This window comes from Paenibacillus anseongensis, assembly GCF_009757995.1.
In the GTDB taxonomy this organism is placed as follows: Bacteria; Bacillota; Bacilli; order Paenibacillales; family NBRC-103111; genus Paenibacillus_E; species Paenibacillus_E chondroitinus.
Genome location: NZ_WSEM01000031.1, coordinates 57,672 through 115,342, shown reverse-complemented (window position 1 = coordinate 115,342; position 57,671 = coordinate 57,672). Strand labels below are relative to the sequence as shown.

General features: G+C 45.3%; 46 protein-coding genes (2 of these 46 cut by a window edge). 41 read left to right on the top strand and 5 right to left on the bottom strand.

The genetic code is table 11. The features are described from left to right. The 12 genes from GON05_RS29885 to GON05_RS29830 all read left to right on the top strand — a co-directional run. A protein-coding gene (locus GON05_RS29885) for a response regulator transcription factor (protein ID WP_157324413.1) crosses the window boundary here: on the top strand, window positions 1-1,188 show its 3' portion. It extends 417 nt beyond the left edge of the window; only the last 1,188 of its 1,605 coding nucleotides appear in the window; the start codon falls outside the window, past its left edge; its stop codon occupies window positions 1,186-1,188. A 233-nt stretch (window positions 1,189-1,421) separates the two neighbouring features. Next, entirely contained in the window at window positions 1,422-2,726 is a 1,305-nt protein-coding gene (locus GON05_RS29880) for an ABC transporter substrate-binding protein (protein WP_157324411.1), read from the top strand. Between the two features lie 83 nt (window positions 2,727-2,809). Beyond that, window positions 2,810-3,742: a carbohydrate ABC transporter permease gene (locus GON05_RS29875; RefSeq protein WP_157324409.1), complete on the top strand. Its 933-nt coding sequence runs from the start codon at window positions 2,810-2,812 to the stop codon at window positions 3,740-3,742. Between the two features lie 23 nt (window positions 3,743-3,765). Next, window positions 3,766-4,632 carry a carbohydrate ABC transporter permease gene (locus GON05_RS29870; protein WP_246239573.1) on the top strand — a complete coding sequence of 289 codons (867 nt, stop codon included), beginning with the start codon at window positions 3,766-3,768 and terminating at the stop codon, window positions 4,630-4,632. Between the two features lie 48 nt (window positions 4,633-4,680). After that, the gene (locus tag GON05_RS29865; RefSeq protein WP_157324405.1) at window positions 4,681-6,144 is read left to right on the top strand and encodes a sulfatase; all 1,464 of its coding nucleotides are present in this window, start codon (window positions 4,681-4,683) and stop codon (window positions 6,142-6,144) included. A 789-nt stretch (window positions 6,145-6,933) separates the two neighbouring features. Continuing rightward, window positions 6,934-8,061, top strand: coding sequence for a glycoside hydrolase family 88 protein (locus GON05_RS29860; protein WP_157324403.1), 1,128 nt, complete (start codon window positions 6,934-6,936; stop codon window positions 8,059-8,061). Between the two features lie 160 nt (window positions 8,062-8,221). After that, window positions 8,222-9,208, top strand: a complete 987-nt coding sequence (locus GON05_RS29855) for an ABC transporter permease (protein ID WP_157324401.1) — start codon at window positions 8,222-8,224, stop codon at window positions 9,206-9,208. Between the two features lie 12 nt (window positions 9,209-9,220). Continuing rightward, entirely contained in the window at window positions 9,221-10,096 is an 876-nt protein-coding gene (locus tag GON05_RS29850) for a carbohydrate ABC transporter permease (RefSeq protein ID WP_157324400.1), read from the top strand. 117 nt (window positions 10,097-10,213) lie between these two features. After that, complete coding sequence (locus GON05_RS29845; RefSeq protein WP_157324398.1) at window positions 10,214-11,896, top strand: extracellular solute-binding protein; 1,683 nt, start codon at window positions 10,214-10,216, stop codon at window positions 11,894-11,896. 197 nt (window positions 11,897-12,093) lie between these two features. Next, the gene (locus GON05_RS29840; protein ID WP_157324397.1) at window positions 12,094-14,304 is read left to right on the top strand and encodes a helix-turn-helix transcriptional regulator; all 2,211 of its coding nucleotides are present in this window, start codon (window positions 12,094-12,096) and stop codon (window positions 14,302-14,304) included. 170 nt (window positions 14,305-14,474) lie between these two features. After that, on the top strand, window positions 14,475-16,814 hold the full coding sequence (locus GON05_RS29835) for an ABC transporter substrate-binding protein (RefSeq protein WP_157324395.1): 2,340 nt from the start codon (window positions 14,475-14,477) through the stop codon (window positions 16,812-16,814). Window positions 16,815-16,842: 28 nt separating this feature from the next. Then, window positions 16,843-17,700, top strand: coding sequence for a serine/threonine-protein kinase (locus GON05_RS29830; RefSeq protein ID WP_157324393.1), 858 nt, complete (start codon window positions 16,843-16,845; stop codon window positions 17,698-17,700). Between the two features lie 36 nt (window positions 17,701-17,736). On the opposite strand, the gene GON05_RS29825 is transcribed toward GON05_RS29830, so the two are convergent. Beyond that, on the bottom strand, window positions 17,737-19,080 hold the full coding sequence (locus tag GON05_RS29825; RefSeq protein WP_157324391.1) for an S-layer homology domain-containing protein: 1,344 nt from the start codon (window positions 19,078-19,080) through the stop codon (window positions 17,737-17,739). 203 nt (window positions 19,081-19,283) lie between these two features. Here GON05_RS29825 and GON05_RS29820 point away from each other — a divergent pair, with 203 nt between their 5' ends. The 19 genes from GON05_RS29820 to GON05_RS29735 all read left to right on the top strand — a co-directional run bounded on the left by GON05_RS29820 (window position 19,284) and on the right by GON05_RS29735 (window position 41,141). After that, complete coding sequence (locus tag GON05_RS29820) at window positions 19,284-21,047, top strand: sensor histidine kinase (protein WP_181646217.1); 1,764 nt, start codon at window positions 19,284-19,286, stop codon at window positions 21,045-21,047. Next, window positions 21,022-22,629 (top strand): response regulator transcription factor, encoded by a 1,608-nt coding sequence (locus GON05_RS29815; protein WP_157324387.1) that lies wholly within the window; start codon window positions 21,022-21,024, stop codon window positions 22,627-22,629. Before GON05_RS29820 ends, GON05_RS29815 begins: the two co-directional genes overlap by 26 nt. Before the next feature lie 113 nt (window positions 22,630-22,742). Next, entirely contained in the window at window positions 22,743-24,335 is a 1,593-nt protein-coding gene (locus GON05_RS29810) for an extracellular solute-binding protein (RefSeq protein WP_157324385.1), read from the top strand. Window positions 24,336-24,422: 87 nt separating this feature from the next. After that, complete coding sequence (locus GON05_RS29805) at window positions 24,423-25,370, top strand: ABC transporter permease (RefSeq protein ID WP_157324384.1); 948 nt, start codon at window positions 24,423-24,425, stop codon at window positions 25,368-25,370. 12 nt (window positions 25,371-25,382) lie between these two features. Next, on the top strand, window positions 25,383-26,282 hold the full coding sequence (locus GON05_RS29800) for a carbohydrate ABC transporter permease (RefSeq protein WP_157324383.1): 900 nt from the start codon (window positions 25,383-25,385) through the stop codon (window positions 26,280-26,282). Window positions 26,283-26,307: 25 nt separating this feature from the next. After that, window positions 26,308-27,831 carry a sulfatase family protein gene (locus tag GON05_RS29795; protein ID WP_157324382.1) on the top strand — a complete coding sequence of 508 codons (1,524 nt, stop codon included), beginning with the start codon at window positions 26,308-26,310 and terminating at the stop codon, window positions 27,829-27,831. Between the two features lie 172 nt (window positions 27,832-28,003). Beyond that, on the top strand, window positions 28,004-28,954 hold the full coding sequence (locus GON05_RS29790) for an ABC transporter permease (RefSeq protein WP_309491778.1): 951 nt from the start codon (window positions 28,004-28,006) through the stop codon (window positions 28,952-28,954). A gap of 56 nt (window positions 28,955-29,010) precedes the next feature. Next, entirely contained in the window at window positions 29,011-29,841 is an 831-nt protein-coding gene (locus GON05_RS29785; RefSeq protein ID WP_157324439.1) for a carbohydrate ABC transporter permease, read from the top strand. A 51-nt stretch (window positions 29,842-29,892) separates the two neighbouring features. Then, window positions 29,893-31,467 (top strand): extracellular solute-binding protein, encoded by a 1,575-nt coding sequence (locus tag GON05_RS29780; protein WP_157324381.1) that lies wholly within the window; start codon window positions 29,893-29,895, stop codon window positions 31,465-31,467. 158 nt (window positions 31,468-31,625) lie between these two features. Next, a complete protein-coding gene (locus tag GON05_RS29775) occupies window positions 31,626-33,062 on the top strand; it encodes a response regulator transcription factor (protein WP_157324380.1) in 1,437 nt (478 codons plus the stop codon). A gap of 24 nt (window positions 33,063-33,086) precedes the next feature. Next, window positions 33,087-34,895: a sensor histidine kinase gene (locus tag GON05_RS29770; protein ID WP_181646216.1), complete on the top strand. Its 1,809-nt coding sequence runs from the start codon at window positions 33,087-33,089 to the stop codon at window positions 34,893-34,895. 57 nt (window positions 34,896-34,952) lie between these two features. Beyond that, on the top strand, window positions 34,953-35,114 hold the full coding sequence (locus GON05_RS38895) for a hypothetical protein (RefSeq protein ID WP_181646215.1): 162 nt from the start codon (window positions 34,953-34,955) through the stop codon (window positions 35,112-35,114). Between the two features lie 35 nt (window positions 35,115-35,149). Continuing rightward, on the top strand, window positions 35,150-36,121 hold the full coding sequence (locus GON05_RS29765) for an aldo/keto reductase (RefSeq protein WP_157324375.1): 972 nt from the start codon (window positions 35,150-35,152) through the stop codon (window positions 36,119-36,121). A gap of 26 nt (window positions 36,122-36,147) precedes the next feature. Continuing rightward, window positions 36,148-36,486 (top strand): VOC family protein, encoded by a 339-nt coding sequence (locus GON05_RS29760; RefSeq protein WP_181646214.1) that lies wholly within the window; start codon window positions 36,148-36,150, stop codon window positions 36,484-36,486. 135 nt (window positions 36,487-36,621) lie between these two features. Beyond that, complete coding sequence (locus GON05_RS29755; protein ID WP_220138834.1) at window positions 36,622-37,263, top strand: PadR family transcriptional regulator; 642 nt, start codon at window positions 36,622-36,624, stop codon at window positions 37,261-37,263. A 68-nt stretch (window positions 37,264-37,331) separates the two neighbouring features. After that, entirely contained in the window at window positions 37,332-38,237 is a 906-nt protein-coding gene (locus GON05_RS29750) for an alpha/beta fold hydrolase (protein WP_157324373.1), read from the top strand. 56 nt (window positions 38,238-38,293) lie between these two features. Continuing rightward, the gene (locus tag GON05_RS29745) at window positions 38,294-39,268 is read left to right on the top strand and encodes a prenyltransferase/squalene oxidase repeat-containing protein (protein ID WP_220138833.1); all 975 of its coding nucleotides are present in this window, start codon (window positions 38,294-38,296) and stop codon (window positions 39,266-39,268) included. Between the two features lie 134 nt (window positions 39,269-39,402). After that, window positions 39,403-40,377 carry an SDR family NAD(P)-dependent oxidoreductase gene (locus GON05_RS29740; protein ID WP_157324371.1) on the top strand — a complete coding sequence of 325 codons (975 nt, stop codon included), beginning with the start codon at window positions 39,403-39,405 and terminating at the stop codon, window positions 40,375-40,377. A gap of 170 nt (window positions 40,378-40,547) precedes the next feature. Beyond that, window positions 40,548-41,141: a dienelactone hydrolase family protein gene (locus tag GON05_RS29735; protein WP_157324369.1), complete on the top strand. Its 594-nt coding sequence runs from the start codon at window positions 40,548-40,550 to the stop codon at window positions 41,139-41,141. Between the two features lie 68 nt (window positions 41,142-41,209). Here the strand turns inward: GON05_RS29735 and GON05_RS29730 are convergent, their stop codons facing one another. Beyond that, the gene (locus tag GON05_RS29730; RefSeq protein ID WP_157324367.1) at window positions 41,210-42,349 is read right to left on the bottom strand and encodes an NADH:flavin oxidoreductase; all 1,140 of its coding nucleotides are present in this window, start codon (window positions 42,347-42,349) and stop codon (window positions 41,210-41,212) included. Window positions 42,350-42,588: 239 nt separating this feature from the next. On the opposite strand from GON05_RS29730, the gene GON05_RS39955 reads away from it, so the two are divergent. The 6 genes from GON05_RS39955 (at window position 42,589) to GON05_RS29700 (ending at window position 48,161) form a co-directional block, all read left to right on the top strand. Beyond that, window positions 42,589-43,182, top strand: coding sequence for a TetR/AcrR family transcriptional regulator (locus tag GON05_RS39955; RefSeq protein WP_309491779.1), 594 nt, complete (start codon window positions 42,589-42,591; stop codon window positions 43,180-43,182). 131 nt (window positions 43,183-43,313) lie between these two features. Then, window positions 43,314-43,643 carry an antibiotic biosynthesis monooxygenase family protein gene (locus tag GON05_RS29720; RefSeq protein ID WP_157324365.1) on the top strand — a complete coding sequence of 110 codons (330 nt, stop codon included), beginning with the start codon at window positions 43,314-43,316 and terminating at the stop codon, window positions 43,641-43,643. Between the two features lie 62 nt (window positions 43,644-43,705). Beyond that, window positions 43,706-44,269 (top strand): TetR/AcrR family transcriptional regulator, encoded by a 564-nt coding sequence (locus GON05_RS29715; RefSeq protein WP_157324363.1) that lies wholly within the window; start codon window positions 43,706-43,708, stop codon window positions 44,267-44,269. A gap of 321 nt (window positions 44,270-44,590) precedes the next feature. Then, entirely contained in the window at window positions 44,591-45,472 is an 882-nt protein-coding gene (locus tag GON05_RS29710) for an oxidoreductase (protein ID WP_157324361.1), read from the top strand. Window positions 45,473-45,523: 51 nt separating this feature from the next. Further along, a complete protein-coding gene (locus tag GON05_RS29705; protein WP_157324359.1) occupies window positions 45,524-46,690 on the top strand; it encodes an MFS transporter in 1,167 nt (388 codons plus the stop codon). A 40-nt stretch (window positions 46,691-46,730) separates the two neighbouring features. After that, window positions 46,731-48,161: an aldehyde dehydrogenase family protein gene (locus tag GON05_RS29700; RefSeq protein ID WP_157324357.1), complete on the top strand. Its 1,431-nt coding sequence runs from the start codon at window positions 46,731-46,733 to the stop codon at window positions 48,159-48,161. A gap of 90 nt (window positions 48,162-48,251) precedes the next feature. Here GON05_RS29700 and GON05_RS29695 read toward each other — a convergent pair whose 3' ends face one another. The 3 genes from GON05_RS29695 to GON05_RS29685 are packed head-to-tail and all read right to left on the bottom strand — an operon-like array spanning window position 48,252 to window position 51,709. Beyond that, window positions 48,252-49,886 (bottom strand): type 2 periplasmic-binding domain-containing protein, encoded by a 1,635-nt coding sequence (locus GON05_RS29695; protein ID WP_157324356.1) that lies wholly within the window; start codon window positions 49,884-49,886, stop codon window positions 48,252-48,254. 24 nt (window positions 49,887-49,910) lie between these two features. Beyond that, on the bottom strand, window positions 49,911-50,792 hold the full coding sequence (locus GON05_RS29690) for a carbohydrate ABC transporter permease (protein ID WP_157324354.1): 882 nt from the start codon (window positions 50,790-50,792) through the stop codon (window positions 49,911-49,913). An 11-nt stretch (window positions 50,793-50,803) separates the two neighbouring features. Further along, window positions 50,804-51,709, bottom strand: coding sequence for an ABC transporter permease (locus GON05_RS29685; RefSeq protein WP_246239577.1), 906 nt, complete (start codon window positions 51,707-51,709; stop codon window positions 50,804-50,806). 310 nt (window positions 51,710-52,019) lie between these two features. Between GON05_RS29685 and GON05_RS29680 the strand changes: the two genes are divergently transcribed. The 4 genes from GON05_RS29680 to GON05_RS29665 form a co-directional block, all read left to right on the top strand. Further along, window positions 52,020-54,248, top strand: a complete 2,229-nt coding sequence (locus GON05_RS29680) for a helix-turn-helix transcriptional regulator (RefSeq protein ID WP_157324353.1) — start codon at window positions 52,020-52,022, stop codon at window positions 54,246-54,248. A 564-nt stretch (window positions 54,249-54,812) separates the two neighbouring features. Continuing rightward, window positions 54,813-54,992, top strand: coding sequence for a sugar ABC transporter permease (locus tag GON05_RS29675; protein ID WP_185157255.1), 180 nt, complete (start codon window positions 54,813-54,815; stop codon window positions 54,990-54,992). Between the two features lie 530 nt (window positions 54,993-55,522). Beyond that, the gene (locus GON05_RS29670; protein WP_181646212.1) at window positions 55,523-57,184 is read left to right on the top strand and encodes a sensor histidine kinase; all 1,662 of its coding nucleotides are present in this window, start codon (window positions 55,523-55,525) and stop codon (window positions 57,182-57,184) included. Between the two features lie 47 nt (window positions 57,185-57,231). Beyond that, window positions 57,232-57,671 carry the 5' portion of a response regulator gene (locus GON05_RS29665; RefSeq protein WP_127449718.1) on the top strand. Its footprint extends 181 nt past the window's final position, so only the first 440 of its 621 coding nucleotides appear in the window; the start codon lies at window positions 57,232-57,234; its stop codon lies off the right edge, out of view.

Genomic DNA, 57,671 nt, shown 5'->3' with positions numbered 1-57,671 from the left:
CTGAATCAGAACCAACTGGCGCTTCGCACGGCGTATTTCAAGGAGCTGCTGCAAGGAAATCAACAGGAACTGAATGATTTTCACGACAAAATGGTGCTGTTCGGCACGGGAGTGACGGAGAGGAACTTGACGGTACTTGCGTTAGGCTTGCTTCCGAGCTCGGAGCTGAAAATCCAAGAGGAAGATTTGAGAATCCTTGCTGTCACCAATATCGTCAACGAAACTTTGATGAATGAAGCTGGCAATGGCTGTTCTTTTCTCTACGAGGAAAATGTGGTGATGCTGCTGGTCAATATCAAGAGTACGAGCATGAAATCACAAAGGGAGTCCTTGCTGCTCCTGGCCAACCGGGTAACGGAAAATTTGCGGAAATTTATCGGTCTACATTCAGCGATTAGCATCAGTACGACGTACAGCCGCCTTTCCTTCCTGCCGGAACAAGCCAGAGAGGCGTTGGAAGCGCTCCACCTGCCTTTGTTTTACGAGGACCGCAGCATCGTTTTTTGCCAGTCTCCAAGTTCTGGCGGTCAAGCGGACTCGATCCCTGTGCCGGATTCCTTTCATCGATTTTTGGACATGGGCCAAATACGAGAGGTATCAGAAGCTTGCAGGCAGTTCATGAACGAAATGATGGAGCATAAGGCACTGAACGCCAAACAGGCTAGGGCGCTATCCCTTGAGCTAACCTATGCCATGGTGAATAAAGCAAGAGCGTATCAGGTGCCGGCTGCTAAGCTTGATCTGTTGTATAGCGAAGCGCACATGGAAGTGATGCGGCTGAAAACTTTTCGAGAGCTCAGAGGTTGGACGGAGAACATGGTTGACACCATTGTACAGTGGATTGAGCTGCATCGGCGCAAATATGGAGAAGCCGTACAGAATGCTTGTGATTTTATTCAAAGCCACTTTTCAGAGGAGCTTTCGCTTCAGCAAGTGGCCGACCATGTTCACCTGAGCCGGAACTATTTTAGCGAGCTTTTTAAAAAGGAAACGGGGCTGAATTTCAACGAGTACCTGATGCAAGTAAGGTTAGAGCAGGCGATGAACCTGCTGAGCACCAAAGCGCTGAAAGTTTCGGAGGCAGCCGTGCAAGTGGGCTACGCGAACGCCAGTTATTTTATTAAAATGTTTAAAAAATATACAGGATTTTCGCCCTCTGAATACATGGAGCTGCACAATAGAGCTTAGGATCGCCAGACATCGCTTCAATTGCGGTGTTTTTTTGTTCGCATAAGAGGCTATCGGATTATTTTTGCATAGGAAAGGAATAATTTTGTATAGGGTCTGTAGAGGCCAGGATGAGCCCTTTCAGAAGCGTGCATTTGTTCAAAAAAAACGGAAATCAGTTTCACTGTGACCCCTTCCCGATTTTTTATAATGAAGTTGTCAGATAGATGAACCATAAGGGGAGGCTTACGAAGATGAAAAAGCAATGGGTGGCCGGAGGGCTCGGTATAATCCTGACGGCCAGTATCCTGCTCAGCGGTTGCAGCAGCAGCACGGAGCAGCTTAATAAGAAGAGCGACGGAGCAGGCGGAGGAACCAAAACGCTCACTTTTTGGAGGGCCGGCACGGATCCTGCGGAAAATGCTTACTGGAAACGCGTGATCAGCGATTTTGAGGCGAAACATCAAGGGGTGAAAGTGGCGTATAGCGAGGTTCCTTTCGGTTCCGATATGGAAACCAAGCTGAATGCCGCTTATGCGAGCGGAACTTCGCCGGATGTGCTGTCCTATACACTGGCATCTTTGGCGCAGCGGGCAAATTTGGGTCAATATGAGCCGTTGGACGCTTACACGAGCAAATGGGCGGATAAGAGCGATATGATGGAAAGTGTCGTTGACACCGGTACATACAAAGGGAAGCTGTACGGCTTAGGCTTCATCCCTGATCCGAGGGTTCTGCTGTGGCGGAAGGATCTATTCAAAGCAGCGGGGCTGGATCCTGAGAAGCCGCCGGCCAATTGGGATGAACTGACACAATATGCGGAGAAGCTGACCAAGAAGGATGGAGCGACAACCACGATGGCGGGTTTCGGCATTCCGACGGCGACCGGTTGGACGTTATGGCAATCTTTTGTTCTGCAAAATGGCGGCAAAATTATTGACCCGGAGACGAATACACCGCTATTTGATTCACCGGAGTCCATTGAAGCTACGCAATACCTCATTGATATGGTGAAAAAGGGAATCACAATTCCGAACGATTCTACGAAGTCCAACGAGAATCTATTCCCGAATGGCAAAGCGGCGATTGCTTATGACAGCCCAGCTGCATTCACCAATTTACAGAAGGATCACCCTGAACTCAACGGACAAATTGGCGTATCAGGTCCGATTTCCCGGAAAATGAAATCTACCTTCGCGGGCATGCGTTTATTATTCATGAGCTCACAAAGCAAACAAAAGGACTTAGCCTTTGAATTTATGCAGACGGTCATGACCAAAGAAGAGACTTGGGCCAGATATAAAGAATTGGGGACTCCTGTCGTTAGGAAGTCTTTGAAAGACAATTATATTAAAGAAAATCCCGTTATGAACGGTGCCATTTTCGATGCCGTGACGTATGGGCAAGGTGCTGCGAAAGTGACGTATTCCGGTAAAATGTATGAGTTTATTAGCCTTAATCTGGAAGAAGCCTATTATGGGAAGAAAACAGGGGAGCAAGCGATGAAGGATGCTGCTGCTCAGCTGACCAAGGAGCTTCCGAATCTGATTTCCAAATAGGATCTGAGTCGCCTGCTTGAAGATTGCTTGCAGTCTATGGGCAGGCGATTTCCGTTCAACCTGATGAAACGAGGTGTTTTCTTATGAAGCCGACTGCAACGACAGGCCCCCAAGATGGCTTGGGCCGAACGAAATCGCTCCGCAGATGGCGTGTCGATTATGCCGGATATGCCATGATTGCTCCCGGGTATGTCATTTATTTTGCATTTATTTTTATTCCACTGTTGATTAGTCTCTATTATAGCTTTACAAATTATAACTTCTACAGCAGTCCATCCTTTATCGGGCTGCAAAATTATGCGCGTTTGCTGCATGACGGAACGTTTGCCAAAGCGATGACGAACACCTTGGTCTATGCGATCTGGACGATAATTCCTCAAATTGCGCTTGGACTCATTCTCGCTGTACTGCTGAACGGTAGGATCTTCGGCAAGGTATTCGCCAGAGCCAGCATCTATGTGCCTAACGTAACATCCATGGTGGCCGTGTCCATGATTTGGCTTTGGATTTATGACCCTTCACTAGGCATTATGAATCGTGTTTTTAAAACAATAGGTCTCGATCCGGTCCAGTGGTTGTACGATCCCAAAACAGCTATGCTCGCCATTGTCATTATGAGCATTTGGAAATCACTTGGGTATACGATGATTATTTATTTGGCGGGATTGCAATCAATCCCTTCCAGTTTATATGAAGCGGCACATATGGATGGAGCTTCCAAATTAAGGCAGTTCTGGTCGGTTACGTTTCCGATGCTGAAGCCTACGACGTTTTTTATCCTTATTATGACTTGTATTAACTCTTTCATGGTGTTCGAGCAAGTGAATATTCTAACGAACGGCGGGCCGATGGGGTCAACGACGACCGTTGTGCACCAAATCTATTTGCGCGGTTTCCAAGATTTCCAGATGGGATACGCATCGGCTATGGCTATGGTCTTGTTTGCCATTACGCTTGTGATTACAATCGTCAATTTCAAATACGGTAATCAAGGTGACGATCTGGATGTGGACTAAGAAGAGGAAAGGATGGATTTTGTTTGAAAAGTAAAATGAGCATCACGATTCTGGTATCCGCCATTATGCTTGCAGTCGCTCTGCTGATGCTTTTTCCATTCATGCTGATGGTGGTTACGTCCTTTAAGACGATGGGAGAAATACAGTCACCCACATTTTCATTTATTCCGCATAAATGGATGTTTCAAAATTATGTGCTTGCCATGTCCAAAGGAGATTGGCTCCGTTATTTCTATAATTCCTTTGTTATCACAGTCATTACGGTGGTTGCGAGTCTTGTGCTCAACTCAATGGCCGGCTACGCTTTTGCCAGACTCCGGTTTCCTGGGAGAGATATCCTGTTCTTTTCCGTACTGATTGGTATTATGGTACCTTCGCAAGTAACGATGATTCCAACCTTTCTGATGATGAAAAAGTTTCCGCTAACCGGAGGCAATGATCTATTCGGAGCGGGAGGGGTCGGATTAATAAACAGTTATGCCGGATTAATTTTCCCGTTTGTTGCAGGCTCGTTCGGAATCTTTCTATGCCGCCAGTTTTTCCTTACCTTTCCACGGGCTTTGGATGAGGCAGCGCAAATTGACGGCGCATCGACCTTGCGGGTATTTTATCAAATCTATCTGCCTTTAAGTAAACCTGTATTGGCAACACTTGGCATTTTCAAAACAACAGCAACCTGGAACGATTATATGTGGCCGCTCATCATGACGAACTCGGAGCAGATGCGAACGGTGCAGCTGGGTTTGACGATGTTTCGCGGGGAAACGAGTGTGGAGTGGAATTTATTAATGGCGGCAACGACGCTTGTTGTCCTCCCACTAATGCTGCTATTCCTTTTTGCACAAAAATATTTCGTACAAGGTATTGTAACCACAGGTCTCAAAGCATAAATTAGTTGTTGATCTTGGAAATCTTGCTATCTTGGATGGGAGGCTGCTATGAATACTATTGTCGTGCTTTTGGATACGCTCAACCGGCATCTGCTGCCAACGTATGGAGGGGATTGGGTCAAGACGCCAAATATCGAACGATTAGCGGAGAAATCCGTTGTCTTCGATCAACATTGGTCGGGTTCACTTCCTTGTATGCCGGCGCGAAGAGATCTTTTGACAGGTAGAACGGCTTTTCTGGAAAAAGGGTGGGGCGGCATTGAGCCGTTCGATGAAACATTGCCGAATGCGCTGCGGAAAGGCGGGATTTTCAGCCATATCGTAACCGATCACTACCACTATTTTGCTACCGGCGGTGAAAATTATTGCCAATCCTTTACGACATGGGACTTTCATCGCGGGCAGGAGGATGATCCTTGGCATTCGACCGTTAGCGATCCGGAAGTGCCGGATGAGCATTACGGGAGGGTCCGATTGCAGTATGAACGAAACCGGAAAAGGTTTGTGCAGGAGGAAGATTATGCGGGTCCACGAACGATGCAAGCTGCTTGCGACTGGCTGGAGAGCAATCGCGAGGCCGATCATTATTTCCTGATGGTAGAAGCCTTCGATCCGCATGAACCTTTCGATTGTCCCAAGCATTATCTGGATCTATACCAAGACGATTATAAAGGACCGCTTTATTTTTGGCCTAATTATGGGGATGTAGATGTACCGGAAGAAGCAATTACGCATATTCGTAAACGATACGCTGCTAATCTCACGATGATTGATCATTGGCTAGGCAAGCTGCTGGATACGATGGACCGTTTGGCGTTATGGGAGGATACCCTGCTGATTTTCACAACCGATCATGGCTTTTTACTGGGCGAACATCAGAAAATGGGGAAAAACCAGATGCATGTGTTCAACGAACTCGCACATATTCCCATGATGATTCATGTGCCTGGCAGTGAGCATAATGGATCACGAATCAGCGCACTCACGCAAAATATCGATGTGAAGCCTACGATTCTGGATTACATGAATGTGGCGATTCCAGATCAAGTGAAAGGCCATTCGTTAAGGGGACTTCTTGAAGGGCGAGTGGACAAGGTCCGCAATGCGGCAATCTATGGGTATCATGGCATGGCTGTAAATGTAACCGACGGCAGCTATACGTATATGAGGGCTCCACGTGCAGCCGACAATCATCCATGTTTTACGTATACAGCCATGCCGACAACGTTCCGTTCTTATTTGGGCAATCAGGTTCAAGAGTCGATTGAAACCGGCCGTTTTTTGCCTTATACACGTTTTCCTGTGTTTAAAGTGCCTGTGAGCCGGCAGGGTGAACCTTATGCGTCGAACAGCCAAATCATGGAGACGAAGCTGTATGACATATCGCAGGATTATCAGCAGCAGCATGCGATTCAGGACGCCGAGCTGGAGGCGCGTATGATCAGACTGCTTAGAGAGAGTATGCACGAAGCGAACGCGCCGTTAGAGCAATTCGAGCGGCTTGGGTTGTGATGTAGTAGAAGCGAAAGCGTTGGATTCCGAGCGAAAGCTTTGGATTTCAAGCGAAATCGTGGGATCCCGAGCGAAAGCCTTGGACCTCAAGCGAAAGCCTTGTACCCCAAGGCTTTCGCTTTTTTTATTTAGGGGTAAGCACAGCTTACCCCTTGAGCGCGCCACCCATTGGCTGCTAGCGCTCGAGCGGTCCCTCCCGGCGAAGGGAACGACAGGGCACTATTGCATCGAAATAGGCCCATTTTTTTGCGGAGGGGAACTGTGGGCCACTATCTGTCCGTTTTCATAAAGAAAATGAGACGGACAAATAAGACCCTGTAGTTCCGCTCGAACGCGGAAACGGGCTGAATTTGCTAGAATAGTGACCTGCAGTTCCCTAAAGGCGTATTGTTGACCAACTCAATTCTCGTATGAGGTTACCCCTCCGCCAAGTGTCTCAGTAACGCTGAATTTTAGCGGCAATGGGTGCTTTCCACGCTCAATATTCGCTCCTACCGGGTTCTTAACAAGCTAAACTACGGAGGAGAAGGTACTTTCCCAACGATTCCTTTCTCCCCATTGAACTAGAGGGCGCTATTTCATCGAATAGGCCCTTTTTGTGTTCGTTAGCGAAGTAACTGGAATTTCTACTGTTAAAATTGGCGCGGAGTAGAAATCTGGCAGCAGGAAGGGGGATGTCAAACAGCTAAGCAGAACCTCCCGAAACCTGTTAACCCACCAAAAACATGTATATTGAGCCGCATCAACCAATCTGTTTATGCTAAGAGCACAACAGATGGGAGTGAAAACATGAATACAACAGAGCAATGGATACAAGAAGCATGGAACGCGGGGATCAGCAAAGTGATAAGCACAAGCAGGCGAATCGGAGCCGCATTCCCACACGGCTCGCAGGATGGTAGGTTTCAACTCATGTCACCGCACTATTGGACGGCCGGCTTCTGGCCTGGGTTGTTATGGCTCGCCTATAGGGACCAGCAAGCGGACGAATTACGCCAATTGGCTGAGAGCTGTGAAGAACAACTGGATGAGGTGCTGCATGGCTACGAGCGGTTGGATCACGACATGGGTTTTATGTGGACGCTGACTTCGATTGCCAATTGGCAAATGACTGGAAATGAGCAATCCAAGCGTAGAGCATTGATGGTTGCCAGCCATCTGGCAGGCCGTTTTAACTTGCAGGGCAGCTTTATCAGGGCTTGGAATCACCCCGAACGTGTCGGGTGGGCAATCATTGATTGCATGATGAATCTCCCACTGCTGCACTGGGCATCGAAGCAATCCGGAGATCCCCGGTTCAAGCATATCGCCGTCGCTCATGCGAAGATGGCTTTGAAACATTTTATACGTGAAGATGGTTCAGCTTATCATGTCGTCTGCTTCGATCCGGAAACCGGAGAACGGACGGGAGCGCTCGGCGGCCAAGGCTACGCCGAGGACTCAGCTTGGTCGCGAGGCGCAGCGTGGGCGATCCATGGGTCGATTTTGAGCTACCAGCATACGGGCGATCCAGCCTTCTTGGAAGCGGCCGAACGTGCGGCCCACTATTTCCTCACACATCTCCCGGCGGACAAGGTGCCGTATTGGGATTTCCGCCTACCTTCATTCGAAGGGGCGCCGAGGGATTCAAGTGCAGCTGCCATTGCGGCAAGCGGGCTGTTAAATCTGGCAGCAACGTGCCAAGGGGAACGGGCATCTTTTTATAGAGAGCAGGCATGTGCCATCCTGCAATCCTTATCCTGCAACTACGTGGCAGACGATTCGGAAGAGGCCATTCTCGTTGCGGGCACCGGCAATTTGCCAGGCAATCAGAATATCAATAAGCCGTTAATCTATGGCGATTACTTCTATATGGAAGCCCTGTCCAAGCTGAGAGGCCAATCCTCCTTCTGGGAACCTGAGCCTCAGTCTTTCTAGCCATTTTTTTTCAGGTGTATGAACGAAAAAAGTGTATATTGCAGCCTAAATACCCGCACAACAAGCGCTTGTTTACTCATCGAAATCATGTATATTGTGCGAACGAAGCAAAGCCAGGTACGATGGGCTCAATCAATCACAAGACGAGGAAGTGACAGCAATGAATAAACCACTCCCGCCAACCTCGCCGGCCATCACAGCTCAGCCGAAAGCATCTGCCAAGGCCAAACCCAACTGGTTGGTAAGGAAGTATGGAAAGCGGGTTTTGAAACAGAACATCCCATTGTATCTGATGTTTCTGCCTATCATGATTTTCTTTCTGGTCTTCAAGTATTATCCGATGACAGGCCTTGTAATCGCCTTTAAGAAGTACAGCTTTATTAAAGGGATATGGGGCAGCCCATGGTCAGGGCTCAGTTCGTTTAAGCTGATATTCAGCAACGATCAAATGATCGATATCATTTGGAATACACTGCTGCTCAGTGGACTTTCGATTGTAATCGGCTTTCCGGTCCCGATCATTCTGGCGTTATTGCTGAATGAAGTGAGAAAAATGGCGTTCAAACGAATGGTTCAGACGTTCGTCTACCTTCCGCATTTTCTCAATTGGGTCATCGTCGGAGGCATTGTCATTACCCTGTTCTCGCAAAATACAGGCACAATTAATCATGTCATCGAGCGGCTTTTTGGAACGACCATCCCGTTTTTATATAAAGAATCAACATGGATTGGGATCTATATCGGCTCGGGGATATGGAAGGATGCCGGCTGGGGAGCCATCATTTATTTGGCGGCGCTGACGTCCATTGATCAAAGTTTGTATGAGGCGGCCAACATCGACGGGGCTAATAAGTGGCAGCAGATGCTCCGAATTACGCTGCCGGGCATTTTGCCAACGATCATTATTATGCTGATTTTGAAAATAGGCCACCTGATGGAAGTAGGCTTCGATCAAGTGTACGTCTTGCAGAACGATGCGGTTTCCCAAGTATCGGAAGTCATTAGTACGTTTATGTACAAAATTGGCGTCCAGCAGGCGAACTTCAGTTTAGCTACCGCAATGGGATTGTTCGAATCCCTTGTCGGCTTGGTGCTGGTCGTTCTGGCGAACCGGATCGCGCGTTATTTTGGCCAAGGCTTATGGTAGGAGGAGGAACTCATGAGCATTACTAGCGGAGAGAAATTGTTTTACACGATCAATTACGTCGTTTTATTTGTCATCGGTATGAGCTGCCTGCTACCGCTCGTTCACATTTTGGCGATGTCTTTAAGCGATAAACATGCTTTGATGTCCGGAGTTGTTAGCCTCTGGCCCGTGAATTTGGACTTCAGCGGTTATGAAGCCTTATTTAAGGAAACGCCGATTTTGAGATCGCTTGCAAACAGCATCATTATTACAATCGTAGGCACCGTTCTTAATATAAGTTTTACAGTGCTTGCTGCGTATCCCTTGTCAAAGCGCTATTTTATCGGACGTAAATTTTATTCGTTCGCCATCATTTTTACGATGCTTTTTTCGGCGGGCTTAATTCCTACTTATTTGCTCCTCAAAAGCTTGGGCCTTCTAAATAACTATGGCGCCTTATGGCTGCCAGGGTTAGTGAGCGTTTGGAACCTGATGGTGTTAAGAAGCTTTTTTGAAGCGCTCCCTGAGGAACTGGAAGAAGCTTCGCGAATTGACGGCTGCTCCGAATGGAGGCTGATCATGCAAATTGTATTGCCGTTATCGATACCGGTAGTGGCCGCCTTATCGCTCTTTTACGGAGTTAGTCACTGGAACGCCTTCATGAACGTGTTAATTTATATCAATGATGCAAGCAAGTTAAACCTAACGGTTCTCGTGCAGCAGTTGATTCAGAACCAGACGCTTATGCAGGAGATGGCGAATACGCAGCCTGAAATGGCTATGAAGCTGACGCCTGAAGGAATGAAAGCAGCCGGAGTCATTGTCATGACACTTCCGATGCTAATCGTATACCCTTTTCTGCAAAAGTATTTCGTGAAGGGTGTCATGATTGGAGCGGTAAAAGGGTGATGTCGGTGTAATTAATTACCAAATTAAGGAGGTGATACAGCCTTTCAAAACGTGGTAGATTTAGACAATAACGAAAAGCATAGCGGCGGTTAATTCACTAAGGGGTGACAACGGAACATGAAAATAAACAAGTTGATGAAAACAGCATCCGTGACATTAGCTATGGTTGTATCGAGCTCGGCTTTACTTACAGCTTGCTCAACGGGGAAGGAAGCGGCAACTACGACTTCAACACCTGGCAGCGGGGCAATGGCAGCAGCAAGCGCGAAACCGGCGGGACCAAAGCCGAAAATTACCGTTTCCATCTACGACCGGAACGCGGTTCCTGAAGGAGAAGGCACGATCACGAATAATCGCTGGACGAAGTGGATTAACGAGAATGCTCCGGTCCAAGTTGAGTTTATTCCGGTTCCTCGTTCCAATTCGATTGAGAAATTCAACGTCATGTTTGCTTCGGGCGGGGCGCCTGACTTAATTATGGAGTTTTCGAATCCGTACATGAAGGATCTGGCATCCAAAGGGCAAATCATCCCGCTTGAAGACGCTATTTCCAAATATTCGACGACGTATAAAAAGCTGTTCCAGGAAAATCAGAACATTCAAAAGCTCACCAAATTTAACGGCAAAACGTACTTCTTCGGAAGAACGACACCGTTTACTTCGAACCACTTCCTGATGATTCGCAAAGACTGGCTGGATAAGCTCAAGCTTCCAATGCCTACGACGACAGAGGAATATCTGAAGGTTGCGAAAGCATTCACCGAGCAGGATCCGGATGGAAACGGTAAAAAAGACACGCTCGGAACGACCTTCTGGGATGTCGACTATTTCTTCCAGCTTGGTCAAGCGAGCGATGAGTTGATGCCGATGTCGTCCATTACTTCGTATCATTTGCTGAACGACCAATATACGCGGACTTGGGACCGTCCGAAGGCCGATCTGGCGTTCAAGAAAAGCTTATATGACGCAGGTGCGGTAGATAAGGATATTTTTGCCGATAAAACCGGAGCGAAAGCGCAGCAGGACTGGGTTAACGGCAAGCTTGGCATTTGGGGCTCCGGCGGCCTGGAAGGAGCATCAATCTACACTACCTACGAGTCGTTCAAGAAAAACAACCCGAACGCGGAAGTAGCGATCCTGCCGCTTCCGAAGTCGGAATTCGGGCAATTCTCACCGGCGGCCAACCCTAACATGCAGTTTGTGGCGGGCATTAATGCAACAGCCAAGAATGTGGAAGCCGTCGTAAAATATGTAGATTGGCTAATGTCGCCGGACGTGCAGAAGACACTCATGTTCGGGATGGAAGGCGTACACTACAAGGTTGGCAGCGACGGATGTCCGAAGCCGATCGATGCGGAGAAAAATAAAAAAGAGCTGAGCTGGAACGGCGACTTCCAAATGATGACGCAAACCGGCTCTATGGGCAAATGCGTGGAGTATTCCAATCAGCTTGATCCGAATAAACCTCTGGACAAGGAATATTTGAATTTGATTACACAAGCACGTGCAGCTTATATTACACCGGATCGTCCAAATACAACGGAAGCTATTCTGCCAGTCAGCTTGCCGGATGATATGACGGTCATTAAAAATACGCTCAAAACGACTTTAACGAACACGTATACGAAAGCCATTGTAAGCGGTGCAAGCTACTCCGTTGACCAAGCGATGAAGGACGCGCAAGACACTTGGGAAAAAGGCGGCGGCAAAGGCGTCGACGAGTTTTTGAAGAAAGCCTATACCGATAACAAAAACGATGTTATTTTCACCAAAGATTACTACAAGTATTTGAACAAATAAAACGAACCCGCCAATCTTCCTTCCCGTTTAACAAGCACGTTGAATGGGAAGGAAGAAGAGGCTTCTCCAGCGCGAGTCAGGCGCGGGGCGGCCTTTTTGCCATGTGTGTTTACGGAGCGAAATTATGTATATTGCCTACACATCGGGGCTGTATGATAAGATAGTTGTACTAATCGTGATAAGGAGAGAATTTCATCATGAGAAGAAATTGGTTTCATCGCTTGCTTCTTTCCTATTTACCGGTATTCATCCTGATTGTTTGCTTATTTGTTTTTATTGGGATTGTGCAGTTGAATGACCTTTCCAGAAAAGAAGCGATGAAATCAAGCCAAGTCTATGTTCAAAATATTCAAAACAGCATCGATATGTCGCTAAGATCTATTGAAATTATGATGCTGGAGACGATCACGAGGAATGTGAAGCTCACGACCTTTGCTGGGATGGAAAGCGATTCTTCGTTTATTATTGAGCTCTCTCAGCTGCTTCAAAGCATGACGACTTCGAATGCGTGGATCGATTCCGTTTATATTTACAGATCAGGCGATGGAACGATTGTTAGCGATAAAACGATATTAAAAATTGATCAGTTCGGAGATAGCGCTTACATAGAAAGTAACTTAGCTAACGTGCAAAAAGTACAGTGGAGCACTCCACGCATCTTCCGCACCATTCAGAATGGCAATCCGGAAGAAAGAGTTATCTCCATCAGCAGCGGCGTGCCCATCCATAGCAAAGGGATTGCACTGCTTGTTGTGAATATTAAGATGTCGGCGATTCAAGAGTTTTTGGAGAAATACGGGAATTCGGAAGTGAACAAAATCGCAGTTACCGATAACGAAGGCCATCAACTGTTCGGAGCAGCCGGTCTTGAGGCCAAAGCGGGCGATACGACGCTCGTGTCGGGATACACGGGCTGGACGTATTCCAACAGCTTCAAGACGGAAAGCATTGGCAGCATTTATTTTTATATGACAAGCGGTTGGTTCATCATCGGATTCCTTGGCCTGCTGATTGGTATCGGTTGGGTCGTATACATAACGCGTCAAAACTACAAGCCGATTGAAACGATTATGTCGCGCATCCAGAAATATAATCAAGTGCACAAGCATAATCCCATTCAAGGTCTGTCGGGCGATGAGCTAAGTTATATCGATTACACGCTGAGCAATATGATCGAGGTTAGTGAGGAGTACGAGACACAGTCCAAGGTTAATGAAAAATATAGACAGCTTATGTTGTTTAAGGAGCTTGTGGAAGGAAGCAACCCGATTGACCGGGCGGAATGGGAAGCGGAGCTTCGCCAGATGGGCATTGCTTCCTTCGGCAGCGCATCGGTCAGCATAGGCGAGATCGATAAGTATATCGATTTTCTAAGCCAACATTCGCGGAGGGATCAGGGGCTTTTCAAGTATATTTTGAAAAAAGTCGTGGAAGAGACAGCGGAAGCGAAAGGTCTTCGCATTTGGCAGGAATGGATTACGAATCATCGGCTGTGCGTCATCTTTTTTGAAGAGCAGCAGCAGCCTGCGGAATCGCTTATGCTGGAAGTATCCGAGCAGGCTCGCAAGTGGATGCAGGATAACTTGAATTTAACCGTAACCTTCGGTTTAGGGAACACCGTGTCGGAAGCAAATGCCATCGTTCAGTCCTATGAGGCGGCTGCAAGGGCTCTTGACTATAAATCAGCGCTTGGCAGCAATCGCGTGATTGGACATTGGGAGATTGAGCTTTTATCGCACGATGATCTTTACGTGTATTTGCAATATGTACGCACGATCGCTCAAGCGTTTCGCGTAGGCAATGACGGCTGGGAGGAGCAGTTGCGGCTCCTGTTTGAAGGGCTGCGCAGGCTCATGCTGCCGAGGGAAGAAATTAGCGGTATTCTGAGCTATATGAACTATTATTTTTACCGGGAAATGATGGAGCTGCCTCCGGACTATCAAGAGCTGTGGAATCGCGAGTTTCGTACGCCTTGGGATGTAAATATGGATGCGCTCGAAACGTTGGAGGAGCTGGAGTTTTTCTATTCGAAGACACTGACTTCCTGCGCCAGAAAAATAGAAGCGATCCGCGAGAGCAAAGGGAATCATGGCGTCGTTCAGAAAGTAAAGGCGTATATCGAGGAAAATTTCAGCAATCCCGATTTGTCCCTGTCCAGCCTAAGCGATCAGTTCCATATGAATGCTTCCAGCTTGAGCACATTGTTCAAAGAAGACTTCGGCGAGAAATTTGTCGTGTACGTCTGCCAAGTTCGGATGGAGCATGCGAAGGAGCTGCTGCGTGGCACAAACCTGCCGATTCAAGAGATATCGGAGCGGGTCGGCTATGTACACCAGATGTCCTTCATTCGGGCTTTTAAGAAAATGATTGGTACCACGCCTGGTGATTACAGGAAAGTGCATCAGTAAGTTAGGAAACCCTGAGGAGCTGCCTCGGGTTTTTTTGTGTTTTGCGCCTCCGCTTGGTTTAGATTATTAATTGTCGGTTAATTCCTCCATATACTGCTAGATTATGATAAAATACTAAAATCAATGTGTATTGTGAAGCTTACAAAAAATATTTTGAAAGGGTTGTGTCTGTGAAAAAGAAATTAGTTTCATTTATCCTGTCATTAGCTTTACTAGTAAGCATTCCGAACCTATCAATGGCCGAAGGTGTAATTCCTGTTCTTTTGAATGGGGAGAAAATTTCATTTGAAGTTCAGCCCTTTATCAAAGAGGGTACAACTATGGTGCCATTTCGCACACTTTTTGAAAAGCTAGGTTATGTCGTTAAATGGAATGAGGACACGCAGTCGGTAACTGGCTACTCAAATGATTTAACAATTGAACTTCAGATCGGCAGCACGACTGCAATGGTAAATAGCGTCCCACATCAATTAACTATTGCTCCAAGTATTAAGGAAGGTACTACGTTTGTACCGCTTCGGTTTATCGGTGAGACTAGCGGAAAGAACGTATCTTGGGATGATGAAAATGACACGGTTTTAATTCGTGATGGATTGTTCCGTTATTTGAGAAATACGCTCTATAGTGGAAGCAATCATTTGCGTTATTTAGGAGAACACAAAGATGGACAAAAGAGCGGACACGGTATCATTTTTTTGGACAATAAGGTGATTTTTGAGGGAGAATTTAAAGAGAATAAAATTAGTGGAGAAGGTACGCTATATTGGCTAGGTGGGCAAGAGCGCTACGTGGGTCAGTGGTCTAACGACGCTATGAATGGCACAGGCAGTATTTATAATGAAGATGGTACCCTTCTATATGATTCCATAACCATGGTGGACAACATCATTGGAGGTAATGGAACATACAATTTTGACAGCGGTTATATATATGCTAATGAACACCCAGTCATTGATAAAGCTGAGACACAGGAAATTGGGATTAATTACTCGGCAGAGCCGCCTGTTCTGGACAGCTCAATAGCAACGGCAAATGCAGCGTTTACGATGATTAATGCGTTCAACGAAGGTTTGTACCGTCTTGACAAAGAGGGGAAAGTACAGCTTGGGCTAGCAAAAGACTTGCCGACAATTACGAATAACGGTCTTACCTATACAATCACATTACGAGATGCCAAATGGAATGATGGAACACCGGTGAAAGCCACAGATTTCGTCTCCGCATGGAAACGGACCCTTGATCCAGCTACTAAAGCGCAGTACAGCTTTTTACTCACCTGGATTAAAGGCGGTGAAGCTGTAACGAAAGCTAGAACGGCTGACGATGTGGAAAAAGCGCAAGACGCACTTGGATTGAAAGCAATTGACGACAAAACACTTGAAATTAATTTGGAACATCCGATATCTTACTTTACGAGTATGCTTGCCTTCCCCATATTTTTTCCGCAGAAAGCTGATTTTGTCAAAGAACAAGGTGATCAATATGGTGTTGACGCAGATAAGGTAATGGGGGCTGGACCCTTTAAACTCGTTCAATGGAATCATGGGAAGTCACTACTGTTTGTGAAAAACGAAAACTATTGGGATTCACAGAATGTGAAACTTAACAAATTTGTTGTTTATATCGTAAAAAATGCTTCAACCGCTCTAAGCTTGTATGAATCTAACTTGGCTGACATTTCAGAACTCGGTGCTGACTATTTGAAGCTTTACAAAAGTAAACCTGATCTTATTAAAAAGCAGGAATTAACTACATCTTATTTGATGTTCCAAGAAGAGAAGTTCCCAGCTTTCGCAAATACAAAAATACGCAAAGCTCTAACGTTAGGCATTGATCGTGAGTTGCTTATTAAAACCGTTTTGAATAATGGCTCCGTGCCATCTACAGGATTGATACCTGATGGTACGCTAGACGGCAACAATCGAAGTTTCCGTGAACAGGCAGGGGATGGTGCTCAGCCGAAATTTGACCCTGAGAAGGCGAAACAGCTTCTTGCTGAAGGTTTGCAGGAGCTGGGTATGGCAACGTTACCGTCTTTTAAGCTTACAGCAGATGACACAATTACAGGGAAAATGGTTGTTAATTTCATTCAAGAGCAATGGAAATTAAATCTTGGCATCGACATAACACCAGAGCCTATGGCGCATGCGAATCGTATAGATAAGCAAAACCGGCACGACTTCGAAGCGGATGTCTCCTTATGGGGGGCTGATTACAATGATCCTATGACGTTTCTTGATATGTGGGAAACCGGGAGCGAATTCAACGAAGTCGATTGGTCCAATGCGAGTTATAACGAATTATTAAACTCTGCTCGTAAAGAGTTTAATCCGGAAACAAGATCGAAGATGCTTGTAGAGGCTGAAAAGCTTTTAATGCACGAGATGCCAATTGGACCTTTGTATTTCCGCAACCGCGTTTTCGTAAAGAAACCGAATATTGAAGGCGCATTTCTTCCAGCATTTGGCGTCGAGTGGGAGCTGAAATGGGCTAGTGTGAATAAAGAATGAAGAACCACAAAAACCGAGGAGGAATTCAATGATTGAAACAAAAATAGACGACGTTATCTTCAAATTGCAAGAGGAACACGATTTTGGCTGGCTTGCGAGTTTAGGTCGTGTATTTCAGGTGTTCGATCAGCAGGACTCTGGGAATATAAGCTTTGGTGTTGAGAAAAATGGTGAGAGATTGTTCGTCAAATATGCCGGTGCGAAAGCTATAACATTTTCCGGTGACCCGCAAGACGCCATCCATCAATTGAAAAGTGCCATACCGCTTTATCTAGAGTTAAGTCACCCTTCGCTCATTAAACTCGTTGATCATTTTGAAGTTGGTTCGGGATACGCGGCTGTGTTCGAGTGGTTTGAAGGGGAAACTCTTCACCCGCATTGGTCTTTTCCGCCTCCGGCGAAATATAACGATCCCCGGTCACCTTTTTATAGATTCAAGAACTTATCCGTGGCACAAAGGTTAGATGCGATGGAACGAATTTTTAGTTTCCATGCCTATATCGAGAAAAATAACTTTGTTGCTATTGATTTTTATGACGGGAGCTTGCTGTACAATTTCTCCAAGAATGAGACGAAAATCTGCGATATCGATCTTTATCAAAGAAGACCTTATTTCAACACGATGGGGAGATTATGGGGATCTTCTCGATTCATGTCACCTGAAGAGTTTACGCTTGGTGCCGAAATTGACGGTTGCACCAATGTATTTAACATGGGAGCAACAGCGTTTGCTTTGCTAGGCGGAGAGCGAGATCGCTCGTTTGAACTTTGGGAGGCAGGAGAAGAGCTCTATCAGATCGCTTTGAAGGCTGTTGAACCAAGCAGGGAAAATAGGTATGAAAGTGTGTCGGCATTCAAAATGGCATGGGATTCGGCAGTTAAATAAAAAAACAGTTGGTCGGAATCCCGACCAACTGTTTTTTTATTTAAAGTCACCTAGCAAATAATTGTAAAACGGTTCGTCTACCCAGAACTTATAGGAGTCGACGTTCAAACCGGGGTTAATTTTCTTGAGACCAGCAACAACTTCTTCCGATTTATCGCTGAGGGAGAAGGACTGCGCATAATAATGGCCTTTGCTGACTTTATTGTTAGCAATCACCTTATAGTCTTTCAATTCGGATAAGGAATAGTAGAGCGGCTGCCACCAGGAAGAATAAATAAGACCTGTTTGGTCATTGCTGTTCTTTTTCGCATATTGGAGAATGACCTGCTGGAATTTGTTTTTTTGCTCAGCGTTATCAAATTCGAACTCAATGTCGTACTCCTTGGCATAGGCGATGAAATTGCCGTTTTCAATTTGGACGACTTGATAATCCTCGGTTTGTGTCGGCTCGCCCCACTCTTTTAAATAGATGAAAGCGGATGTTTTGGGCTCTAACTGTACTTTCGCCTGGATATTCTCGCTGCGCAGCAACCCGATCAATTGAATCGCATGCTTAATGTCCGAATGTCCGTAGGTGAGCGATTGTTTGGGATCAAAATTGGCATCGAAACGAGAATCCTTCAAGTTGTATCCGGTAATGAGATTTTTTTTCAAAGCTTCATCGAAAACAGTACGTAAATCTGCGGATGAAATAAGATCCTCCGTATGCCAGGCATCGTTAATTTTGCGGAAGATATCGTCATCGGAAGTTGTTCCGAGATAATGTTTGTATTGTCCGTTAAACGTAAGGATCTTACCAAGCAAGTCGTTGGCGAAGCTTTGGCTGGCAGCCGTATTCGCTTCAAATTCAGAAGATACTAGACCTGTATCAATCGCTGCGGCCAGCTCTTGGGCAGCTTGAAGCGTTAGTTGATTGTTTTGATCGTAGTCAATATGTACTTTGGCCAGTGCGGCTTTGATTTTATCTTTGGGATATGTATAGGCGAGTTCTTGCAAGCCGGAGGCTTTTAAAGCAATAAAAGTGGCCTGCAATTGAGTAAGCGGTTGATCCCCCTGCAGCTTCCCTTCGGAAAGAATACCTTTTTCATGTAAGGCAAGTGCTGCATTGTAATAGGGGCTGTCTTTTTGCAAATCTGTAAATACATTCGTTTGCTCTTTCGCTTCCCCTTTTAAAATGTTGTTCACTGCGATTACGAAATCACCTTTGGATAAGGAGTCTGACAAGGTGATGGCATACTTATCATTCAAAAACTGTTTGTAAGAGACGGTAGAATCACTCGCCGCAGCAGCGTTACTTAATGGGCTTACTGAGGCTAGGAGGACAGCTGTTAAAAGCGCTGTATGCAAGGGCTTGCGGGACTTCAATAATTTGATTGGCATGAAAAAGACCTCCGTTTTAATTCTTATAGGAATACTATGTTTTATTGCACTATATCAGTTAAGATAATGGGTGTCAATAAAAAAGGCAGATTTGCTGAATGAAAAGAGGTACAATTGTGAGAGAAGCAGAAGAGGTTAACTATTTAACTTTCAAGTTAGGCTTAATAGAGAGTAACACCGAGAGGAAGGAAAACCCCTTGAGAATGAAAACCATACAAGGCAAAATGTTCACAGCTTTTGGCTTAACGATCCTTTTCTCTATTCTTGTAATCGCATACAGCTCGTACTATAGCTCTGCGAGAGTGATTGAAAGGAATGCAACGACCTATATTTCAGATAGAATTCAGGGAGCAAACACCAATCTTCAGTCCATGGTGGAAGAAACGGACAATATTGCAAAATCGATTGTCATACGCGACTTAATCCATCAAAGTTTGCTCAGCCATGCTGAAGCCCCCTCGCTGGAATGGTTCCAACAGAAGAAAGTGGTGGAAGATTTTCTCGCGTCGATGGCTGCATTCAAAAATTATGTGCGCCAAATCACCGTTGTCGGACAAGGCGATGTTGTCTTTTATACAGGTTATCGTGCAGGTAATTCTGAGTTTATCGCTTCGCTTTGGCAAGACCCGTTGATTCGCGAGAATCGCAGACATCTTATTTTTGATCCATCAGGCAATGGCAAGATCATGCTGGTGCGTCCCGTGCTGTCTAACGGCAGTTTGATCGGTTTATGCATCATCGATTTTGATCTGAACCTGATCAGGCAGGTCTATGAGATCGAACCTTTAGCCGGAACCTTGGTTGCTGTAGTCGATGAAAACGGCAGTATTCTTTACGATTCAAGAAGCGAACGTATCGGCAGCAGACTGGAAGATCAGCAAATGTTAGCTCTCGCATCCGCTGTTCAGCCTGGCACATCGAAAAGCAGTAAACTTCAGATGGACAACCGCTCCTATTTGGCAGTATCCACGCGCTCAACCTATACGGGCTGGACCACGATTACCATGGTACCTCTTTCTGTATTATTGAGTGAGGTGAAGGGGATCGGCAGCCAAATCTTGACCATGACGGCCGTTGTTCTGGCGATTGTGCTAATGGTATCCATCTTTCTCTCCAAGCAAATGACGAAAAATATCAAACGCCTGCACAGCGCCATGAAGCTGGTTCGCGAAGGTCATATGAATGCGAGACCGCGCATCCATAACGATGATGAAATTGGACAGCTTAGCGAGATGTTTGTCTCGATGATGGATCACCTCCAAGAACTGCTTAAGAAGGTCAGGATTCAGGAAAAGGAGAAGCGCGAAGCCGAATACAAAGCGCTTCAAGCGCAGATTAAACCGCATTTTCTGTATAATACGCTGAATACAATCAAGTACTTGGCCCGCATTCAGCATGCCTCGAATATCGAAGATATTTCCGGCTCCTTGATAGAGCTCATGCGCTACGCCATTGATCCGAAGCGGGAGATGATCACGGTCCGTGAGGAGCTTGAACAAGTAAACCGATACGTGCGCATTCAACGGTACAAGTTTTTGGATCGCATTGCGGTCGTTGTCAAAGCAGAAGATGAGGTGCTCGACTGTCTGATCCCTAAGCTAATCGTGCAACCGATTGTGGAAAATGCGATGAATCATGGACTTGGCACAACGGACCGGGAAGGCACCGTTTCTATTCGGATTTACGGCGATGGACCTGCCAGACTCAAACTGATTGTGACCGACGATGGTGTAGGCATTGCTAGTGGAAAGCTTGAGCACCTATTCGACGAAGGTAATGACACAAATGGGTTCTCACAATCAGGCGGCATCGGTCTAAGCAACATCAGCGAGCGACTTAAGCTTGCCTATGGCGAGCCGTATGGTCTGCAAATTTACAGTCAGAAGGATATCTTCACAACCGTTGAACTAACCATACCTCAAGTGAGAAGGAGAATGGAACATGCTGCTCAAAGTTATCTCGGTTGACGACGAGCTACTCGTGCGCAATCATTTGCGTTCACTTATAAATTGGGAAAATTTCGGCTTTACATTTTGCGGAGAGGCGTGCGACGGGAATGAGGGGCTTCAGCTTATCTCCATGATCAAGCCGCACTTGGCGATTGTGGATATGAACATGCCTGGCATGGGAGGTGTCGAGCTTGTCCGGCAAATCGCAGAACTGCATCCACAAGTTCGCATTATTGCGCTCAGCAGCTATGATTCTTATGATTACGTTCGAGGCTCGCTGCATTACGGGGCCATGGATTACTTACTGAAGCATTCGCTATCGCCTTCGACGCTTATTCCGGTGCTGAGTATCGTAAAAGAAAAGGTTCACGAAGAGCTGGCGAAACAAACCGCCCGCGATAGGGAGAGGCTGAAATGGGAATCGGCCAGTCCTGCTGTCAGTCAGAGTTATCTTAAAGAACTGCTGATTGGCGCTGGTACATTGGAAGAACGTTGTCATTATGCTGAGCACTTTCAGGACATGCCTTATGGACGGGACGACCAGCTCCATGTCCTGTTCCTGATGAAGCTGATGCACGTCGATTCGCTTTCTTTACGCATGAACGAACAGGAGTTTACGCTTTACGTGCGCTCAATTACCGATATGGCGATGCAAATTGTCGGAGATTCGGGGTGTGCCGTCTATTTGGAAAAAGGGACGTTTGGCGTGCTGTTTTCACTTGAAAACGAACGAAGCGAATATGCGATGCAGCAGCGCATTGAAGCAAAAAAATCGCGCTTGGATAAATCGCTTGAGCTTTACTTTAATGCGGCAGGTCTTGTTGTTCGTTCTCCCCTGTTTGACCAGATTGCTTCGATATCCGACTATTACGCTGAATTGCGAAACGAGATGGATAAGCTGCAAGGTTATAAACCGAATGTGGAAAAGAATGGCGGCGGGCAGGCGTCTTTCGTGACGCTGAACCAGGAGAAGGAGCTCTTAGCCGCTGCTGAAGCCTATGATGCAGAGGCAACCTCGCGAATTATTCGTGATGTCGCAACCGCATGTGCTGTAAGCGGGCATGCCCTGCCCCAAAGAGTGGCCAGCACCAGTGCAGAGCTGTTTCAACTGGCCGTGAAAATTGCCCAAAAGGCAGGCATTGATGCGGAGTGGATTTTTCAAGAAATGAAGGCCGGATTGCCAGTTCCACAAAGCGCACAAGCGTTTGAACAAAATCTGATAGCATTGTATGTGAGGCTAATTGAGGAGCTCCGTGTGCACGATACCTCAGCGCGTTATACGAGGTATGTCGGACAAGCGGTTAGGATTATTCAGCAATTATACAGTACCGGGATTACTTTGGAAGAAACCGCTGAGCAGCTGCGCATAACGTCGCCTTACCTGAGCAGATTGTTCAAGGAAGAGACGGGGAGCACATTTACCGAATATATGACAGCGTACCGCATTGATCGAAGCGCTCAATTAATTCGCACAGGGGTCTCTTCAATCAAGGAAATTTACCAGCAAGTCGGTTTTAACAATTACAGTTATTTTATTAAGTTGTTCAAAGAGCATATGGGGGAAACGCCTCATGTATATGCCAACAAACATAATAAGTAATTACAAACATTTGACGTTTATTATAAATATGTCGTACGCCACAGTTTCTCTTAACAACCTATAATAAATTCAAAGTTGCAGCAACACATAAACTTATAGGGGGTTGAATGACTATGGCTAAAATGAAACCGTTAACAAATCTTTGCGTCGGGGCGACAGCACTTCTCGTACTGCTCAGCGGATGCACATCGGCAGACAAAACCGCCACTGAGCAATCAAAAGGAAAGGATGAACAAGCTGTCAGCTCGGTGTTAAATCCCACAGGCTTCCCGATCGTCAAGTCGGAAGTATCCATGCGAGTTTTCGGCTGCAAAGACCCGAATCAGGCTGCTTGGAAAGATGTGCTTGTACTTAAGGAGTACGAGAAAAAAAGCGGGATTAAGATGAACTACGAGGAAACACCAACGCAAGGATGCGATGAGAAAAGGAATCTGCTATTCGCTTCCAACGAACTGCCGGATGTTTTCCTGAGAGCGAACTTAAGCAATACCGACATCTCCAAATACGGCATGCAGGAGCAAATGCTGATTCCTCTGGAGGGAATGATCGATAAGTACGCACCGAATCTGAAAAAGCTATTCGAACAATACCCGGACGCCAAAAAGTCGATCACGGCCACAGACGGCCATATCTATTCGCTTCCTGTGATCCGGCTTCAGGCTGCTGGACGGGGAGATAAGGTCTGGATTAATCAGGAATGGTTGCAGAAGCTGAACTTGAAAGCACCGACCAATGTGGATGAACTGTTTACCGTTCTGCGTGCATTCCGCGATCAAGACCCTAATGGCAATGGCAAAAAGGATGAAATTCCACTTGGCTTACGTGATCCAGGGATGATTTTCACGACGTTTGCCGGTTCCTTTGGTTTGGACCATCAGCTCGGCACCAACGCCAATATTGATGGCAATAAAGTGAAGTTATGGATGGCTGACGACCGATACAAAGAGCTTTTGCAGTTCCTGAACAAGTTGTATACAGAAAAATTGCTATATCCTGATTTTTTTGCTGCTGATCTTCCGAAATGGCGGAGTAACCTGTCCCAGGCGTTGTACGGAATGTTTTTCATCTATGCCTCCGACCCGTTTACAAAGGTTGAAAATCAATTTAGCGGAATGGCCCCGATCAAAGGGCCGCATGGAGACCAACTGCTCAGCACAGGAAGCCCGCTGGCTTCGCCAATCGGCACTTTCGCGATCACGAGGATTAACAAAAATCCGGAAGCGGCTATTCGCTGGGTAGACTACTTCTTCAGTGAAGAAGGCAGCCGATTCTTCAACTATGGGGTGGAAGGCCAATCTTATTCCATGCAAAATGGTAAACCGGTACTGGCTGACAGCATCAAAAACGACCCACGCGGTATGATGGCGGCACTGGGGCAAGTCAATCTCGTGCCAGGCGGCGGGTTTCCAACCATCATCGTAGACGATATTGTGCTGAGTGAGAAAACAAAAGAAGTATCAGCTGCTTCTGAATCATTCACGTCCAAAGTCATGTACGGTGCACCGATATTCAGTAAAGAAGCCACCGAAAAAATCGTACCGATTAAAGCTGATCTCGATAAATATGTGCAGGAGTCCGCTATCAAATTTATTTTAGGCGAGACCAGCTTTGACAAATGGAACGAATACACCGCCACGTTGAAAAAAATGAAGGTCGATGAGCTGGAGCAAGCTTATCAAGCTGCCTTCGATGCGATGAGCAAATAGGGATCGCGTAAAATATTGTGCTTCTCGGACCGGAACCATATCCGAATGATGACGGTCCGAGGATGCACCAGCGATGGGGGAACTTAGATGAACACAACCATTATTCCGCAGGCTCTGCAGCCTACTCAGCGTCGAAGGCTGTGGAAACGCATTTTAACCAAATACGAGTTCTATATCATGTTGGCTATTCCGCTCATTTGGTACATCATTTTCAAATACGTGCCGATGTACGGGATTCAAATTGCCTTCAAGGATTTCTCGGCAACACGAGGCATTATGGCGAGTCCATGGGCTGGATTCCGCCACTTCGAGCGGTTTTTCGAATCGTCCTATTTCTGGGAACTATTATGGAATACGCTGTCACTAAGCTTATATTCCCTGTTAGTTGGCTTCCCGGTTCCGATCCTGTTAGCTCTGCTAATCTATGAGATTAACGGCAAACGGATGAAAAAATGGCTGCAAAACGTAACCTACATCCCGCATTTTCTGTCTTTGGTTGTCATCGTCGGCATGTTAAACGTGTTTCTTGATCCTGACACAGGTAAAGTGAATCAATTGCTGAGTCTTCTCGGCGTTGACCCGGTTCCTTTCATGCGCAAAGCTGAATGGTTCCAGACGGTGTTCGTTTCCTCTGACATCTGGCAGCACATGGGCTGGAGTTCCATTATCTATTTAGCCGCCTTGACGGCCATAGATCCCACCCAATACGAAGCGGCGAAAATGGATGGTGCCAGCCGGTTTCAGAGACTTTTGCACATTTCATTGCCAGGCATGCTGCCAACGATTGTCATCATGTTTATTTTACAGGTGGGGCATTTGATGGACATCGGATTTGAGAAAGTATTGCTGATGCAGAATCCGGTTAATGCCAGCAAAGGCGAAATTCTAGCCACATTTGTGTATAAAAACGGTATTCAGCAAGGCCAGTTCAGTTACACGGCAGCAGCAGGATTGTTTAATTCTGTGATTGATTTTATTCTGCTCATTCTTGTAAACAGCTGGGCACGTAAAAAAACAGATTCTAGCTTATGGTAGGAGGCGACCAAGATGACAGCCTATGAGTCGAGAGGAATACGGTCGAAAGACGATAAGCTCTTTGATACTTTAATTTATATCATCGCCGGGATTGTACTGATCCTTGTCCTGTACCCGCTGTTGTTCGTTGTCAGCGCGTCGTTCAGCGATCCTGTTCATGTCATTGAAGGCAAAGTGTGGCTGCTGCCGCAAGGGTTCACCTTGGAACCTTACAAACACGTGTTTGAGAACGATGCCATCTGGCAAGGCTACGGGAACACACTCTTGTACACACTAGCGGGTACACTCGTTAACATCATCCTCACGGTATTGGCTGCCTATCCGCTATCACAGCGTGATTTGCCGGGCCGCACCTTCATCATGGTGCTCATCACGATTACGATGTTTTTTAGCGGCGGTCTGATCCCAACTTATCTATTAATTAAATCGATGGGAATGATCAATACCGTATGGGCGATGATTTTGCCTGGAGCGATCTCTACGTATAATCTCATCGTGATGCGGACTTTTTTTCAAAATGGCATTCCCTACGAGCTGCAGGAATCCGCATGGATTGACGGGGCCTCTAACTTTCGTCTGCTGCTGACAATCGTCATTCCGTTGTCGACACCGATCCTGGCCGTTATGGTGTTATTTTACGGTGTAGGCCATTGGAATGCGTATTTCAACGCCATGATCTACTTAAAAGATCGAGAATTGTTCCCTTTGCAGCTCATCCTGCGTGAAATTTTAATTCTGAATCAGTCCGAAAACATGGGGCTGGAGGGAGCGGGGATGACCGAGCGGGTCATGATGGCAGAAAGCATTAAATATTCCGTCATCATTATTTCAAGTCTACCGGTTTTGGCGCTGTACCCTTTTGTACAGAAATATTTTGTGCAGGGCGTCATGATCGGTTCTATCAAAGGGTGACAACAAGCGGAAAAGGGGACATCACATGGCACAACCTAATATTCTGTTGATTCAAACGGATCAACAAACAGCGGAGACGCTCAGCTTATATGGAAATACCGCTCTGCATACACCGACCCTGGAGAGCCTAGCACAGCGGGGTGTCGTCTTTGAACAAGCGTTCTGTAACTATCCAGCCTGCTCGCCTTCTCGTTCGTCCATGATGACAGGCAGGTATTGTTCAACGTTAAATTTGCATGCGAATCATATGCTGATCAACCCTGCGGAAACGACATTACCGCAAGTTTTAAAAGCGCACGGCTACCAGACGTCCTTAATTGGCAAAAACCATGCCTTTATGAAGGACGAAAAGGAATCGTATTATCCTGGCGGGATATCGGAGCACACCAGCACACTTGCGAACGTGTTCGACTACGTCAGGCTCGGAGATCACGGGCATCTCGTCGACGGCTATCGCGAAGACCCGGAAGTGCTAGCCGCACATCAATGGGCGGTCAAGCATTGCTGGAGTTCTCCGCTAGGGCATGGCGTTAATCCAGCTCCGCCGGAGAAATGCGGCACCTATTTGCTTGGAGAGACGATGCTGGATTATTTGGAGCGGGTGCGAAGTGCGGATAAGCCGTTTTTTACCTGGCTGTCATTCCCCGATCCGCACACGCCTTATCAAGTGCCTGAACCGTATGCCAGCATGATCGATCCGGCTGATGTGCCAATGCCTCCGCTTGATACACATCAAGGGAAGCCGGAGCGGGTGAGAGTCGCTCATCTGATGGATGCGATGGATACGGCGGATGAGGCGCTCATACGGAGAATTCGCGCTATTCATTACGGCATGATTCGTTTTATTGACGATACGTTGGCGAAAATATTCGCGAAGCTGGATGAGCTGCATCTCTCTGACAACACCGTGATCCTGTTCCTTTCCGATCATGGTGATTCAATGGGTGCGCATGGCGTCATTCAGAAACATAATTTTTTCTATGATTCATTTACGCACGTTCCTTTTGTCATGTCGGTTCCCGGGTATGAAGGTTCTAGAAGAACTTCCCATCCTGTAGAGCTTGTAGATGTCATGCCTACCTTGCTTGAACTGGCAGGGGCGCCTATTCCGCACGGCTGCCAGGGAAGTAGTTTGGCTCCGTATCTGCTAGGCGATTCCACGTACAAGCCTCGGCCGTTTATTGTGATGGAAAGCGGGGAGCATGGTGAGCCGCCAAGGGAGTCGGATATTGCGCTTCGACCCGAGCATCCATTTGATGAGCGGTATTTTGTATGGTGTGCTTACCGTGACGCTTGGCTCGGCAAAGGCAAAGCAATTCGAACCGCTGACTGGAAACTGTGCCTCTATGCAAACGGTGACAGCGAATTGTATGATTTGCGAAATGATCCTAACGAACTCGTAAATCGGAATAACGATCCAGCCTGCTCGGAAGTACGCATTGAACTTGAACGTAAGTTACTGCTATGGATGATGGAGAAAGAAGATCCGCTGCCTTTGAATACTACCGTCCATTTATCTATGCAATCCATGAAGGAGAAGTATGCATAAATAGGGACAGAGCACCGGGACCCCGTGGGGGTTCCGTTTTTTTGTATTTTTTTAAAAATAAAATTATTACCAAATTCATTTAATAAATTACATTTTAATAAAAACTCATGAACGTATAATGATTACATGAGATATCCGAATACGATTTGGAAAGGAAAGAGGGATGATGAAAGTGAAAGCGGTTTTAGGAGACTACAGAGAGAACGTAACAGTAAAAAAGAAAAACAGTTTCCTACGCAGCATAAAAAGAGATTCTCTCTTATATTTACTCTTACTGCTGCCAATGGCGTATATCCTTATTTTTAAATATGCTCCCATTTACGGTGTATTGATGGCTTTCCAGGACTATAACATTTTCCAGGGCATTAGCGGGAGTGAGTGGGTTGGGCTGGATGTTTTCAAATTCATTTTTGAACAGAACAGTTTCTACCGTGCACTTACGAATACCCTTGTTTTGAACTTTCTGGATTTAATCGCAGGATTCCCTGCACCCATCCTATTAGCCATTTTGTTGAACGAACTCCGGTTTGTCAGATTTAAAAAAATAACCCAAACGATTTTGTATTTACCTCATTTCTTATCTTGGGTCATTATCGGAGGTATGGTATACTTGATGTTTTCTACGGGCGGCATGGCAAATAGCGTCTTGTCTAGCCTTGGATTGGGCAGCATTGAGTTTCTGTCTCAGAAAATGAATTGGCTGATCATGTATGTCGCTGTTGGAGTATGGCACAGTGTTGGATGGGGGACAATCATCTATCTAGCCGCCATTATCGGAATCAATAAGGAATTATATGAGGCTTCCGATATTGATGGGTGCAGCAGGCTTCGTAAGATTTGGCATATTACACTGCCAGGAATTAAGCCGACCATTATTATCTTGCTTATTTTGCAAATTGGCAGAATGATCTCGATTGGATTCGATCGCCCGTTTGTTATGGGGAATTCCCTTGTTAGTGAATACTCCGATGTGATCAGTACTTATGTGTATCGCATAGGAATCGGGTCTGGGGATTTCTCGCAGGCAACAGCCGTTGGGTTATTTCAATCCGTCGTAGGTTTGATATTTTTAGTAACAGCAAATTTTATTGCCAAAAAAATCGGTGAGCAGGGAATATGGTAGGGAGTGTGAGTTAATTGATTAAAAAGCAAAAAATAAATGTAGTAGATATTGTTATTATGTTATTCATTATAGGTGTAGCCATAACGTGTCTTGTTCCATTTTTATATATGATTGCGCTTTCTCTTAGCTCGAATAATGCCATCATTTCTCAGAAAGTTTCCCTGTGGCCGGTAGAATTCACGCTTGAAACTTATAAAACAATTTTAAGTGATGTAGACATGATTTATACGCTTGGTTATACGATTGTCTTGACCATTTTGTATACAATCATCTGTATGTTTTTAACTATCTGTGCTGCGTATCCGCTTACAAAGAAAAGATTGAAGGGAAGGGACTTTGTATTAACCATTTTAGTCATTACGATGTACTTCAGTGGAGGTCTCATTCCTAGCTATATCTTGGTGAAAAATCTGGATTTGATGAATTCGATGTGGAGCTTGATTTTGCCTGGCGCTATGAGTGTGTTCAATCTGATCATCCTCAAAACATTTTTTGCATCGCTTCCAGAAAGCTTGGAAGAATCGGCATCCATTGATGGATGCAATGAACTGGGCATCCTGTTTCGCATTATTCTTCCACTCTCGATGCCTTCGATCGCAACTTTAAGCCTATTTTATGCGGTTGACCGATGGAATGGCTTCCAAGATGCACTCTTTTATATAACAGACAAGAACTTGTACCCGATGCAGTTAAAACTGTACCAGATCATAACTGCGAATCAGCAGTTAGATACTCAGCAAGGCGAAGGCAGTGTTGGCGCTTTTATTGTTCCTGAATCATTGAAAGCTGCGAGTGTCATGTTTGCAACGGTTCCTATCTTAATTGTTTATCCTAAACTTCAAAAGTACTTCGTTGAAGGTGTCATGACAGGGGCAATTAAGGGTTGATAAAGGGCTAGGAATTTTCAAAAAACAAAATGGATAAAGGGTGAGGTTACAATGAAAATCAAAAAAATGTTGGCTTTAGTACCCGTTTTAACGCTGGTCACCAGCGCGCTGGCTGCATGTGGCAGCGATCAAACCAAAGCGGGCCAGTCAGCTTCAACAGCGGCTCCAACAGCTTCAGGAGCGCCGGTTACACTAACGGTTGAAGTTTTTGATAGAGGGATTCAAGGCCAGCCGGATTTGAACAATAATACTTGGACACGGTATATCAATGATAATTTCGGCAAAGCGAACAATGCGATTGTGAAATTTGTACCAGTGCCTAGATCGCAGGAAATCGATAAGCTCAATGTATTGATGGCTTCAGGCGAGGCGCCTGATATATCCTTTACGTATGACGGTGCAACCGTATCCAGATACGCCAAAATTAATGGGATTCAACCCTTGGATGAGCTATTGGCTAAGAGTGGTAAGGAGTTAACGAATTACTTGGGCAAAACGGTTCTTCATTATGGACAATATAATGGGAAGCAGATGGCGATACCTGCGAAAAGGACTTCACTGGCTTGGGGCGGTATGTTCATTAGAAAAGATTGGCTGGATAAATTGGGCATGCCGGTTCCTACGACGAGAGATGAATTATATAACACATTAATTGCTTTCAGAGATAAAAATCCGGGTGGCGTGAATGGCGTCATTCCGTGGGGATTGGCAGCAACCGGTATGAACTATGGCTTTGGTAATTTAACCGAATCTTTCTGGGGCAAACAGTCGGAGGAAGAATTCGTCACGATGCCAGGCTGGCTAAAACCCGGGAATAAGGATGCATTAAAGTTCCTGAATAAGCTTTATAACGAAAAATTAATCAGCCCTGATTTTGCTCTAGACAAAACAGCCAAACAAGCTGATGCTGATGTTACGAATGGGAAAGTCGGATTCTTCAGTGCCAACTGGGATTATCCGCTAAGACAAAATATTAGTGAACCACTAAAAACAAATGTGCCTACTGCGAACTTTGTTCCTATTGATACCTTCAAAAACTATGAAGGGAAATATAAGAAAATCGCGTACAATGAAAATGGCGTGAATGTTTTTATACCGAAGAGCAGTAAAAATGCGGAGCTGGCCATCAAGTATTTGAACTGGATGTCCGACCCTAAAGTCTTATTCTTCCTGCAATACGGCCAGGAGGGAGTTAACCACAAGATGGTGAATGATATGCCGCAAGTGATTACTCAAACGGGTGATAATATGCAAACGAGTTACCTAAATCTTGATTATACGCTGGTTGTGAATGGTGTGGAGCTTGGCGATCAACAGAAGAATATTAAGGCTTTAGCTGCTTCCGCTCCAGGATACGAAGCTGTAGCTGAGAAATCTTACCAGATCAATACGACAGATACGTATACAGGTTACTATTATGAGACGCCAAATGAGTCCAATATTAAGTTTGGCAAAACACTTGGGGATCTGAACAAAACGATGACAGACAAACTTATCGTGTGTAAGCCGGCAGAATTCGATGCTTTGTATGACAAATTAGTTGCTGAATATATGGCAGCCGGTGGGCAAGCCGTCATGGATGAAAATGTAAAATTGTACAAGGACATACAAGCGAATAAGAAGTAGTTATCAAATAGAGGTTGACATATATGAAGTAAAAGCCTATGGACATGATGAAGCTATGTCCATAGGCCTTTCTAATGAAAAGTCTAACAGTCTTGTTATCTCGCCGGTATGCAGATAAAATGAATGATTAGGGTAGATCAGCTATCTAGGGGGTACTTATGTACAGTGTTATTATTATAGATGATGAACCATGGGCGATAAAAGGGATAAAGAATGTATTTAACTGGGAAAAATATGGTTTCGAAATAACAGGTACGTTCACAAGTGTCCATAAAGCAATCGAGTTCATCAACGAGGAGTGCCCTGATCTTATTTTTACAGATATTAGAATGCCCGAAATTTCCGGCCTTGAGCTCATGAGGATGACCAAAGAAAAGGAATTGGATGCTGAGTTTGTAGTTGTAAGCGGTTTCGCGGAGTTTGCGTATGCGCAGGAAGCCTTAAGATATGGGGCGTTGGATTATTTCCTCAAGCCCATAGATATTGATATGGCTGATCCGTTGATCGAAAAGCTGTCTCTGCATTTTTCCAAGAAGCGAAGTGTTCGGAATAACCTGATTCTGGAGGCTTTAACTTTACCGGATAAAAGTGAATTAAATCGGTTAACACCCTTCTTTGATCGTTCATCGGACGATTATTTTCGTGTGCTTATCCTTTATTCCAATAGTGAGAACAAGGAGCATAAGAACTTAAACTTTTTCGATCGAAAACAGACATTGGAAATTGATTTTGGATCAAGAAAGACGTTATATATTCTAAAAAGCGATCAAAAATCAGAGTTGGAACATGATTTGGATTACACCATTTTCGAGGGATTAGATATAAAAGCGATAGGAATCAGCAGCATTTCAACGAATTATGAACAGATGGCCAAGTTGATTAAGGAAGCAGATCTTGCAGCGTCGCAAATATTTTTAAATGAAGAAAAAGGCGTGTTTGTATATGAGCCAAAGTTTACGGTGGTGAAGCCGTTCATAGACGAAATTTCTACCATCATCCAAGAAAACAAGTTTGATGAAATGGAGTACAGCATAGAGAGAGTCGTAGACTTTTTCAGGCAAAATCACCTGGGTATGGGAGAGGTCGTATACCTATGGAATCAAGTGGTTAGTGTGTTGGTTGGCACCTATTATGAAGAGTTGAAAGACATGGAGCTTGATTTCCTGAATTACGCTGAACTGAAAGAACGGTTTGAGAACTTTGAGTCCTTATGCAGTTTTTTATATGATATTCTGATCTACATCAAACAGCTGAACGGCCATACGGTAAATGAGGGGGATATCAACGCTTATTTTAGCCAGATGGTTAAATATATCGACACTCATTATCAATCTAGATTATATCTGAAAGATTTGTCTGCCAAATTTTACATCAACCAAGTCTACTGCTGCCAATTTTTCAAGAAAAATTTGGGCAAAACCTTCTCGGAATACGTCACAGAATTGAGAGTAAAAAAAGCGTGCGAGCTTTTAAAACATACAGAATTATCCATTGAAGAAGTGGCAACGAAAGTAGGATACTTTGACTATTACTATTTCAACAAAGTGTTCAAGAAACAATGCGGGATCACGCCTACGAAATTTAGAAAAAGTTGATGGTTAGCGATCGGAGTGGGGATTGTGCAGATTAGTAGACTTAAGCTAAAACATCAGATATTACTCATATTTACCTTTTCAATCATCATATTTACATCCATGGAGTTGTATTTCTATTACAGTTTCTATGATCTAACGCAAAAAAGAGCTTCCAATTACGGTAATAAAATCATTGAACAAACACGCCAGAAGATAGATACCGTATTTAATGATTTAGAAGTAAGCACAAACATCGTCGTTAACAATAAAAAGATCCAAGAATTTACCATTGCAGATGATGATTATAAAAGAGCATTTGATATCGGGGCTTACGTTATTGATCTCATGGAATACATGAGGTCCTTTAATTCGTATGTCAATGGTATCGTAATTAATGATAGCGAAGGAAGACGAATTTACAGTTTAGCCACGTCAAATGGTGATATATTTTTTTTCAATCAATATGCTGAATTTATTAATTCTTATAAGCTGGACAGTGAATCTGTTGAAAAAGGCATGTATACGGATATTCTCAAAGACGAAAAAACAGGAAGCGAATATTTCTTTTATATAGCACCTATCATTGAAGCTATTGGCGGGGTTCGTTTTTCACAGCAAACTGGCTATTGTTCGGTTATGGTGAATACGGATAGGTTGCAAGAATTGGTTAAAAATACGGATCTGACGCCTAATTCTACTTTGTATCTATTAAACAGCCGAAATGAAGTTATCGCATCGAATAATACGAACTTCCGCGGCATTTTATTCAAAGACATACTCTCTGTAGATCGGGATAGTTTAACGAATGGCGTCAAAACCAATATCAACGGGGAAGACGTCATCGTTCAGGAGAAAGATTTGGAGCAAGCAGACGGCTGGCGGATCGTTAGTATTATTCCGGTGCACGAATTGACAACCGACATGAACGCGATCAAAAATGTTAGCATTATAGCAGGCGTCGGTATCATTCTAAGTTTAATTATTTTGGGGTATTTTTTCCTGAATAATTTGACACGACCTGTCATGGGGCTTGTTGCCGATATGAAAAGAATTGGGAAAAGAGACATGGGCTTTCGAATTAAAGTGCGCTCAACGAATGAAGTTGGTGTTCTAGCTTATGATATCAACAGCATGATTGACCAAATGGAAGAGATGGCCAGCAATATCTTGAATACGCAGGCAAGGTTGTACGAGTCGGAAATTAGCAAAAAACAAGTTGAATTTTCTGCTTTGCAAAGTCAAATCAATCCGCATTTCCTGTATAATACATTAAATTGCATAAGCAGTATCGGGCTCGAATATGGCAGCAAGGAAATTGCCCAGATTACTTCCTCAATGTCGAAAATATTCCGTTACAGCATTAAAGAGGATGAGCTCGTGCAAATAAGCGAAGAAATTCAGTGTGTGCAGGCCTATATGAATATTATTTCCATTCGATATGAGAACAAGTTTATGATGAAAGTACATGTGGATGACAAGATCATGCAAATGAAAACACCTAAAATGATTTTGCAGCCTATCATTGAAAATTCGGTTTATCATGGCCTTGAGCGTAGGGATGCAGGAGGAAGTTTACATGTAAACGGTCAGATTGATGTGGATGGGGATGTCTGTTTTCAAATAACGGATTCCGGAATCGGGATTGGTCATGATGAACTAGAAGTGATAAAAGCGAAGCTGAACATGGACTACTCAGAGAGAGTCAAGAACAGTCCGGATGGGAAAAGCATCGGTCTTTCCAATATCAATAACAGGATTAAGCTGATGTTTGGAGAAGGATATGGGGTAGACATAGAAAGCCAGTTGGGGCGGGGAACCACGGTGATAGTGAAGATTCCTTCTATAAGTAATTAGGAGTTGCAGGCATCGCGGCGGTATCATTGAGGGAGTACTATTTTGGAGGAATGTAGCATGAGATCGGAAGATCAGATTAAGCGTATGATGCATCAGTTGGAACAGATGGTGCAGCGACTCAACCCAGCAGATAATGCTGACGAAATCAAAGAAATTCGTGCCAAAATTGAAATGTTGGAGTGGGTATTAAATGCTCCTGTCGGAAAATATCACGCATAAAATATTAATTCGCGTATAAGCTTAGGGAGGTTTATATGAGAAACCAACAAATACCCGGCACAGACTTAACGCCATCCGTCATTTGCCTAGGCACTTCGAATTTCGGTGAATCGGTGAGCCGAGAAAATGCCTTTGAGATGATGGATCGCTTTTTGGACAGGGGAGGCAATTTTCTCGATACGGCCAAAGTGTACTCCGATTGGGTGCCAGGCGAGCGAAGCCGCAGTGAAAAGCTTATTGGCCAATGGTTGAAGTTGCGTAATAACCGTAGTCGTATCGTGTTGGCTACCAAAGGGGCACACCCCGAACTGGAGACTATGCATATACCGCGTTTAAGCCGGGAAGATATTTATGCTGATGTGGACATGAGCCTCAGCCACTTGCAAACGGATTATATCGATCTGTACTGGCTGCATCGCGATGATCCGCAGCGACCGGTCGAGGAAATTATGGATACTATGCATGCATTGGTGGAGCAGGGAAAAATCCGCTATTTTGGCTGCTCTAATTGGCGATCGGATCGCATAGAAGCAGCGCGTCAATATGCAGCAAACAAAGGGCTGCAAAGTTTTGCAGCCAGCCAAAACAAGTGGAGCCTTGCTTCGTATCCTCCTGCAAACGATCCTATGATGGTGACGTTAGATGAACGCGAGTTGGCGTATCACGAACGTACAGGGCTGCCTGCGATCCCCTATAATTCACAGGCATCCGGCTTTTTCAGCGGTCGCTATCAAAGCGAAAAGCTGCTTCAGCCTAGCCCAGAGAATAAAAAAATATGGAATCTGTGTCATGAAAGTAATTTGCTTAAGCTGAAGCGTGTTGAAACACTCGCTCGGCAGCTGGATCTCACGATGACACAGGTCGCTCTTGGCTACTTGCTTGCTCATCCGTTTCCTGTCTTTCCGATATCCGGCTGCAAAACGATTCAACAGCTGGAAGATTCCTGTGCTGCTGGCGATGTACGGTTAGACGATCAGATTTTTCAGGAATTGCGAGGGATTCACTGAAAATTAGTTGGAAAGGAAGTGCACTAGTGAAACTAAATCATCTTAATTTAACTGTCAGTGATGTGAAAGCTACTATTGATTTCATTGTGAAATATTTCGGTATGGAAGTTAAACACACGCGCGGCAATGGATTCGCTGTCCTATTGGACGATGGTGGCTTAGTACTTACCTTAATGAAAGGCGACCAAGTCACCTACCCAAGCACTTTTCATATCGGCTTTATTCAAGAAAGCGAAGCTCGGGTGAACGAGATCTATCAACGCATGAAGGATGATGGTCTTCATGTAAACCCTCCGCAACGATCGCACGCTTGGACGTTCTATGTGCAAGCACCTGGCGGATTTACTGTTGAGGTACTATGTTGATAGGACGATAGTTGAAATTGAATGAAGAGCAGGCGCCATAACGGTGCCTGCTTTATTTCTTTTTGCCTAGAGAACGGATTGGGCGGCTTACTTATTTTGGGAATTATTAAGTAAAACCATTGACATAGTTATGAAATGAATAGTAATATTATAACTATGAAGAATAAAACCAATAAACCCCAACGATCACCCCTTGCGTTAGCAATTCTCGCCAATCTGGCCCAGGAACCCATGCATCCTTACAGAATGCAACAGCTTATTAAAGAAAGAGGGAAGGATGAGGTCATTAACGTCCGCCAGCGTACAAGTATTTATCAGACCATTGACCGCTTGCTGAGGGAGGGACTCATTTCAGTTCAAGGAACTTTAAGTGAGGGGGGGCGCCCTGATCGAACCGTTTACGAATTGACCGAAGAAGGCAGGGAAACATCAAAGATTTGGCTTAGGGAGATGCTTTCGGCCCGGTCTCAGGAATATCCGGATTTTCCCGCAGCGATTTCTTTTCTTACGCTTTTAACTCCTGAAGACGTTCAGCGGCAATTTGAGAGGAGAGAAGGAGCTCTTCAGGAGGAGATCCAACGCACAGATGCGCAGTTACTGAAGTACAAGGAGTCGGTTCCCCGATTGTTCATGCTAGAGGTTGAGCATAGCCGAGCCTTATTGCAGGCAGAACTTGAATGGCTGCGGGCTGTCATCGAAGACTTACGCACGGGTGAACTCTCCTGGAACGAGGAATGGATAAGCCAAATAGCAGCGCGGCTAAGTAGTCCAAATTAGCATCGAAGGGATAAGCATACGAACTTATACGGTTCAAATGAAGAGCAACTTCTGAGGAGGAGATTGGAATGATGAACGCAACCGTTATTCAATCCAGCGCAACGATGATCGAGGCGACTCATACAGTAGGTTCTGTAATATCCAGAGACGGTACAACAATTGGTTATCGGCAATATGGTCAAGGACCGGGCGTCGTGGTGGTACATGGCGCCAATTTATCGTCACAAAACTTCACGCAGCTTGCGGTGCGGCTAGCCGATACATTCACGGTCTACGTGCCTGACCGCCGTGGCCGTGGACTTAGCGGACCTTTCGGTGAAGACTACGGTATCCGGAAGGAAGTCGAAGATTTGGAGGCACTCCTGACCCTATCAGGTGCCAGCCTTGTCTTCGGGATCAGCTCAGGAGGGCTTATTGCGCTCGAAGCAGCGCGTGCCCTGCCGGCTATTCGGAAGGTTGCCCTCTATGAACCGGCGTTGTTGATGAACTCCGAGAGGACGAAATGGCTAGCTCGTTATGACAGGGAGATCGCCGAAGGCAAGACAGCCGCCTCTCTCGTCACGTGCTTGAAAGGCCTGCAGCTGGGTGGACCGGTGCTTAACGCTATCCCCCGGTGGCTGCTCGAGTCCATGACCAACAAAATGATGCAAAGCGAGAGCGAGAAGGCGAAGAAAGACGATGTAACAATGCGAATGCTCGCATCGACGTTGCATTATGACGGTCAGTTACTCGTTGAGATGACCGGCAAGGTGGATCGATTTAGAACCTTGAATGCCGATGCTTTGCTGCTTGGCGGCAGTAAAGGATTGTCATATCTGAAGCCCTCGCTTGACGCTCTTGAGAAAGTGCTGCCTCAGGCTACAAGAGTGGAAGTGCCCGGACTTGATCACGGAGGAGCATGCGATGTCAGCCAAACGAATCGGGGAGGTAAGCCGGAAAAGGTGGCGGAAGAGCTGCGGCGTTTTTTTGCCTAGATGAAGTCGATGATGGAGATAGCAGGAAAATTTGACTCATGAAGGAGAATCATTAGATGTCTATTGAAAATCGTGAAGGGCAAATGCATATGTCCAAGGAATCAGTCATAGATTGGCTGCTTGGCGGGGACCCTGCAATTCGGTGGCAAGTGATGCGTGACTTAACCCAAGAGTCCGATGACCGTGTTGCTGCTGAGCGATCGCGGATTGCAACGGAAGGTTGGGGCGCCAGGGTGCTTGGCTTGCAATCTTCCAAGGGCAACTGGGGTGGCGAAGCCGACGCACGGAATTGGCTATGCACGAGCTACACGCTGCTGCTTTTGAAGGACCTGGGCCTGGATCCGTCGGGGGAGGAAGCCCGGAGATCCATCGGCCTTGTGCGTGACAACATCATTTGGCCGGAGCCAATGGGAGGCCTGCCGTACTTTGACGGCGAGACCGAACCCTGCGTCAATGGGTGGATACTCGGCGCAGGTTCCTACTTTGGGGAAGGCAGCGCTCGGCTAGTTGATCGACTCCTTGGCGAGCAGCTAGAGGACGGAGGCTGGAATTGCAACGCTCCTACAAGTCGGCGTTCCTCTTTTCACAGCACGATTTGTGTCTTGGAAGGGCTTTTGGAGTATGAGAAAGCAAAGGGAGAAACGGCGGCAGTGACGGAAGCTCGTAGCCGGGCCCATGAGTATCTATTGGAGCGCCGCATGTTAAGGTCTTTGTCGTCGGGCGAAGTGATCGACCTCAATTGGACGCGGTTTTCGTTTCCGACGACGTGGCATTATGATGTACTGCGCGGCTTGGATTACTTACGCAGCGCAGGTGTCAAACCCGATGAAAGAGTCGCCGAGGCAGTCAGTCTGGTAGCGAAGAAACAAGACGGGAGCGGAAAATGGCCGCTTGAGAATGCGCATTCCGATCGCGTTCACTTTGACATGGAAAGCGTTGAAGGCGAGCCGAGTCGTTGGAATACGCTTCGCGCCTTGCGAGTGCTTGATTGGTACTCATCACGAAATTCCAAGCCCACTTTTAAAATATAAACTTTAGACCCTAAGCCTGTTGCTGTGGGTTTCTTTTTTTGCCAATTAGTGATTGACTAATCAATAACCGAATGATAAGATGAAATCAAGTTAGTGATTGATCAATCACAAATATTGAAACAGGAGCTGATAAAATGAAAAAAGCGATAGTAATAGGAGCAACGGGTGGCACGGGAGCGGCGATCACAGAGGAACTTGTGAAAAGAGGTGTAGAAACCATTGCATTTGGACGTTCTCGCCAGAAATTAGAGGAGTTCGCCAGAAAGCTTGGAAATCCGCAGCATTTGACTCTATCTGTAGGAGACGCTATGCGACCTGAGGATATAGTAGCCCAAGCGGGCGGGGCTGACGTCCTGTTCCATTGTGCGAATGTACCTTATCATGAGATGGTCAACAAGCTGATTCCTTTAGGCGAGTCTGTGATGGAGGCCGCGGAACGGCTCACTATAAAAGTTGTAGCAATTGACGGGATCTATCCATATGGCAGAAAACAAATGGAGCTGGTTACAGAGGATCATCCCAAACAGCCTCATACGATAAAAGGAAACGTTAGGCTTGACTACGAACGGATGCTGTTTAGCCAGCGATGGACCAAAGCTCAAGTCATGATTGTTCGCTTGCCTGACTACTACGGGCCAACGGCTAATGAAGCCTCCTATTTAGGCTCAACCTTGGAGGCGATCGCGGCGGGTAAACTGGCTTTTTTCATCGGCAACATGCAAGTCCCCCGCGAATTCGTCTATTTACCGGATGCCGCTGCGATGGTTGCCGAATTGGCAGGCAAAGATTTCGCCTACGGACAGAACTGGCATATTCCGGGTTCTGGCCTTATCTCAGGACGAGAGATCGTGCGAATTGCCCGATCGGCAAGTGGAATCGCTAAACCGGTCATCCCACTAAAAAAATTAGGTCTGTCGTTGATTGGCATGAGCGTCCCTGTGATGAAAGAAGTCGTCGAGATGCTTTATTTAACCGAGGAGCCCCTTGTGTTGAGCGGAGAAAAATACAAACGATTGATCGGACCGATCGTAGCAACATCGTTCAAGGAAGGGATAACTTCGACGGTTAGGGTTTTGCAAAAGCGAAAGGATTCTTTTAAACAAAAGTAATTGATTAATCAATATAATTGTTATGCTGATATCTGCGCTTTCTTCTAAGCACTAATGATTAATTTGAGACAACAAAGGATGAATTATACAGGTGGAGGGTCCGCGAAAAGGAGTTCCACTGGATTCAATAGAAGTATAATTTCAGAACTTAACGTAGGAGGGGAAGAAAAATGGCCGAGGTTCTTATATTTCATCATGCACTGGGGCTGACTGAGGGAATTCACAGCTTTGCTGACGAGCTGAGAAAAGAGGGACATACAGTACATGTTCCTGATCTTTACGAAGGTCATGTGTTTACGACCATCAAGGATGGCATGGCCTATGTTAAGGAGATCGGATTTGAAGAGATGATGGAGCGCGGCACTCGTGTGGCACATGAGCTTCCGAGTGACATCGTTTATGCGGGGTTTTCGCTGGGCGTCTTGCCTGCACAGAAGCTCGCTCAGACTCGGGAGGGCGCTATTGGCGCGCTGCTTTTTTACTCCTGCGTGCCGGCTGCAATGTTCGGATCTCCCTGGCCAGCGGAACTGCCGATTCAGATTCACGGCATGGATGGTGATCCGTATTTTGTTGACGAAGGCGACTTGGAAGCGGCTCGTGAGCTTGTCGCTTCGGCCAATCAGGCCGAACTCTTTTTGTACCCGGGCGATCAACACTACTTTGCTGACAGCAGCTTACCTTCGTATGATGCTGACGCGACGGCTTTGCTTTTACAACGTGTGCTTGGGTTCCTCCGTGGTTTGCATGAAAAAGAGCTCCGATGAAAAAGACACCGACAAAAAACTCGACTGCTCGCTAGAACCGCGAGCAAATCGAGTTTTGTTTTTTTACATTAAGACAAAGTAGCAAACGATTCAAGGCCCTTGAATGGAATGATTTCATCCCTCCGTCCATCGCGCATTTTCGTTGCCCAAGCCGGATCAGAGAGTAAAGAACGGCCGACAGCGATCAAATCGAATTCGCCATCATCTATTTTTTGAACGAGTTTGTCCAGGTTGTCTTCAACGGTATCCTCCACTGCTGCCATACCGAGATCTAAAGGCAGTCCCACAGAACCAACGGAGATAGTCGGTTTGCCTGTTAACTTTTTGATCCAACCTGCAAGGTTCAAATCGGAGCCTTCAAACTCAGGCTTGTAGAAACGGAATGTAGCCGTATGGAAAATATCTACACCGGCATCGGACAACGGTTTAATGAACATAGCGAGTTCTTCCGGCGTGTTGAATAAGTTAGAGCGGTGCTCCCCATATTTGAATTGTGATAAACGGAAGGAAATGGGGAAATCAGGGCCAACCGCTTTTCGAACGGCTTCAATAACCTCTACTGCAAAGCGAGTTCTTTGAACAAGATCACCGCCATATTTATCGGTCCGTTTGTTTGTTTTCTCCCAGAAGAATTGATCGATCAGGTAAGTGTTTGCCCCGTGGATTTCAACCCCGTCAAAGCCAAGGCGTTTGGCGTCGGCACCCGCTTGGCCAAAAGCAGCGATAATGGATTGGATTCTTTCTTCTGTTAATGTTTCGCCTTTCTCCTCTTCCAAACGATAAACTTCAATACCGGAGGGACCAACCGCCGGCGCTTCGGGATTAGGAAGCGTAGATTTGTCCGTGACAGTGAACATGTCGTCAACAGCTGCGCGTACCATACCTACGTGCCAAATTTGCGGGAAGATTTTGCCGCCTGCTTCATGAACTTCCTTAACCACATGCGCCCAGGCATTTAAGGCATCATCGCCATAGAATCTAGGATTGTTAGGGTGACCCGCGGATGCAGGATCATTTACGACAGTACCTTCGGTAATAATGAGGCCAACTTCATGCTCTGCGCGGCGGCGGTAATATTGAGCAACATGCTCACCAGGTATCCCGTCAATGGAAAACGAACGCGTCATAGGAGACATCACAATGCGGTTTTTCAGCGTTAGCTTTTTTGAAACAAACGGTTTGAAGAGTGGATCCAGTGTTTTTTTCATATTAAAATTCCTCCTAATAGTGAGTTTCTATAATTTCATTAGTCATGATAAAAGCTAGCTTTGTCGACTTTGGCTGGCGTTTGTTTGACATGAGCTTATCATAACGGATGTTTTCAAAAATTTCAATACGACCGGTCTGTCTTTTTTTGTTGAAAAGTTTACCTAGCTATTTTCATTGACATTATGACTGGAAGAAGCAATAATGTGACTAATATTGAAAAGCAAGAGGGTGTGTTCGTATTAGTAAAGGGGAGCAAACCAAACAGTACATTATTGAACAATCGGCCTTATTACTGAATAAGCAAGGATTCATGTCTACTTCCCTCTCGGAAATTATGGCCGTGACAGGCTTGAAGAAGGGAACTTTATATAATCATTTCAAAGATAAAGAAGAATTGGTATCTTTGGCGTTCGAGTATTGTTTGACTATTTTTGAGCAATATATTCAGAACGCGATTTCGGTTCATACCAGTTCTAAAGACCGGGTTCTAGCTTTTATTGACGCTTATTGTTCTTTTGATGACTCGACGCTTCCAGGAGGATGTCCGATCATCAATGTTGCGGTAGAAGTGTATGATGGCTTGTCGGAGCTTCTTCAGAATCAGGCGCGATATGGAATGAGTTACATCACGAATGTTCTAGTAGACATTTTGGAAAAAGGTGTTCAAGAGGGCGAGTTCAAGCGAGATATCGATACAAATCAGGTAGCCTCGATCATGATTTCATCTTGCGAAGGCGGACTTCTGATGAACAAACTGCGCCAAGAGCAATCTCACTCCCGATTTATATATGAACATTTAAGTGCTTTCGTTGAGAGAGAGATTTGCGTGTAACTAAAAAATAACATAGAAAAAGCTCGCATAAATTGCGGGCTTTTTTGATTTTTCGAATCTGATACTGCGTGTATAGGATGATGGCATGAAGCACAAGCTACGCGAGAATAAATCATGAAGGAGTTAAATGTATGACAGTGATATCCACGAACAATAACGTTCTTACTTTTATTAATGTGTTCACGGTGGAACCGGAAAATCAGGATCGTCTCATCGATTTACTTACTAGCGCAACAGATGTCTCCGTTCGATATGCGCCGGGATTTATTTCTTGCAGTTTGCACCGCGGGACAGAAGGGACGAAAGTAACGATGTATGCGCAATGGAGAAGTGCGGAAGATTACCAAGCAATGCGAAATGACCCAAAACCTCTCCCGTATCTTCAGGAGGCAATGACGATAGCAAAGTTTGAACCGGGCAGCTATGAAGTTGTCAAAACTTTTGAACCCGCCGCGGAATAAGGTCTTCCTACTTGACATCTACCTCGGGGTCGTACTAATGTTAGTGCCAAGAGGTGGAATCCATGAGCAAGAAACAGGACATAATGACCGCCACACTCGACTTAATTGACGAAGAGGGACTTCAGTCGGTTACCTTCTCCAAAATATTTAAGCGAGCAAATGTAGGGTCTGGCACGATGTATAACTATTTTGCAAATAAAGAAGAGCTGGTTAATGCAGTGTATAAAGAAGCACGGATGTTAATGGGAGATTACTTGATGCAGGATTATAATCCTGCATCAAGCCTGTATGAGCGATTTAGGTGTCTTCAGTTAAATAGACTGCAGTTCGGCATTCATTGTCCCAAAGAATTCATGTTTATCGACAGCTTCTCCTATTCACCGTATATCTCACCTGAGTTGCGCGCGATGGACGATGCCCATAACTCCCGTGATGTGATTATTTCCTTGATTATTGAAGGACAAAAGCAGGGAATTTTGAAAGAAATGGACTCTCATTTGTGTCACCAGCTCATGCACGGGATGATAGCTTCAATTCTAAAAGGATACTACGTAAAGAAATATCCGATGAACGAGCTCCAAATTCAACAAATTATGGAAGCTTCATGGAAAGCAATTCTCGTCTGAAAAACAGTCTTAGGAACTTGTTAGGTTCCGTGGGCTGTTTTTTTGTGTAGTTTCGGAAAATAAATTCCAAAGTCAATCGCATTTTATGTGTGTTGAATTTCGTTAATGGAATTTAAATTCCACTAATTGAGCGACTAATCCTCTTGGGGCCTTGAAAATCTTGTATTATTTTCGCTTTCAGGATGCTGTTTCCGGGCTGTATTTCTGAATTCCTGTATTTGGTTGGAATAAAAATTCCGAAATGTATTGACCAAACGTTATCCAAGGAGTATATTAGCTATGGAACAAATATTCCAAACAAAATGAAGGAGGCAATATTATATGTCTAAAGTTTGGTTGATTACAGGGAGTTCACGCGGGTTTGGTCGCAGTCTTGCCGAAGCGGTATTGGCTAAAGGAGATCAGCTTGTCGCTACAGCTCGTAATACAGAGCAGATTGCTGATCTTGCAGCACGTTATGGCAGCCAGGTTCGGATCGTGCAGTTGGATGTAAATCGATTCGAGCAGGCTGAAGCCGCGATCCAGGCCGCTTTCGAAGCGTTCGGACGATTGGATGTCCTTGTTAATAATGCAGGCTACGGTAATGTCTCTTCTATAGAAGAAACGTCGATGGAAGACTTCCGCGCACAGGTGGAAACAAATCTCTGGGGCGTTATTAACGTTACAAAAGCCGCGCTGCCCTTGTTAAGAAAGCAAGGCCATGGTCATATTGTCCAATTTTCTTCGATCGGCGGCAGAACAGGCGCACCAGGTCTTGCACCTTACCAGGCAGCAAAATGGGCAGTGGAAGGTTTCTCCGAGGTGTTGTCCAAAGAGGTAGCGCCGCTGGGATTAAAAGTCACCTTAATCGAACCCGGCGGTTTCCGAACCGATTGGGCAGGCTCTTCCATGCAGCATATCGAGCCTAGAGAAGAATACCAAGCAACAGTAGGTGGCTTGCTGAAACATCTTCGCGATACAACGGGGAAAGAGAACGGCGATCCGGATAAAGCCGCGCAAGCAATCATTCAGATCGTCAATGAGGAGAATCCGCCTCTTCGCTTATTGCTCGGAAGCGATGCAGTAGCCATCGCAAACGCGGTGGACCAAGGCAAGTTAGCGGAAACGAAACGCTGGCAGGCGCTTAGCCAATCAACGGATTATGCATCCAAAGCGTTGGATCCGGAAGTAACGCGCATGTATGACGAGTTTGAAGAAAAATAAGCCTGCAACATACGCTGATTTGCCATACAAAATCAGAGAGAGGTTGCATCTATGAAACTGAGTGCAAGAATTGCTTTATTATCGATGGCGGTTACGACCACCTTCGGAACGATGATGGCTGCGCCGGCGGTTAAACCACTGGCTGTGGCTTTCCCCGGCACCAACGCGCTGTTGGTACAGTGGGTCGTTACCATTTCTTCTCTATTTATTTTGCCGACCTTATTTATGGCGGGGAATCTAGGCAGACGGTTTTCTCGGAAAAACATTTTAATAGCAGGTTTGCTGATGTATATCATAGGTGGCGTTGGTCCGGCCTTCATGAACTCATTTGAAATGATCTTAGTCTTTCGGGCGCTCTTAGGTCTCAGCATCGGCCTCATTTCGCCAACGTTCAATGCTTTGATTGCGGAGAATTTCCAAGGCAAAGAACGATCGCGCATGAATGGTATACAGACTTCAATTAATGGCATCGGTGGAGCTATATTTTTATCTTTTGGCGGAATTATCGCATCTTTTGGATGGCGAGACGTGTTTTTAACTTATTTGTATGCCGTTGTGTTATTTATTTTGGTCATCGCCTTTTTACCTAAGTTTCCTCCGATCCAAACGGAAGTGTTGGCGAAAGGGAAGGCTAAGCTTCCGAAGTTTTTCTTTGCGGTTGCGGCTGCGGCAGGGCTTCATTCGATGATGTTCACTTTGATTCCGACGAACCTTTCTCTATATTTGTCCAATAACGGCATTGGCACCGTAGCTTCAGTAGGTTACTTGACTGCTTTCGCTCTAGTTGGTGTTTTCGTCGGAGGGCTTGCGGTAACCCGATTAAGCATTATGTTAAAAAAACTGCTCGTCCCGCTGGATTTAGCTGTGATGGCCGGAGGCTTTCTACTCATCGGTTCTGCACACACGGTGTGGAGTGTAGCGCTTGCGGTATTCATGATCGGTTTGGCAGAGGGCATGCTGTTTCCGCTATCATTCATCAAAACAGCGGAAGTTGTGCCCAAACTTAGCTTAACATCGGCCATTTCACTGATGCTTGCTTGTGTTTATGCCTGCCAATTCCTCAGCCCTTTATTTGTTAAAGGGATAGAACTGCTGCTTCATACGGATTCAACTCGAGGTGTATTTATGGTGATAGCTGCAGCTTTGGCTGTAAGTGCCGTAGTCTACTTGCCAATTGCTCGAATCCGGAAAAACGGAGCCGTGCAATCCATTTCTTAAGATTACAACGTTAATAACTACAACAAAGTAGGTGTCTGGTATGAGAAACATAGATAAAATTTATATAGATGGAAAGTTTGTAACTCCAAGAGGTACGGACCATTTGGAGTTGGTTAACCCTTCTACAAGAGAAGTTTTTGGCCGTGTAACGCTCGGAAATGAAGAAGATGCTAAGCTTGCCATAGCGGCGGCGAAAGCAGCATTCGCTACCTTTTCAAGAACATCTGTGGAAGAAAGGTCCGCCATGTTACAGCGTTTGAACGACGCAATCTTGGATCGAATTGATGAGTTGGCGGAAGCGAATATCCTCGAATACGGTGCCCCTCGAATGGCTTCAACCGGGAGGGTCAAATTGGCCGCGGCTAATTTGATGGACAGCAAAGAGGCGTTGGAGCAGTTCGATTTTGTTCATATGATCGGCAAAGCTAAAGTTGTTTCCGAGCCCGTAGGTGTTATCGGAATTATCACACCTTGGAATGCAAGTTATTCGCAGATTACGGCCAAACTAGGTGCAGCGATAGCAGCGGGATGTACGGTTGTGATTAAGCCGAGCGAATTAAGCGCCCTGCAGACGCAATTGTTAACGGAATGTTTCCATGCAGCAGGCATCCCAGCCGGCGTAATCAATGTCGTGAATGGTCTTGGTGCTACAGTGGGGGCCGAACTTACGCGTAATCGGGACATAGCCATGATTAATTTTACCGGTTCAACACGGGTTGGAAAAGAAATTCGCAGAGCTACGGTAGACTCCATGAAGCGTGTTACTTTAGAGCTTGGCGGCAAATCCCCGAATATCGTTCTCGACGATGCGGACTTTGCCAAAGCAATCCCTGCCGCGGTCAGATCGTGTTATACGAACAATGGGCAAGCCTGTGTTGCCGGTACTAGATTGTTCGTTCCCGAGCACCGGTTGGAAGAGGTTAAGAAACTGGCAAGAGAAACCGTAGAGTCGATCAAAGTCGGGCTTCCATCTGAAGCAGATACGATTCTTGGCCCTCTTGTTACGGAGAAACAGTATAATCAGGTGCAGCGTTACATTTTATCGGGCATTCAAGAGGGTGCTGAGTTGGTCGTTGGTGGTGAAGGCCAGCCGGAGGGGTTGGAAAAGGGGAACTTTGTCAGACCGACGGTATTTGCTAACGTTACGGAAGAGATGACGATCGCGAAGGAAGAAATTTTCGGACCTGTGCTTTCGATTTTAACCTTTAAAAACGAGGAAGAAGCCGTTGTGATGGCCAATAACACGGACTACGGTTTGGGGGCTTATATCAGCACGTCGAACTTGGAGAAAGCGAACGAATTGGCGTCCCGTATCCAAGCGGGTGTGGTGCTCATCAACGGGGCAGGTTTTGAAATGAAAGCACCTTTCGGCGGTTTCAAACATTCCGGAATCGGCCGCGAATACGGCATCTATGGTCTGGAAGATTGCTTAGAAACCAAAACGATTACCGGTTTTGATCTTCTAATGTAAGACTTTGAACGCATAAAGGGATCAAGTTCTTGTCTGTTGGCAAGAGCTTGATCCCTTTTATTACACTCTGTATTGAGAACTAATTAACTTCTAGTGTTTGCCACCGGAATATCTTTCATAGGCAGCCTTATATATGGACATATATTGGGCTACGCCCATTTTATCTACAGTAGCCACATACTTGTCCCAGTCGTCGAAGGAAGCTGTGCCGTTAATAAGATTAGCTTCGGTCTCGGTGATGAATTTCTGGATGTCAGCGCCTTTGGAACTCATAAATGCGGTTTCCTCTTCTGTAAAATTAAAGCTGTACCACATTTCTTTGATGAGGTTTTTGGATGCTTTTTTACCTGCCTCAACGGATTCCGGCAAACTTTCAGAGCCTTTGAAATATTTCTCCTGAACATATCCCGGATAGCTGCCTCCTGGCCATGTCGTAAATTTGGCTACCGCTTGATCGAGGGTCAGTCCGTTCGGATTATTTTTCACTTCGTTTGTAAACTCCAGTTTACCGTCAGCATTTTGGGTATAGGTGGCATCTTTTTGTCCCATAAAATAGAAGGTAGCTCCTTCATCGCCATAGAAGTAATCCATCCAGCGTAGTGTAGCCTCCGGATTTTTGTTTTTATCTGTGATGACGAAGGCTCCAGGCCATGCGATAGGATTTTTCACAGAGACATATAACTGATCCCCATGAGGACCTTTAAGGGCACCAAGACCTACATAACCCTTTTGATTCATAACGGCTTGCGGATGAGGGACGAATGCCGATCCCAGCAGACCTTTTTCACCTTTGGCATAAAGCGCCGTATCTTTCAATGTGAAGATTTCTTTATCAATCAGGCCCTCGGCATACAGTTTGTTCATATACTGCAGCACTTCTTTATATTTCGGATCGGTACGATAAAACCTCAAATTGTTGGAAGCGGGATCTACGTCCACGTAAGGGTGAGCAACTGCGCCGCGATTTCCGAAGCCCCATCCACCGCCGATGTAGCGTTGTATCGTTTGGATACCGAACATTCCGCTTAAAGGGACTTCGTCCTTTTGACCATTGCCGTTCAAATCGGAATCTTTGACAGCCTTCAAATACGTATAAAACTCCTCTGTCGTTTCAGGTTCCTTCATATTAAGCTTATCCAGCCAGTTCTTGTTAATCCATAGCGGCGTACCGATAAGCATAGGCAGGAATTCGGGACTATAGAAGGATGGCAGGGAATAGATACCGCCGTCCGGCATGGTCAATCCCTTTTTCAGATCAGGATACTTGTCCAAAAGCTTCTTGAAGTTAGGCGCATTTTTCTCGATCAAATCATTTAACTTGAGGAAAACGCCTTGGCTGCCGTACTTCATTAGATCCGATACAGGCACCCTCGCGGAATAGAAGGCATCGGGATAATCGCCGCTAGCCAGCGCCAGATTTCGTTTCTCCGTAAGACTTTCAAAAGGAATCAACTGGAACTCAGCATCGATGTTGGACATCTTGGCATACTCTTTCCAAACCGTTGTATCTTCAAATTTGTTGCCGTTCTGAGGGGATTTGCCCGTAAACAAGGTGAGATGAAGTTTCTCATTCACAATTGGAAAACCGGTGGCATTCAGATTTTGTGCCGCTTTTTCATCGGATTTAGCGGTATTTCCTTTATTTTCAGAGTCACCGCAACCGCTAATCACTCCGAGAGTAAGCAGGGCGGATAGGGCTAAGGCTGTTGTTTTGGTTACTTTCATGATGAAACTACCTCCGTTATCATATTATCCTTTGAGGGCGCCGACCATCACGCCTTTGTTAAAATATTTTTGCAGGAACGGATATAAAATGAGTATGGGCAAATTCGCTACAATCACAATAGCATACTTAATAGATTCTACATCGAGTACGGAATTGGACAAGGATCCTTCCGATACGTCAACCATGTCCTTGGTCTCACCTTGTACTAGAATTTCTCGTAAAATGAGTTGAAGCGGGTACTTAACCCGATCCGACAGATAGATCAACGCATTGAAGTAGGCATTCCAATGCCCGACACTATAAAAGAGCACCATAACGGCTAGAATAGGCGCAGATAATGGAAGCACAATACGCCATAAGATTCTTAGATTTGAACAACCGTCAATGGCGGCGGCTTCTTGCAGCTCAAAGGGCAGTCCATTTTGGAAAAAAGTGCGCATCAGCATAATGTTCCATACGGAAACCGCGCCTGGGAGAACCATGACCCAGTAAGTGTTCAATAGCCCGAGCTGCTTCATTAATAGATAGGTAGGGATGAGTCCTCCGCTGAAGAACATGGTGAACACCATGAAACCCGAGATCCAATGTCGGCCAACCAGATTCCGCCGTGATAAAGGAAACGCCGCCGCTACGGTAAGCGCAACATTGATGGCCGTTCCCGTCACGGTATACAGAATCGTATTGCCGTAGCCCTGCATGATCTCCTTGTTCTGAAACAACTTCTCATAACCTCTCCAAGACAGGTCCTTCGGCCAAATCCAGATATCTCCGTTTAGTACAAGCTGCGGACTGCTGAACGAGGCAATCAGAACGAAATACAAAGGGTACAGCACGGCCAACACGACACATATTAAGAAGCTATATACCAAAATGATAAAAATCCGATCCATCCAGCTTTGATTCATTGAATATCTCCTTACCATAGGCTGGTTTCACTTACTTTGCGAGCGATGGCGTTCACCACAACCAGCATCACAAAATTGATTAACGAATTAAACAGGCCGACTGCCGCAGAGAAACCATACTCCGCACCGAGAATTCCGCTTCGGTACACATGCGTGGAAATGACGTCGGAAGCCTGCATGTTCAATGCATTCTGCAGTAAGTAAATTTTCTCAAATCCGACGCCAAGCACCGTACCCATATTGAGAATGAGTAAAATAATGATGGTAGGTCTTAGACCTGGCAAATTAATGTGCCAGATACGTCGAAGCCTGCCGGCACCATCCATTTGTGCGGACTCATGCAGATGGGGATCGATGCTGGCCAAGGCAGCGAGATAGATGATGGAATTCCAGCCCATTTGCTGCCAAATGCCGGAAGTCACGTACATGCTTTTGAACCAGCCCGGATTGGTCAGAAAGGCAATCGGCTTAACGCCAAGCCAAATAAGAACATGATTCACGAGACCGTTTTCCTGCGAAAGGAAGATCATCATTAACCCGACCACGATGACGGTAGAGAGAAAATGAGGAGCGTATAGAATGGTTTGAATCCATTTCTGGTATTTTTTCCGCCTGATCTCATTCACCATCAGCGCCAGTAAGATAGGGACAGGGAAGCCAGCAGCGATTTGATAAACTCCGATGGACAATGTATTGGTAACGATCCTCCAAAAATAGAAGCTTTCAAAAAAGCGCTTGAAATGATCGAAGCCGATCCAGGGGCTTCCCCAAATTCCTTTGGTCACGAAGTATTGTTTGAAGGCAATCTGCAATCCGTACATAGGCACATATTCAAATAGGATGAAGAAGACAATCACTGGAAAGAGCAGCAGATATAAATCCCAATTCCGCCTAATTTCCTTCCAACGTTTTCCCAGGCTCCGTCCGGCAGACTGTTTCTTCGGATATAGCTTACCCCCCGGTATTGTTTGCTCCAAGAGTCACACCTCCTTTCTTCGATTTCAAGGTTGATCATAGACGGTGAAGGGGAGAAATGAAATTGACTCTTTTTTAGACGATTGACAGATTCTTTGATTCTTCGGTGGGAGGAACAGGCTAAACCCTTATGATACAAGGATTTGATGGCATTTGAGCAGAGGATAATAAGGTTTTGTAAAGGTGTTGATTGTTGCTTTTACGACCTGCTAGCATGGAGTTTAAGAGATATAGAGGTTAAGGAGGGGCATCATGGAACTCTTGAATCAGAAGAGCAAATCGTTTCTCGTCCGGATATTTATCAGCTTTTTGACGATCATTACGCTGCTATCCGTCTTTAATTTTGGACTATTTTCATTTTTTCAACAAAACATCAAGCAGGAGATCATTCGCTCCAATGAGCATATGCTGAAACAGGCTGCCGAGAATTACAACAGCCATTTTAACCGTCTGAGAACCGTACTTTTCCAAATGTATCACGACAATACGATAACCAAATTTAACGGTCAGTTAGTTTCGGGGGAAAAAGGAGATGCCAATTATTATCTGGTCGTTGATATCGTACGAAAGTTGAGGGAAACAGCCGGTAATCCGTTGTTCTATTTAGATAACCTTATGGTATTATACCGCTCGAATCTATTCATGGCGGACAAGGAAGGCAGCAGCTCGGAAGTCGTACTGAATGCCCAGCCTAATTTTCATGCACCTTATGATTTGGCTTACTGGGAAAAAGAATTTGAGCGGCCAAGGAACTATTACTTGCACCCTGCGCAAAATTATCCGCTAGATAACTTTAGCAAGGAGCAGAAAACTTACATTCCGTTCTCATTTAAGCTGCCTAACGTGAATTATGAATTAATCGCTATGTTGGATGCGGACAAGCTGAATCAGACGTTGCTGGGAGATGTCCCGTTCATCATTCAAACCGAGGAAGGCGATAATCTGTATCGTTCCAACTCATCGGCTTCTATTGAAGAATTGCCGACTTTTGCTGCCGGTGAATCCTATAAACTTTTCAAAAACAATTATTTCTTTATCCATAAGGACTCGGAAAATCATCTGCGTTATGTAACGGTTGTTCCGTATGCGAACATTGCCGCACAAATCTCCAAGCTCAGGGTAACTCAGATCGTCGTGTTACTGATTTCCATCGCCATCGCACTGGTCATGTCATATTGGTTCAGCCGTCGTCTGCAATCCCCGGTGAAACGTATCATCGCCTCTTTGCAGCATCCGGAGGGGCAACATCTGCGGATGGACTCTTCCATTTATGAGTTTGAAACGATTAGCCATCACATCGACAAGTTGTCGGAAGAGCGGACAAGGATTCATGATGAGTTGAAAAATAGTAACTCGTTGCTGACTAATTATGGCTATATCGCCAAGCTCAAATCTCTGCATGTGGGCATCTCGGAACTGCGCGAATTTGCGCAAGCGGAAGGTCCCTTCATGCTAGTTTTGTATCAGTTGAATGCCAGAAGCATGGAAAGGTTAGGCGAGGATATCAAACGATACATCGGGGAATACATTGAAATTGTTCTCTCCGAGTATGGGCTGAATGCTTATACGTTCCAGATCGAGAACGATCAGATTATTTCTGTTGTTTTCCGGCAGGATGGAACGGATCGGTTAAAGGATGCGCTTCAGCAGGTGAAGGAAACGCTGGATAAAGATCGTCAAACCTGCTTGATCATGATGGCGGTCAGCTCGATTTTCGAGCGGAGTGTCGAGTTGAACATGGCCTATGAGCAGGTATCGGGCATGCTGAAGATGGCCCGTCCGCTGGATGAAACACAAATCATCGTCAAGCAGGAGCCGGTTGCATACTTCTTTGTTTTTACAACCGAACAGGAGCAGGAGCTGCACGCTCATCTGCACGCCGGCAATGAAAAGATGTCCCTCCATGCCTTACATCGGATGCTGGAGGCGATGGAGCGAGGCCAGGCGACATTGGCGCAGTTTCGCCACTTCAGTGAGGGATGGGCTTCCCGTCTCGAGAAGACGTTGGAACAGAGTGAAGCGGATATCCCAGTGAGGAATCAGGTCGTAAGACTGCGGAAGCAATTAGATTTCAGCTTTACCTTGGAGGAATTTCGGCATATCTTTGATACGCTCATTCCTATTTATGCGGAGTGGGTGCGCAGGAAGAAAGAGGAGAAAGACGAAGTTATCGAGTTTGTGATGAAAACGATGGAGACCCAATATTCAGAGGACATTTCATTAGATTTGATCGCGGAGTCCCTGGATATGTCCAGCGCTTACTTGTCCGTCTACATTAAAGAGAAGACGGGAGCAAATTTCAGCGACCATATGAATCGAGTACGGATTCAGAAGGCCAAGGAGCTGCTTGTCGGCTCCAATCTCAGCATTCAGCATATCGGGGAGAAAATCGGCTACCGCAATGGCACATCGTTCATCAGGATGTTTAAGAAAATAACCGGTGAAACACCCGGTGAGTTTCGCCGGTGTCAGACGGTATAATCGTCTAGGGGTAAGCTTAGCTTACCCTTATTGATTTGCATTGGTGACGTAACTGGAATTTCTACTGTTAAACATGGTGTGCTACCGGATTTTGATCAAATAACTGGAGTTTGTGCAGGTAATTCAGGCGATTCGCTTCATTTCGAACGAAACTTGAGGAATTAGCTGGAGCTTTACCATTTAATGGCACAAGATTCGCAGGAATGGACAAATTAGCGGGACTTTTTCCCGTTAAAATTGGATGGGATGGTGATGAGATGTCGACACGGAGGCGATTTGAGGCCCAATTGCAGCCAAATGGTTGTAAAAAGTACAACATACAATCTTTCGCTGTCACTAATTGACCTGGTTAGCCAATCTGCTGCGACAAGCGGCAGTGTTGCATCTTTAATAGTAAGCCTCTGTAATAGTAAGCCTCCTTAATCAGGAGGCTTTTTGTAATAATGGCTAGTTAACAAAGTTTTATTCGACATTTTTCTAGCTTGTTACAAAGAATACGACATAGAATGCCAACAATCGTACAGCTCTAAGGCGGAAAAGAGTGTGATATGTGCCGTTTCCGTTATGACAAAAGGCTGTCCGTTGAACTCTACCATAGTGCTGACTTATTACATTTACGTTCAAGCCTTCCAATACTATAAGGTTGGTTATACAGCGGCGATGTCTTGGATACTGTTTATCATTATTTTCATGATTGCTATGATTCAATGGAAAGATCAGAAAAAATGGCAGGATCAGTTCTAAATGTTGGAGAAATCATGGGGACTAGTATCACTTCTTATTCTTAGCTTCACGTGGCACTCGAGCTAGGGAGTAAAAGGATAGGCACATCTACATCGAAAGGCAAGAATTGCGCCGCATATTATTACAAAATGGGGCGCTTTTGCATGAAGATCACAGCGTTTCTTAGGCATGTGATCGACAATAAGCACTAAAGCAGAGAGTTAAGCGCTAACAAGCCTTAACTCTATTGCCTTTTTTAAAATTTTTGCAGGAATTTTATGGTACAAAAGGATGAATTTTAATTTGGTCATTCCAATCCGGTTGACATTTTTTTCCGACAAATGGTTAGGTCTAAATAATCAAACGTATAGATCGTAACTCCTGAAATTGGATATTCTATCGTTAGTAGAGACAGAAAACTACAAAAATAGCGAATTATATAGTCATGTAGTGCTCTTTTGACTGTAAGAATTTAACTGTTATGATTATGGTAAACATGGGTATTGTTGAAGGAGCCAAATACAAATATCGGTTAAAGGATGATTACACAGATGAGAAAGATGTTCTCAGGTGAGAGTAGGGTCTTTTACTTGTACCGGTTTATTTCGCTGGCTGGGACTTCGTTAGTATACGCTATTGAGGATCGTGGTCCCCCGCTAGGTGTCAAAATAGGCATCATCCTCGTGTTGTTCATCTTTGCTACATGGATTACAGACATGTACACCCAAAGCGGTAAAGCCTCTCGCACAATTAAAATAACCGTAGGCTTGGAAATGACGGGGATGATGGTCCTCCATCTTCTAAGCGGCGGTATGGACAGTCCGTTTCTGTGGTGTGTTTTCAACCCTGCTTGGATGGCTGCCAGCTATCTTTCCTCTGCCTATTGCTGGTTCATGATGCTAAGTTACTTTTTGTTTATTACGGCTTTTTCTTATTTTTTTGCGAATGGGCAAATGGAGACACTTGGCAGTATGCTGCTAAGTGAAAATCGGTTTTACCTGATGCTGTTGTTTATGACACTCACCATTCAGTTATTGGCCGGTGTTAAAAATCGTCTGGAGATTGCGAATGCTCGAACCAATGAATCGATGGAGCATATGAAGTCGCTGTATCAAATTGTGGAAGCTGCAACTCATAGTGATTCTGAGAACTTGAAAATTATTTTTGCTGAGTTTGCTTTAAAGTTGACCAAGCTGAGAATGTCTTTTTTCTGGGATGTAAATGGGCATGCCAAACCGGATCAACTGATTACACAAGGTGTGTTGCCGATTGGCATTGAAACGTCCCTTTCCGAAGCTTTTGACATGCAAGAAGCCGAGCTTAGACGGCTCGAATTCAGCAGGCTGATGAGTCTGGCAGAATACGGTGACTTTCTTGTCATGCCAATCAGGTCGTCGACCCGATTCTGGGGAGTCATGGGCGTTAAGATTGAGCCTGCCAGCTACGAGGAAGGCAGACAGGGGTATATTCAACAGCTTGGTTTTCTATCCGAGCTTTGCTCCGTCATCCTGGAAAGGCATCAGCTGGAACGAATCGAGAATCAGTTGATGATTATCGAGGAACAGAATCGAATTGCCGATGAGATGCATGATAGTGTTTCGCAGTACATTTTCGGAATTGTTTATGCCGTGCATTCACTGAGTCGCAAGTGGAAAGAGATTTCGAGAGAACAGATCAAAGAGCAGCTGCAACTCATCCAAGAGTCTTCCGTAGCCGCTTCGAAAGAACTTCGTTCGACGATTTATAGTCTCAGTTCCAGAAAAAATGGCGGTGATTTTTGGATTACGACCGTCAAATCACATCTGGACAGCGTGTCCAAGCTGCATGCTGTGAAAGTGAATTTGCATGTAACCGGCGATGATCATCGTTTGCATGTGAATTATCAAAAGGCATTGTTTCGAATTATTTCAGAATCCACGGGAAATGCCATTCGCCATGGGCACAGTACACTCATCAAGGTTGAGCTCCGTATAAAGCCGGATGAGGTGAGTTTGTCCGTTTTGGATAACGGAAGTGGCTTTAGTGTGAAAGAACGATTGTCGGATCCTAAAACAGTGGGTCTAGGCGTTAATAACATGGAACTGCTCGTCCAGTCACTAGGCGGGACCATTAGTATTCAGAGCGCACAAGGAAAAGGTACTCATATTCAACTGACCATCCCATTTCAACCACAGGACAACAAGGAACTTAATGAACTTCAGATGATGGGCTAAACAAGGTCATGTAGGCTATTCCCATTCAAACGAAAGCAGGTGGAACTTTGAAAGTTGTTATCGTAGATGATCATCCGTTGGTGCGTAGAGGATTGTCAGCTGTGCTAAAGCTTGAAGCAAACATCGAAATTTCTGGTGAATCGGAGACGGTGGAGCAAGCATTGGAGCTAATCAAGGAAACAAAACCGGATTTGGCTATTGTGGATCTAAAGTTAGGGAATCGCTCTGGTCTTGAAGTGGTAGAGAATATTAAAGATACATCATGCCGAAGCATCATTCTGACTTCATCAACGTCGGAGCAGGATGTAAGAAAAGCAGAAGCTGTGGGTGCGGATGGTTATGTACTCAAAGAAGCGCTTCCAGAAGAGTTGCTTTTGGCTATTAAACTGATTTTCAAAGGGAAAAAGTATTTTGATCCAGGTCTCATGGAAATGTTGTTTAAGAAAGAGGAAGAAGACAGCTTCAGCAAGTTAACGCCGAAAGAACG

Coding starts and splice junctions, on each gene's coding strand:
- GON05_RS29880 (WP_157324411.1), top strand. CDS start 1,422: ATGAAAAAGCAATGGGTGGCCGGAGGGCTCGGTATAATCCTGACGGCC.
- GON05_RS29875 (WP_157324409.1), top strand. CDS start 2,810: ATGAAGCCGACTGCAACGACAGGCCCCCAAGATGGCTTGGGCCGAACG.
- GON05_RS29865 (WP_157324405.1), top strand. CDS start 4,681: ATGAATACTATTGTCGTGCTTTTGGATACGCTCAACCGGCATCTGCTG.
- GON05_RS29860 (WP_157324403.1), top strand. CDS start 6,934: ATGAATACAACAGAGCAATGGATACAAGAAGCATGGAACGCGGGGATC.
- GON05_RS29855 (WP_157324401.1), top strand. CDS start 8,222: ATGAATAAACCACTCCCGCCAACCTCGCCGGCCATCACAGCTCAGCCG.
- GON05_RS29850 (WP_157324400.1), top strand. CDS start 9,221: ATGAGCATTACTAGCGGAGAGAAATTGTTTTACACGATCAATTACGTC.
- GON05_RS29845 (WP_157324398.1), top strand. CDS start 10,214: ATGAAAATAAACAAGTTGATGAAAACAGCATCCGTGACATTAGCTATG.
- GON05_RS29840 (WP_157324397.1), top strand. CDS start 12,094: ATGAGAAGAAATTGGTTTCATCGCTTGCTTCTTTCCTATTTACCGGTA.
- GON05_RS29830 (WP_157324393.1), top strand. CDS start 16,843: ATGATTGAAACAAAAATAGACGACGTTATCTTCAAATTGCAAGAGGAA.
- GON05_RS29825 (WP_157324391.1), bottom strand. CDS start 19,080: ATGCCAATCAAATTATTGAAGTCCCGCAAGCCCTTGCATACAGCGCTT.
- GON05_RS29820 (WP_181646217.1), top strand. CDS start 19,284: ATGAAAACCATACAAGGCAAAATGTTCACAGCTTTTGGCTTAACGATC.
- GON05_RS29815 (WP_157324387.1), top strand. CDS start 21,022: ATGCTGCTCAAAGTTATCTCGGTTGACGACGAGCTACTCGTGCGCAAT.
- GON05_RS29810 (WP_157324385.1), top strand. CDS start 22,743: ATGGCTAAAATGAAACCGTTAACAAATCTTTGCGTCGGGGCGACAGCA.
- GON05_RS29805 (WP_157324384.1), top strand. CDS start 24,423: ATGAACACAACCATTATTCCGCAGGCTCTGCAGCCTACTCAGCGTCGA.
- GON05_RS29800 (WP_157324383.1), top strand. CDS start 25,383: ATGACAGCCTATGAGTCGAGAGGAATACGGTCGAAAGACGATAAGCTC.
- GON05_RS29795 (WP_157324382.1), top strand. CDS start 26,308: ATGGCACAACCTAATATTCTGTTGATTCAAACGGATCAACAAACAGCG.
- GON05_RS29785 (WP_157324439.1), top strand. CDS start 29,011: ATGTTATTCATTATAGGTGTAGCCATAACGTGTCTTGTTCCATTTTTA.
- GON05_RS29780 (WP_157324381.1), top strand. CDS start 29,893: ATGAAAATCAAAAAAATGTTGGCTTTAGTACCCGTTTTAACGCTGGTC.
- GON05_RS29775 (WP_157324380.1), top strand. CDS start 31,626: ATGTACAGTGTTATTATTATAGATGATGAACCATGGGCGATAAAAGGG.
- GON05_RS38895 (WP_181646215.1), top strand. CDS start 34,953: ATGAGATCGGAAGATCAGATTAAGCGTATGATGCATCAGTTGGAACAG.
- GON05_RS29765 (WP_157324375.1), top strand. CDS start 35,150: ATGAGAAACCAACAAATACCCGGCACAGACTTAACGCCATCCGTCATT.
- GON05_RS29755 (WP_220138834.1), top strand. CDS start 36,622: ATGAATAGTAATATTATAACTATGAAGAATAAAACCAATAAACCCCAA.
- GON05_RS29750 (WP_157324373.1), top strand. CDS start 37,332: ATGATGAACGCAACCGTTATTCAATCCAGCGCAACGATGATCGAGGCG.
- GON05_RS29745 (WP_220138833.1), top strand. CDS start 38,294: ATGTCTATTGAAAATCGTGAAGGGCAAATGCATATGTCCAAGGAATCA.
- GON05_RS29740 (WP_157324371.1), top strand. CDS start 39,403: ATGAAAAAAGCGATAGTAATAGGAGCAACGGGTGGCACGGGAGCGGCG.
- GON05_RS29735 (WP_157324369.1), top strand. CDS start 40,548: ATGGCCGAGGTTCTTATATTTCATCATGCACTGGGGCTGACTGAGGGA.
- GON05_RS29730 (WP_157324367.1), bottom strand. CDS start 42,349: ATGAAAAAAACACTGGATCCACTCTTCAAACCGTTTGTTTCAAAAAAG.
- GON05_RS29720 (WP_157324365.1), top strand. CDS start 43,314: ATGACAGTGATATCCACGAACAATAACGTTCTTACTTTTATTAATGTG.
- GON05_RS29715 (WP_157324363.1), top strand. CDS start 43,706: ATGAGCAAGAAACAGGACATAATGACCGCCACACTCGACTTAATTGAC.
- GON05_RS29710 (WP_157324361.1), top strand. CDS start 44,591: ATGTCTAAAGTTTGGTTGATTACAGGGAGTTCACGCGGGTTTGGTCGC.
- GON05_RS29705 (WP_157324359.1), top strand. CDS start 45,524: ATGAAACTGAGTGCAAGAATTGCTTTATTATCGATGGCGGTTACGACC.
- GON05_RS29700 (WP_157324357.1), top strand. CDS start 46,731: ATGAGAAACATAGATAAAATTTATATAGATGGAAAGTTTGTAACTCCA.
- GON05_RS29695 (WP_157324356.1), bottom strand. CDS start 49,886: ATGAAAGTAACCAAAACAACAGCCTTAGCCCTATCCGCCCTGCTTACT.
- GON05_RS29690 (WP_157324354.1), bottom strand. CDS start 50,792: ATGAATCAAAGCTGGATGGATCGGATTTTTATCATTTTGGTATATAGC.
- GON05_RS29680 (WP_157324353.1), top strand. CDS start 52,020: ATGGAACTCTTGAATCAGAAGAGCAAATCGTTTCTCGTCCGGATATTT.
- GON05_RS29675 (WP_185157255.1), top strand. CDS start 54,813: ATGACAAAAGGCTGTCCGTTGAACTCTACCATAGTGCTGACTTATTAC.
- GON05_RS29670 (WP_181646212.1), top strand. CDS start 55,523: ATGAGAAAGATGTTCTCAGGTGAGAGTAGGGTCTTTTACTTGTACCGG.